General features: G+C 60.3%; 53 protein-coding genes, 2 tRNA genes and 1 pseudogene. 24 read left to right on the forward strand and 32 right to left on the reverse strand.

Annotated elements, in window-relative coordinates; translation table 11 throughout:
• On the forward strand, positions 1-750 hold a 750-nt coding region (locus BSF79_RS18150; RefSeq protein ID WP_139246491.1), incomplete at its 5' end, for an AMP-binding enzyme.
• 190 nt (positions 751-940) lie between these two features.
• On the forward strand, positions 941-1,213 hold the full coding sequence (locus BSF79_RS18155; protein WP_090271252.1) for a glycine zipper 2TM domain-containing protein: 273 nt from the start codon (positions 941-943) through the stop codon (positions 1,211-1,213).
• A gap of 65 nt (positions 1,214-1,278) precedes the next feature.
• Here BSF79_RS18155 and BSF79_RS18160 read toward each other — a convergent pair whose 3' ends face one another.
• The 4 genes from BSF79_RS18160 to BSF79_RS18175 form a co-directional block, all read right to left on the reverse strand.
• Complete coding sequence (locus BSF79_RS18160) at positions 1,279-1,770, reverse strand: helix-hairpin-helix domain-containing protein (RefSeq protein WP_090271253.1); 492 nt, start codon at positions 1,768-1,770, stop codon at positions 1,279-1,281.
• A 117-nt stretch (positions 1,771-1,887) separates the two neighbouring features.
• A complete protein-coding gene (locus BSF79_RS18165; RefSeq protein ID WP_090271254.1) occupies positions 1,888-2,691 on the reverse strand; it encodes a 3-hydroxybutyrate dehydrogenase in 804 nt (267 codons plus the stop codon).
• 1 nt (position 2,692) lies between these two features.
• The gene (locus BSF79_RS18170; protein ID WP_090271255.1) at positions 2,693-4,207 is read right to left on the reverse strand and encodes a class I adenylate-forming enzyme family protein; all 1,515 of its coding nucleotides are present in this window, start codon (positions 4,205-4,207) and stop codon (positions 2,693-2,695) included.
• A complete protein-coding gene (locus BSF79_RS18175; protein WP_090271256.1) occupies positions 4,204-5,364 on the reverse strand; it encodes an acetyl-CoA acetyltransferase in 1,161 nt (386 codons plus the stop codon). The genes BSF79_RS18170 and BSF79_RS18175 overlap by 4 nt, the downstream gene beginning before the upstream one ends.
• Positions 5,365-5,481: 117 nt before the next feature.
• Here BSF79_RS18175 and BSF79_RS18180 point away from each other — a divergent pair, with 117 nt between their 5' ends.
• The 4 genes from BSF79_RS18180 to aat all read left to right on the forward strand — a co-directional run bounded on the left by BSF79_RS18180 (position 5,482) and on the right by aat (position 8,749).
• Positions 5,482-6,018 carry a LuxR C-terminal-related transcriptional regulator gene (locus BSF79_RS18180; RefSeq protein ID WP_090271296.1) on the forward strand — a complete coding sequence of 179 codons (537 nt, stop codon included), beginning with the start codon at positions 5,482-5,484 and terminating at the stop codon, positions 6,016-6,018.
• Positions 6,019-6,187: 169 nt separating this feature from the next.
• Complete coding sequence (locus BSF79_RS18185) at positions 6,188-6,670, forward strand: acetyl-CoA carboxylase biotin carboxyl carrier protein (RefSeq protein ID WP_090271257.1); 483 nt, start codon at positions 6,188-6,190, stop codon at positions 6,668-6,670.
• A gap of 10 nt (positions 6,671-6,680) precedes the next feature.
• A complete protein-coding gene (gene accC / locus BSF79_RS18190; protein WP_090271258.1) occupies positions 6,681-8,030 on the forward strand; it encodes an acetyl-CoA carboxylase biotin carboxylase subunit in 1,350 nt (449 codons plus the stop codon).
• Positions 8,031-8,095: 65 nt separating this feature from the next.
• A complete protein-coding gene (aat, locus tag BSF79_RS18195; protein WP_090271259.1) occupies positions 8,096-8,749 on the forward strand; it encodes a leucyl/phenylalanyl-tRNA--protein transferase in 654 nt (217 codons plus the stop codon).
• On the opposite strand, the gene BSF79_RS18200 is transcribed toward aat, so the two are convergent.
• From BSF79_RS18200 to BSF79_RS18265, 14 genes are all read right to left on the reverse strand, one after another.
• Positions 8,713-9,072 (reverse strand): DUF2155 domain-containing protein, encoded by a 360-nt coding sequence (locus BSF79_RS18200; protein WP_090271260.1) that lies wholly within the window; start codon positions 9,070-9,072, stop codon positions 8,713-8,715. The genes aat and BSF79_RS18200 overlap by 37 nt on opposite strands.
• On the reverse strand, positions 9,069-9,527 hold the full coding sequence (gene mlaD / locus BSF79_RS18205) for an outer membrane lipid asymmetry maintenance protein MlaD (RefSeq protein WP_090271261.1): 459 nt from the start codon (positions 9,525-9,527) through the stop codon (positions 9,069-9,071). The genes BSF79_RS18200 and mlaD overlap by 4 nt, the downstream gene beginning before the upstream one ends.
• Before the next feature lie 10 nt (positions 9,528-9,537).
• Positions 9,538-9,921: an NADH:ubiquinone oxidoreductase subunit NDUFA12 gene (locus tag BSF79_RS18210; RefSeq protein ID WP_090271262.1), complete on the reverse strand. Its 384-nt coding sequence runs from the start codon at positions 9,919-9,921 to the stop codon at positions 9,538-9,540.
• A 117-nt stretch (positions 9,922-10,038) separates the two neighbouring features.
• Positions 10,039-11,304, reverse strand: a complete 1,266-nt coding sequence (gene clpX, locus BSF79_RS18215) for an ATP-dependent Clp protease ATP-binding subunit ClpX (protein ID WP_090271263.1) — start codon at positions 11,302-11,304, stop codon at positions 10,039-10,041.
• A 140-nt stretch (positions 11,305-11,444) separates the two neighbouring features.
• Positions 11,445-12,077 (reverse strand): ATP-dependent Clp protease proteolytic subunit, encoded by a 633-nt coding sequence (locus BSF79_RS18220; protein ID WP_090271264.1) that lies wholly within the window; start codon positions 12,075-12,077, stop codon positions 11,445-11,447.
• Between the two features lie 219 nt (positions 12,078-12,296).
• Positions 12,297-13,358: a c-type cytochrome gene (locus BSF79_RS18225; RefSeq protein WP_090271265.1), complete on the reverse strand. Its 1,062-nt coding sequence runs from the start codon at positions 13,356-13,358 to the stop codon at positions 12,297-12,299.
• Positions 13,342-14,613, reverse strand: a complete 1,272-nt coding sequence (gene soxC / locus BSF79_RS18230) for a sulfite dehydrogenase (RefSeq protein ID WP_090271266.1) — start codon at positions 14,611-14,613, stop codon at positions 13,342-13,344. Before soxC ends, BSF79_RS18225 begins: the two co-directional genes overlap by 17 nt.
• An 82-nt stretch (positions 14,614-14,695) precedes the next feature.
• Positions 14,696-16,393, reverse strand: a complete 1,698-nt coding sequence (gene soxB / locus BSF79_RS18235; protein WP_090271267.1) for a thiosulfohydrolase SoxB — start codon at positions 16,391-16,393, stop codon at positions 14,696-14,698.
• A gap of 140 nt (positions 16,394-16,533) precedes the next feature.
• On the reverse strand, positions 16,534-17,388 hold the full coding sequence (gene soxA, locus BSF79_RS18240) for a sulfur oxidation c-type cytochrome SoxA (RefSeq protein ID WP_090271268.1): 855 nt from the start codon (positions 17,386-17,388) through the stop codon (positions 16,534-16,536).
• A 62-nt stretch (positions 17,389-17,450) separates the two neighbouring features.
• Complete coding sequence (soxZ, locus tag BSF79_RS18245; RefSeq protein WP_090271269.1) at positions 17,451-17,780, reverse strand: thiosulfate oxidation carrier complex protein SoxZ; 330 nt, start codon at positions 17,778-17,780, stop codon at positions 17,451-17,453.
• Positions 17,781-17,804: 24 nt separating this feature from the next.
• Positions 17,805-18,221, reverse strand: a complete 417-nt coding sequence (soxY, locus tag BSF79_RS18250) for a thiosulfate oxidation carrier protein SoxY (protein ID WP_090271297.1) — start codon at positions 18,219-18,221, stop codon at positions 17,805-17,807.
• A gap of 28 nt (positions 18,222-18,249) precedes the next feature.
• A complete protein-coding gene (soxX, locus tag BSF79_RS18255; RefSeq protein ID WP_090271270.1) occupies positions 18,250-18,723 on the reverse strand; it encodes a sulfur oxidation c-type cytochrome SoxX in 474 nt (157 codons plus the stop codon).
• Positions 18,724-18,873: 150 nt separating this feature from the next.
• Positions 18,874-19,428, reverse strand: coding sequence for a thioredoxin family protein (locus tag BSF79_RS18260; RefSeq protein WP_090271271.1), 555 nt, complete (start codon positions 19,426-19,428; stop codon positions 18,874-18,876).
• Positions 19,429-19,447: 19 nt separating this feature from the next.
• Positions 19,448-20,185, reverse strand: a complete 738-nt coding sequence (locus BSF79_RS18265) for a cytochrome c biogenesis CcdA family protein (protein WP_090271272.1) — start codon at positions 20,183-20,185, stop codon at positions 19,448-19,450.
• 72 nt (positions 20,186-20,257) lie between these two features.
• On the opposite strand from BSF79_RS18265, the gene BSF79_RS18270 reads away from it, so the two are divergent.
• From BSF79_RS18270 to BSF79_RS18280, 3 genes are all read left to right on the forward strand, one after another.
• Positions 20,258-20,626: a thioredoxin domain-containing protein gene (locus BSF79_RS18270; RefSeq protein WP_090271298.1), complete on the forward strand. Its 369-nt coding sequence runs from the start codon at positions 20,258-20,260 to the stop codon at positions 20,624-20,626.
• A gap of 98 nt (positions 20,627-20,724) precedes the next feature.
• A complete protein-coding gene (locus BSF79_RS18275; protein WP_090271273.1) occupies positions 20,725-21,066 on the forward strand; it encodes an ArsR/SmtB family transcription factor in 342 nt (113 codons plus the stop codon).
• A 41-nt stretch (positions 21,067-21,107) separates the two neighbouring features.
• Positions 21,108-22,166 (forward strand): YeeE/YedE family protein, encoded by a 1,059-nt coding sequence (locus BSF79_RS18280; RefSeq protein ID WP_090271274.1) that lies wholly within the window; start codon positions 21,108-21,110, stop codon positions 22,164-22,166.
• Between the two features lie 673 nt (positions 22,167-22,839).
• Here BSF79_RS18280 and BSF79_RS18285 read toward each other — a convergent pair.
• Positions 22,840-24,069, reverse strand: coding sequence for an acyl-CoA dehydrogenase family protein (locus BSF79_RS18285; protein ID WP_245776451.1), 1,230 nt, complete (start codon positions 24,067-24,069; stop codon positions 22,840-22,842).
• A 352-nt stretch (positions 24,070-24,421) separates the two neighbouring features.
• On the opposite strand from BSF79_RS18285, the gene BSF79_RS18290 reads away from it, so the two are divergent.
• Positions 24,422-24,497: transfer RNA gene (locus tag BSF79_RS18290), tRNA-Val, on the forward strand.
• A gap of 192 nt (positions 24,498-24,689) precedes the next feature.
• Here the strand turns inward: BSF79_RS18290 and BSF79_RS18295 are convergent.
• From BSF79_RS18295 to tgt, 4 genes are all read right to left on the reverse strand, one after another.
• Positions 24,690-24,764: transfer RNA gene (locus tag BSF79_RS18295), tRNA-Val, on the reverse strand.
• 18 nt (positions 24,765-24,782) lie between these two features.
• Complete coding sequence (locus tag BSF79_RS18300) at positions 24,783-25,217, reverse strand: HU family DNA-binding protein (RefSeq protein WP_090271276.1); 435 nt, start codon at positions 25,215-25,217, stop codon at positions 24,783-24,785.
• A 192-nt stretch (positions 25,218-25,409) separates the two neighbouring features.
• Positions 25,410-27,815 carry an endopeptidase La gene (lon, locus tag BSF79_RS18305; protein ID WP_090271277.1) on the reverse strand — a complete coding sequence of 802 codons (2,406 nt, stop codon included), beginning with the start codon at positions 27,813-27,815 and terminating at the stop codon, positions 25,410-25,412.
• Between the two features lie 245 nt (positions 27,816-28,060).
• On the reverse strand, positions 28,061-29,191 hold the full coding sequence (gene tgt / locus BSF79_RS18310; protein WP_090271278.1) for a tRNA guanosine(34) transglycosylase Tgt: 1,131 nt from the start codon (positions 29,189-29,191) through the stop codon (positions 28,061-28,063).
• A gap of 252 nt (positions 29,192-29,443) precedes the next feature.
• Between tgt and BSF79_RS18315 the strand changes: the two genes are divergently transcribed.
• From BSF79_RS18315 to BSF79_RS18335, 5 genes are all read left to right on the forward strand, one after another.
• Complete coding sequence (locus BSF79_RS18315) at positions 29,444-29,806, forward strand: SUF system Fe-S cluster assembly protein (RefSeq protein ID WP_090271279.1); 363 nt, start codon at positions 29,444-29,446, stop codon at positions 29,804-29,806.
• Between the two features lie 96 nt (positions 29,807-29,902).
• A complete protein-coding gene (locus tag BSF79_RS18320; RefSeq protein ID WP_090271280.1) occupies positions 29,903-30,520 on the forward strand; it encodes a hypothetical protein in 618 nt (205 codons plus the stop codon).
• Positions 30,521-30,592: 72 nt separating this feature from the next.
• On the forward strand, positions 30,593-31,312 hold the full coding sequence (locus BSF79_RS18325) for a DUF3307 domain-containing protein (RefSeq protein WP_090271281.1): 720 nt from the start codon (positions 30,593-30,595) through the stop codon (positions 31,310-31,312).
• Between the two features lie 33 nt (positions 31,313-31,345).
• The gene (locus BSF79_RS18330; RefSeq protein WP_090271282.1) at positions 31,346-31,696 is read left to right on the forward strand and encodes a HesB/IscA family protein; all 351 of its coding nucleotides are present in this window, start codon (positions 31,346-31,348) and stop codon (positions 31,694-31,696) included.
• Between the two features lies 1 nt (position 31,697).
• Positions 31,698-32,081 carry a TfoX/Sxy family protein gene (locus BSF79_RS18335; RefSeq protein WP_090271283.1) on the forward strand — a complete coding sequence of 128 codons (384 nt, stop codon included), beginning with the start codon at positions 31,698-31,700 and terminating at the stop codon, positions 32,079-32,081.
• On the opposite strand, the gene BSF79_RS18340 is transcribed toward BSF79_RS18335, so the two are convergent.
• Positions 32,078-32,998 carry an isopenicillin N synthase family dioxygenase gene (locus BSF79_RS18340; RefSeq protein WP_090271299.1) on the reverse strand — a complete coding sequence of 307 codons (921 nt, stop codon included), beginning with the start codon at positions 32,996-32,998 and terminating at the stop codon, positions 32,078-32,080. The two genes, BSF79_RS18335 and BSF79_RS18340, sit on opposite strands and share 4 nt — an antisense overlap.
• Positions 32,999-33,121: 123 nt before the next feature.
• On the opposite strand from BSF79_RS18340, the gene tpiA reads away from it, so the two are divergent.
• Positions 33,122-33,877, forward strand: coding sequence for a triose-phosphate isomerase (tpiA, locus tag BSF79_RS18345; RefSeq protein WP_090271300.1), 756 nt, complete (start codon positions 33,122-33,124; stop codon positions 33,875-33,877).
• A gap of 181 nt (positions 33,878-34,058) precedes the next feature.
• On the opposite strand, the gene BSF79_RS18350 is transcribed toward tpiA, so the two are convergent.
• The 5 genes from BSF79_RS18350 to BSF79_RS18370 all read right to left on the reverse strand — a co-directional run bounded on the left by BSF79_RS18350 (position 34,059) and on the right by BSF79_RS18370 (position 40,487).
• Entirely contained in the window at positions 34,059-35,435 is a 1,377-nt protein-coding gene (locus BSF79_RS18350) for a TRAP transporter large permease (RefSeq protein ID WP_090271284.1), read from the reverse strand.
• A gap of 3 nt (positions 35,436-35,438) precedes the next feature.
• Positions 35,439-36,128, reverse strand: coding sequence for a TRAP transporter small permease (locus BSF79_RS18355; protein WP_090271285.1), 690 nt, complete (start codon positions 36,126-36,128; stop codon positions 35,439-35,441).
• A 79-nt stretch (positions 36,129-36,207) separates the two neighbouring features.
• A complete protein-coding gene (locus tag BSF79_RS18360) occupies positions 36,208-37,209 on the reverse strand; it encodes a TRAP transporter substrate-binding protein (protein ID WP_090271301.1) in 1,002 nt (333 codons plus the stop codon).
• 291 nt (positions 37,210-37,500) lie between these two features.
• Complete coding sequence (locus BSF79_RS18365; RefSeq protein ID WP_090271286.1) at positions 37,501-38,739, reverse strand: sigma-54-dependent transcriptional regulator; 1,239 nt, start codon at positions 38,737-38,739, stop codon at positions 37,501-37,503.
• Positions 38,736-40,487, reverse strand: coding sequence for an ATP-binding protein (locus BSF79_RS18370; RefSeq protein WP_175545375.1), 1,752 nt, complete (start codon positions 40,485-40,487; stop codon positions 38,736-38,738). Before BSF79_RS18370 ends, BSF79_RS18365 begins: the two co-directional genes overlap by 4 nt.
• A gap of 60 nt (positions 40,488-40,547) precedes the next feature.
• Between BSF79_RS18370 and BSF79_RS18375 the strand changes: the two genes are divergently transcribed.
• On the forward strand, positions 40,548-41,732 hold the full coding sequence (locus BSF79_RS18375) for a cytochrome P450 (protein ID WP_090271287.1): 1,185 nt from the start codon (positions 40,548-40,550) through the stop codon (positions 41,730-41,732).
• On the opposite strand, the gene BSF79_RS18380 is transcribed toward BSF79_RS18375, so the two are convergent.
• The gene (locus BSF79_RS18380; protein WP_090271288.1) at positions 41,733-42,200 is read right to left on the reverse strand and encodes an Lrp/AsnC family transcriptional regulator; all 468 of its coding nucleotides are present in this window, start codon (positions 42,198-42,200) and stop codon (positions 41,733-41,735) included. It abuts the gene before it with no gap.
• 194 nt (positions 42,201-42,394) lie between these two features.
• Here BSF79_RS18380 and BSF79_RS18385 point away from each other — a divergent pair, with 194 nt between their 5' ends.
• The 5 genes from BSF79_RS18385 to BSF79_RS18405 all read left to right on the forward strand — a co-directional run bounded on the left by BSF79_RS18385 (position 42,395) and on the right by BSF79_RS18405 (position 46,419).
• Positions 42,395-42,697, forward strand: coding sequence for a DUF2849 domain-containing protein (locus BSF79_RS18385; protein WP_090271289.1), 303 nt, complete (start codon positions 42,395-42,397; stop codon positions 42,695-42,697).
• Entirely contained in the window at positions 42,697-44,364 is a 1,668-nt protein-coding gene (locus BSF79_RS18390; protein ID WP_090271290.1) for a nitrite/sulfite reductase, read from the forward strand. Before BSF79_RS18385 ends, BSF79_RS18390 begins: the two co-directional genes overlap by 1 nt.
• Positions 44,354-45,097, forward strand: coding sequence for a phosphoadenylyl-sulfate reductase (locus BSF79_RS18395; RefSeq protein WP_090271291.1), 744 nt, complete (start codon positions 44,354-44,356; stop codon positions 45,095-45,097). Before BSF79_RS18390 ends, BSF79_RS18395 begins: the two co-directional genes overlap by 11 nt.
• On the forward strand, positions 45,094-45,504 hold the full coding sequence (locus BSF79_RS18400) for a DUF934 domain-containing protein (RefSeq protein ID WP_090271292.1): 411 nt from the start codon (positions 45,094-45,096) through the stop codon (positions 45,502-45,504). The genes BSF79_RS18395 and BSF79_RS18400 overlap by 4 nt, the downstream gene beginning before the upstream one ends.
• Positions 45,505-45,585: 81 nt before the next feature.
• Positions 45,586-46,419 (forward strand): ferredoxin--NADP reductase, encoded by an 834-nt coding sequence (locus BSF79_RS18405; protein WP_090271293.1) that lies wholly within the window; start codon positions 45,586-45,588, stop codon positions 46,417-46,419.
• An 87-nt stretch (positions 46,420-46,506) separates the two neighbouring features.
• Here the strand turns inward: BSF79_RS18405 and BSF79_RS18410 are convergent, their stop codons facing one another.
• Positions 46,507-47,247: a hypothetical protein gene (locus BSF79_RS18410; RefSeq protein ID WP_090271294.1), complete on the reverse strand. Its 741-nt coding sequence runs from the start codon at positions 47,245-47,247 to the stop codon at positions 46,507-46,509.
• A 147-nt stretch (positions 47,248-47,394) separates the two neighbouring features.
• Here BSF79_RS18410 and infC point away from each other — a divergent pair, with 147 nt between their 5' ends.
• A complete protein-coding gene (infC, locus tag BSF79_RS18415; protein ID WP_090271295.1) occupies positions 47,395-47,994 on the forward strand; it encodes a translation initiation factor IF-3 in 600 nt (199 codons plus the stop codon).
• Positions 47,995-48,081: 87 nt separating this feature from the next.
• Positions 48,082-48,675, forward strand: coding sequence for an SAM-dependent methyltransferase (locus tag BSF79_RS18420; protein WP_090271303.1), 594 nt, complete (start codon positions 48,082-48,084; stop codon positions 48,673-48,675).
• Positions 48,676-48,739: 64 nt separating this feature from the next.
• Here the strand turns inward: BSF79_RS18420 and BSF79_RS18425 are convergent.
• Positions 48,740-49,026 (reverse strand): annotated as a pseudogene (locus BSF79_RS18425) (FAD binding domain-containing protein); the annotation flags it as partial.

A 49,026-nucleotide genomic window follows, 5' to 3' on the forward strand; every position in this document is an offset into this window, starting at 1 on the left:
GGAAAAACCCGCTGCCCGATCGTCGACACCTGGTGGCAGACTGAAACCGGCGGTCATATGCTGACCCCGCTGCCCGGCGCGATCCCGACCAAGCCCGGCTCGGCCACCAAGCCGTTCTTCGGCGTGCAGCCTGTGCTGCTGGACGCCACCACCGGGGCCGAGATCACCGAGGTCGAGGCCGAGGGCGTGCTGGCGATCAAGGACAGCTGGCCGGGGCAGATGCGCACGCTCTGGGGCGATCACGAGCGTTTCGAGCAGGCCTATTTCAGCGACTTCAAGGGCTATTACTTCACCGGTGACGGCTGTCGCCGCGATGCCGATGGCTACTACTGGATCACCGGTCGGGTCGATGACGTTATTAACGTCTCGGGCCACCGGATGGGCACGGCCGAGGTCGAATCCGCGCTCGTGGCCCACGCCAAAGTGGCCGAGGCCGCGGTGGTCGGCTATCCGCATGACCTGAAGGGTCAGGGGATCTACTGCTATGTGACGCTGATGAACGGGATCGCCCCCTCCGACGCCCTGCGCAAAGAGCTTGAGCTTTGGGTCCGCACCGAGATCGGCCCGATCGCCAAGCCTGACCTGATCCAATGGGCCCCCGGCCTGCCGAAAACCCGCTCCGGCAAGATCATGCGCCGCATCCTGCGCAAAATCGCTGAAAACGACTACGCGGCACTCGGAGACACTTCAACACTCGCAGATCCAACCGTCGTCAACGACCTGATCCAAAACAGAATGAATAGGGGGTAACCCACGGAACCTTAGGATGAGGACCGCCCGCGCTGGGGCGGTCCTCGCCTATTTTTCCAAAAAACATGCGCACACCCACCGCATAGTTTTTTATGCGAATTGACCGACGTCAAAATACGCCGGGCAAAAACATGCCAAAAAGAAAAATGTGGATGCGAATGGTTCTGTCCGCAACATTGGAGGGATTAAAATGCGCGTCAAACTTATGCTTTTAGCCAGCGCTGGCCTGTTGGCCCTGTCCGGCTGCGATAATATGACCAGTCAAGAACGCATGGTCGTCGGCGGGTTGACCGGCGCCTCGCTGGGGATGATCACAGCGAAAGCGCTGGATGCTGACCGCGACTGGGTGATCATCGGAGCACTGGCCGGGGCTGCGGCTGGAACGGTTGTGGCACAGAATCAGCAAACAAAACAATGCGCGGTGGCATTGGGCGACGGAACATATCGCTTGGTTCGCTGCTGATTTTTCAGCGCTGCCCCGCGCGGAGAAAACAAACCCCGCCTGCATGGCGGGGTTTGTATGAAACTCTATTTCTTCTTCGACTTTTTCTTGGACTTGGTGGCCTTGACCGCTTCGGCCTTCGGTTTGGCCTTCTTAACCTTGGCAGCTTTTACCGTGTCCTTTTTCTTCCGGACTTTCTTGGGCTCATCTTTCTTGGGCTTCGTCTTGTTTTTCGCACCCTTCTTGGATTTCGCTTTTTCGGCCTTCACCTTTTCCACATCCGCAGCCTTGGATTTGCCCTTTTTACCGGCCCCCTTGCCGCTCTCGGCGGTCACCGCGGCCTCATCCATAACCGGTGCAGGTGCCGTTTCCACTACAGGCGGCAGGTCCGGCAAAACTGCGGCGACCTCTCCTGCGGCGGCGATCAATAGCATCGCCCGCGCTGGACCGATCCCAGAAACTTGAACCAAATCCATGGGCCGCGCCCGAGCCAGATCGGTCGGCGTCTTTACCCCAATCGCCGCGAGGTTCTGAGCCGTGGCGCTCCCGATGCCCTTGATTTTCAATAACTCTGCCATGATCTGCGGTATCTCCTTGCCGTTCTATCCCAAAAGGTTTGGACCGCACCTTACACAACATATATCTAATGTATATACATAATGTTGAGTTTGCAGGGAAATTCGGAATAATACTCGCTACTGCGCAGTCCATCCTCCATCAATCGGAATCGCCGTGCCCGTCACGTTGTGAGCCAAAGGAGCGCAAAGCCACAGGGCCAAGGCGCCAACCTCGGATGGGTCCGACATACGCTGAGAGGGTTGTTTTTCCGATACCATATCGGCGATTCCCGCCGCCCGGTCACCGTCAAAGGCCGCCACGCGGGCGTCAATTTGGGGCCCAAGGATGGCGGTTTCGGTCCAGCCGGGACAAATGCAATTGACCGTCACCCCGCCCTTTTCACGCTGTCCGGCGGCCGCATATTCAAGGGCTGCAACCCGTGATAGCCCAACCAACCCGTGCTTGGCTGCCACATAGGGGGCCTTGTCCCTGCTGGCGACCAACCCGTGGACACTGGCAATATTGATCACCCTGCCATACCCGCGCGTAGCCATGCCGGGCATCGCCGCCTGCATTGTGTAAAACGCCGCCGACAGGTTGATTGACAAGATTGCCTCCCATGTCTCGCGCGGCATCTGCGCCAGTGGTGCGGTGTGCTGCACACCCGCGTTGTTCACCAAGATATCCGCCCCGCCCCAGGCCGCGACCGCCTGCATCAGCTCGTCAATCCGATCAGGGTCTCGCAGATCACCGGCAAAGAACTCGGCCTCGGGTGCGCCCAGCGTCTTAAGATGTTTGCAAACCTCGTAGATTTGATGATCGCCCGCGATCCCATGCACCGCGATCCGCGCGCCCGCCTCTGCCAAAGCTTCCGCCACCGCAAGCCCGATCCCCTGAACTGATCCGGTCACCAAAGCTGTTTTTCCACTCAGATCCGCCATCTCACATCTCCTTCAGACGTTTACGCAGGTCGGTTTTAAGGACCTTGCCATAATTGTTCTTCGGCAGTTCCGGCAGCGCGAAATAATCTTTGGGCCGCTTGAACCGTGCGATCTGATCCAAACAATGCCGGTCCAGTGACGCGCGGTCCAGCACCGCCCCCGGACCCAGCACGACAAAGGCCACAACGTCCTCGCCCCACTCGGCATTGTCGCGCCCGACAACGCTGACCTCATGTACATCAGGATGGGTCAAAAGCGCCTCTTCCACCTCGCGCGGATAGATGTTGGTGCCCCCCGAAATGATCATGTCTTTCGAACGGTCCTGCATCGTGACATAGCCGTCCTCATCCATAAACCCGACATCACCGGTCAGCAGCCAGCCATCGACGATGGTCTTCGCGGTCGCCGCTTCGTTCTGCCAATACCCCGACATCACAACATCCGAGCGCACCATGATCTCGCCCGCCTGGCCGCGCGGCACCTCCTGCCCCGCAGCATCACCGATCTTGACTTCGACCGCCGCCTGTGCACGCCCGACCGAGGCCAGCCGGCCCCGCCATCGCGCGTGACTGCGATCCGTCACATCATCGCGCGACAGGGCAGTGATGCCCATCGGCGCCTCGCCCTGACCATAGATCTGCACAAAGATCGGTCCGAAATGATCAACAGCATCAATGATATCCGCCAGATACATCGGCCCCCCAGCATAGACAATCGTGCGCAGCCCCTCGCCAGTTTCCCCTGTTTCCTTGGCCACATGGGTCATCCGCTTGACCATCGTCGGGGCAGCAAACATCTGAATATTGCCGTGATGCCGCGCCAGATCAAAAATCTCGGGCTCGTCAAAACCACCCGACGGCGGGCAGATATGGCGCGCGCCCAGCAACACATGCAGCATGTTGTAAATGCCCGCCCCATGACTCATTGGCGCGGCATACAACACGGCATCCTCGCCCGTTGCCTGATCCACGTCCGCCAGATAGCTGAGTGACATTGTGCATAGCATTCTGTGGGTGATCATCACCCCTTTGGGCCGCCCGGTCGTGCCCGACGTATAAAACAGCCAGCAAAGATCGTCGGCGCGCCGCGCAACTGGCTGTGCCAAGTCACCGGTAAAAATCGCGACGTACTGATCCGAAGCGATATCAACAATCTGCCCATCGGTTTCAGCTTGCTGCAGGGCCTCGGTCAGGCCGGGTGAGGAAAAAATGATCTTGCTGCCCGAATCCTCGATGATCCACGCGGCCTCGCGCCCGTGCAGTTTGGCGTTGATCGGCACAACCACGGCCCCGGCATACCAGATACCGTATTCCGCGATCAGAAAATCCGGGCAATTCTTCATGAAGATCGCCACCCGATCCCCCGGCGCAATGCCCTGCGCGCGCAGCCAGCCCGCCACCTGCAAAGCACGATTGTGGAATGTGCCATAATCTGCAACGCAATCGCGCCCCAGAAACAGTGCTGGACGATCCGGGCCGATATTCGCCTGCCGGGCCAGCCAAAGAGCGATATTCATACTTTCACTGCCTCCAGGATCGAGGCATAGGAGGCCACGCCGGATCCGCCCATATTGAGCACCAACCCCAGATTGGCTCCCGGATGCTGCATTGCCCCCGCCCGCCCCGTGACCTGCCGCGAAATCATGGCATGCATCGAAACGCCAGTGGCGCCGACGGGATGGCCCTTGGCCTTCAGCCCGCCCGACAGGTTCACCGGCAGTGCGCCGCCTGCGTGAACGGTGCCCTCTTCCAGCAGGCGCGCGGCCTGCCCCTTGGGGGCAAGGCCCATCGCCTCATAGATCAAAAGCTCGGCGATCGTGAAGCAATCGTGCACCTCTGCCACATCCAGATCCGCCACACTGATCCCCGCCCGCTCATATGCCAGCCGGATCGCCCGTGTCGGTCCTTCAAAATCCGTCAGCTTGCGGGCCGACATCGGCAACACATCGTTGACCTGCGCCACCGCGCGCATCCGCACGGCTTTCTGCACATCCCCCAGCAGGTCGTCGGCCACCAGAACCACCGCTGCGGCGCCATCGCTGACCAGAGAACAATCCGACATCTTCAGCGGCGCCGCGATCACTGGGTTCTTTTCGCTTTCGACAGCGCAAAATTCGACAGTCAAAGGTTTATGAAGCTGCGCCAATGGGTTATTCATCGCGTTACCATGGTTTTTGGCTGCAATCTGCGCCAATGCCAGCGTCTTATCACCAAATTCTGCGAAATACGCCTGCGCGAATTGCGCAAACACCGCAGGAAAAGACACCCCTGCCTCCTCGGGCTGGTAAGACGCCATGCTCAACGCCCGCGTCACCTCTTCGGTGGGCAGATGGGTCATCTTTTCGACGCCCACCACCAACGCCACCTTGCATTCCCCCGAAAGAATCGCCTGCCGCGCCGCATAGATCGCAGCCGACCCGCTGGCGCAGGCATTTTCCACTCGTGTTGCCGGTTTGAACCGCAACGCCGGATCAATGCCGATCATCATCGACGCGGCGAACCCATCACTGACCATGCCGCTGTTGAAATGCCCCAGCCACATGCCATCGACATCCGCCGCAGCGATCCCCGCGTCTCTCAACGCCTCACGCCCGGCCTCGATGATCAGCGCCTCCAGTGAACGATCCGCCTGGCGCCCGAACTTCGTGTGCCCCCATCCCGAAATATATACCATTGAGCCTCTCCCCTTGCTGCGCGTAACAAAGCAGCATGGCCGTAGCGGATCAATTGGTAGTAATACTCAAGCTCTTTTATTTCGGCGCAAACCAGCGCAATACTGCGCGCCATGGACCTGAGCGATCTTGCCTTTGAATACGCCCCCGTCGGGCTGTGCATATTGGAAAACCGCATCATTCGCGGCTGCAACCGACAATTCGCCCAAATCTTTGACGGCACATCCAGCAGCTTTCGGGATGTGCCGCTGGCGCGGTTCTATGCCTCGATGGAAGACTACAAAAGCATCGGCGCGCGCGGACTGGCCATGATGCGGAAAACCGGCCGCTACAGCGACGAGCGGGTGATGAAGCGAAATTCGGGGCAATTGTTCTGGTGCCGTGTGCGAGGACAGTCCCTGACCCCCCAAAACCCGTTCCTGCGTGGTATCTGGTCGTTTTCCGACCTGTCCGAGGAACGCCCGATGGTCGAACTGACCTCGCGTGAACGCGAGGTCGCGATCCTCACCTGCCGCGGCATGACCAGCAAAGAAATAGGCAAGGATTTGAATCTGTCCTATCGCACGATCGAAGTCTACCGGGCGCGTTTGCTGGAAAAATTTCAGGCGCGCAAACTTCCTGAACTGGTGGCAAAATTGTCGGGAATGCCCTTGTAAGACCGCTGGAATTTTTACCGTGACGTCACTTTACCCGATAATTTCCTTCACACCCCCAATCGACGTCGCAATAGGGTGCTTTCCGCCCCGTCACGGATCGCCTATAAGACAGCCAGACAGGCGCGGGCCACGCCCAAAGCTACGCAACCGACAAACGGTCGAGGATACTATGACAAAGAAAAACCATGACTCTGACGTCGCCTTCATTCAGGCGCTGGCGGAATTGCTGCGCACCAACGATCTGACCGAAGTCGAGGTCATGCGCGAATACGGCGACAGCGACAGCCTGAACGTCCGTGTCAGCCGTGCCCAGCAGGCCGCCCCGCAGGTGGCCACCCAAGTTGTTGCCGCCGCCCCGGCCACCGCCGCCCTGACAGCCGCCCCCGCCGTGGCTGCCGCAGATGACCCCGCCAGTCACCCCGGAGCAGTCACCTCGCCCATGGTCGGCACAGTGTATCTTCAGCCCGAACCCGGCGCGCCCAGCTTTGCCGCCGTCGGCGCTCAGGTCACCGAAGGCGACACCCTTCTGATCATCGAAGCGATGAAGACCATGAACCACATCCCCGCCCCCAAATCCGGCACCGTGAAACGTATCCTGGTCGAAGATGGCGCCGCTGTGGAATATGGCGCGCCCCTGATGATCATCGAATAAGGCGCAGGCAATGTTCGATAAAATCCTAATCGCCAACCGAGGCGAAATTGCGTTGCGCGTGATCCGTGCTTGCCGCGAAATGGGCATCCAGTCGGTCGCGGTGCATTCGACCGCCGACAGCGACGCGATGCATGTACGCATGGCCGATGAGGCCGTTTGCATCGGCCCCCCATCGGGGACCGAGAGCTATCTTTCGATCCCCGCGATCATTTCGGCTTGTGAAATCACAGGCGCGCAGGCGATCCATCCTGGCTATGGCTTTCTTTCGGAAAACGCCAACTTTGTGCAGATCGTCGAAGATCACGGCTTCACCTTTATTGGGCCCACCGCCGAACATATCCGCGTAATGGGCGACAAGATCACGGCCAAAGACACGATGAAAGCCCTTGGCGTGCCCTGTGTGCCCGGCTCGGATGGCGGCGTGCCAACACTTGATGACGCCAAACGCGTCGGCGCGGAGATCGACTATCCGGTCATCATCAAGGCCACTGCTGGTGGCGGCGGGCGCGGAATGAAAGTGGCGAAAACCGCCGCCGACATGGAAAAAGCCTTCATGACCGCACGGGCCGAAAGCAAGGCCGCCTTCGGAAATGACGAGGTATATATCGAGAAATATTTGACCACACCGCGCCATATCGAGATTCAGGTCTTTGGCGATGGCAAGGGTCAGGCCGTGCATCTGGGCGAACGCGACTGCTCGTTGCAGCGCCGCCACCAGAAGGTGTTCGAAGAGGCCCCCGGCCCCTGCATCACCCCGAAAGAGCGTGCGCAGATCGGCAAGGTCTGTGCCGATGCCGTGGCCAAGATCAACTATATCGGTGCCGGCACGGTCGAGTTCCTCTATGAGAATGGCGAGTTCTATTTCATCGAAATGAACACCCGGCTTCAGGTTGAACACCCGGTCACCGAGGCTATTTTCGGCGTAGACCTTGTTCGCGAACAGATCCGTGTTGCCGAAGGCCTGCCGATGTCCTTCACGCAGGACGAGCTGACCATCAATGGCCACGCCATTGAGGTTCGGATCAACGCCGAAAAACTGCCGAACTTCGCGCCCTGCCCTGGCACGATCTCCCAATATCATGCGCCCGGCGGGCTGGGCGTGCGGATGGATTCGGCGCTTTATGATGGCTACAAAATCCCGCCCTACTACGACAGCCTGATCGGCAAGCTGATCGTGCATGGGCGCGACCGGCCGGAGGCACTGGCGCGCCTGAACCGCGCCTTGGGCGAATTGATCGTTGATGGTGTGGATACCACGCTGCCACTCTTCCACGCGCTATTGCAGGAAGACGACATCCATTCCGGCACCTACAATATCCACTGGCTGGAAAAATGGCTGGAAACTCATCTGGCTGGCTGACATCGTGATACCGTGGGCAGCCAGCCTGCCCACGGTACCGCGTCAGACAGGCCCAACTCCCGCCGATGGACAATAGCACAGACCCCATTCTGACCCCTGAATTGCTGCTCAACGCCTATGCGTCGGGCATCTTTCCCATGGCCGAACACCGAGACGACCCCGAACTATTCTGGGTCGATCCGCGCCGCCGCGGTGTATTTCCGCTGGATCGATTCCATATTTCCCGGTCTCTGGCCCGCAGGATGCGAAAAGGCGGGTTCGGCATCAGCATCAACGCTGATTTCAATGGCGTGCTTGAGGGGTGCGCCGATCGCGGCGAAACTTGGATAAATGCAGAAATTTACCGGCTCTACATGCGCTTGCATGCGCTTGGCCATGCCCATTCGCTTGAGGTCCACATGGACGGTTCTCTGGTCGGCGGGGTTTATGGCGTTACGCTCGGGCGCGCGTTTTTTGGCGAAAGCATGTTCTCGCGACGCACGGATGCGTCAAAAATCGCGCTGGCCTATCTGGTTGATCGATTGCGGCTGGCTGGGTTTGTCCTGTTTGACACACAGTTCATCACACCGCATCTCGCCTCTCTTGGGGCAGTGGAAATTCCCCGCGCCACCTATCATCAACAGTTGCACATGGCTCTCTCAGGTCGCGCTGATTTCACCAGACCGCCGGTGCCACGCTCGGCTCAGGACGTCTTGCAGCGGATCACCCAAACATCATAACGTGAATCGTCCAACGCATTTAGCGCAGGCGACGAAGCCATCATCCAGCCCTGAAAGATCGGAATTTGCACGCCCTCTTCATGGATCATCAGATAGGCATAGGCATCGCCCGCTGGGTTGCCCTGCGGATAGCGGCATTCCCCCAGTTCGATCCTAAGCCGACCAAAGGCCGCCCTGCCGCCGGTATCCAGCTCGATATCCGTGGTCTGCGCATTGACCTTGTCCAGCCCACGCAACACTGCGCCACGCCCAACGCTGACCTCCTCGGCCAAGGTCGCCGTTCCTGCCAGCAGAGACAGCAGTAGCGCCGCCGCGCATTTCATTGCGGCGCCGTGTCCGACGAACCGGACACAAACTTCATCAGCAACGAGATCAGAGAGACCGAGCCCTGAGTATCTTCGACCTCATCTCCCGCTGCGAAATTGAACGGTGAACCGCCCGGCACAATCTCAACAAAGTTACCGCCCAGCAGCCCTTCGGAGGAGATGATAACAGCGCTGTCGTCCGGGATTTCAATTCCGTCCTGTACAGAAATAGTCGTGTCAGCCCGGAAGGTTTCAGGGTTCAGCGCGATATCGGTAACAGTGCCAATCTTGACCCCGGCCAAACGCACATCAGTGCCAACCGTAATCCCCTCCAACGAGCGGAACGATGCATTCAGCCCATAACCACCGGATTTGCCTGAGAACCCGGCCAGCTGTCCAGCATAAATGATAAACCCGATCGCCACGGCCAGAACCGCCGCACCGACCAGAACCTCGGTTTTGTTTTCCGACATAATGCCTGCCTTATTCGGGCGACCACGCCTCGTAATCGCTGCGCTCCGCCGGTTGTGCGCGGCGGATTGATCCGGTCGGCGCATAAGCCAGCGCCGATCCGGTCAAGTTGACCTGATGCGGCTTTTCCCAAGGCTTGTGCACCATCGGCTTGTCAGTCGGCGCATCTTTATAGGTGTGATGCAGCCATCCATGCCAATCGGGGCTAACCCGGCTGGCTTCGATCTCGCCATTATAGATAACCCAGCGACGCTTGCCATCTTTGGTGGTGTAGAAGATGTTGCCCTGCTCATCCTCGCCTACTTTGACACCCTTGCGCCAAGTGTAAAGCTGTGTGTTCAGGGTCTGCCCGTCCCACCAAGTGAATGCGCGCAAAATGGTATTCAGAATGCCCATCGGTCTCTCCGCAATGCCTTGCCTTGATATGTACCATATGACGACAAAGGTCCAGTGGCTCTGCGCCATGAAAAAGGCGGGCAACCGCCCGCCTTAATGTATGATATCGTTGTCGAGTTAACCCGCGCTTGCGCCTTCTTTTTTGGCGTCCGAAAAGATCATCAGTGGCGCCGCAGCCGAGGTCGCCGCCTCCTCGTTGACCACAACCTCTTCAACATTGTCCATGCTGGGCAGTTCAAACATCGTGTTCAGCAAAATCTCTTCGAGGATCGAACGCAACCCGCGCGCCCCGGTTTTGCGCTGAATCGCCCGCTTGGCAATGGCGCTCAGTGCATCATCGGTAAAGGTCAGTTGCACGTTTTCCAGTTCGAACAGGCGCTGATACTGCTTGACCAGCGCGTTCTTTGGCTGCGTCAGAATGGTGATCAATGCGTCTTCGTCCAGATCTTCCAGCGTGGCAATCACTGGCAGACGACCGACAAATTCCGGGATCAACCCGAATTTCAACAAATCTTCTGGCTCAAGCGCCTTGAACAGCTCGCCCACGCGGCGCTCGTCCGGGTCTTTGACATCGGCACCAAAGCCCATGGCACTGCCTTTGCCGCGCTGCGCGATGATCCGGTCCAGACCGGCGAAGGCCCCGCCACAGATGAACAGGATATTCGTCGTGTCGACCTGTAGGAACTCCTGCTGCGGATGCTTGCGCCCGCCCTGCGGCGGCACCGAGGCAACAGTGCCCTCCATCAGCTTCAGCAACGCTTGCTGCACACCCTCACCCGATACGTCGCGGGTGATCGAGGGGTTTTCCGACTTGCGCGTGATCTTGTCGACCTCGTCGATATAAACGATGCCGCGCTGCGCGCGCTCCACGTTATATTCCGACGATTGCAGCAACTTGAGGATGATGTTTTCAACATCCTCACCGACGTACCCAGCCTCAGTCAGCGTGGTGGCATCCGCCATCGTGAACGGCACATCCAATATCCGCGCCAGCGTCTGCGCCAGCAGGGTCTTGCCGCAGCCCGTCGGGCCGATCAGCAGGATGTTGGATTTCGACAGTTCGATATCGCCGGATTTCTGCGAATGGTTCAGACGCTTATAATGGTTGTGAACCGCCACGGACAGAACCCGCTTGGCCATCGCCTGACCGATCACATAGTCATCCAGCACATTACAGATATCCTGCGGAGTAGGTACACCCTCGCTGGATTTCAGGCCTGCACTTTTGGTCTCTTCGCGGATGATATCCATGCAAAGCTCGACACATTCGTCGCAGATGAACACAGTCGGGCCGGCAATAAGCTTGCGAACCTCATGCTGGCTTTTGCCGCAGAAGCTGCAGTAAAGTGTGTTCTTGCTGTCGCCGCTGGAATTATTCGCCATTTCGTCCCTTTCAGGCCTCGTCTCGCACTATCTACGGCTTTGCAGCCGCCCCAAGTTCCTTGGGCACACAGCTTAGGGCACGCCCCTCGCCGCCACAATGTCAAAAACGCCCCGCATACGATGACGCAGGGCGTCGTTGGTTATTCGGCCTCTTCGCCGGTTTTGGCACGGCTTTCGACGATCTCGTCGATCAGCCCCCAGTCTTTGGCTTCCTCAGGCGACATGAAGTTGTCGCGCTCAAGGGCGGCCTCAACCTTTTCAAGGGTCTGCCCGGTATGCTTCACGTAAATCTCGTTCAGGCGCGTCTTCAGTTTCTGGGTTTCCTGCGCATGGATCATGATGTCCGTCGCCTGCCCCTGGTACCCGCCTGAAGGCTGGTGCACCATGACGCGGCTGTTGGGCAGCGAAAACCGCATTCCCGCCGCACCGGCCGTCAGCAACAACGACCCCATCGAGGCCGCCTGCCCGATCACCAGGGTCGACACCTTCGGCTTGATATATTGCATTGTGTCGTAAATCGACAGACCGCTGGTGACCACGCCACCGGGGCTGTTGATGTACATGCTGATTTCCTTGGTCGGATTTTCCGCCTCAAGGTGCAGCAGCTGGGCCACGATCAGGCTGGACATCCCATCATGCACCGGACCGGACAAAAAGATGATCCGCTCCTTCAGCAGGCGCGAGAAAATGTCATAGGCCCGCTCCCCGCGGCTGGTTTGTTCAACCACCATCGGAACCAGAGTGTTCATGTAGGTATCAATTGGGTCTGTCATATCCGCCTGCCTGCTGCTGTCTCATGCACCCTTACCAATCAGGTGCTAACGGAGTCTTAGTCGTGCACCCGGAGAGCCGCAAGGGGAGCAGGCCAAATTAGCTGTTTCCGCGAGGAAGGAGGGTGGTTGCAACGATCACAAATACGCGCGGTACATGTGATCGTCAAAAAATGCGGGACAGGGCGGGGCCGGTCGACCCCGCCCCGCCCGCGATCTTGCTTATTGCGAGAACGATTTCAGATATTCCGTGACCGCTTCGATATCCTTGTCCTTCTTCAGACCGGCAAAGGACATTTTGGTCTTGGCGATATAGGACTTGGGTTTGCTAAGGAACTCGGCCAAAGCCTCTTCAGTCCAGACCTGTCCCCCCTCGCCCATCTCGACGATGGTTTTGGAGTATTTGAAGCCCTCTTCGCCGCCCAAAGTCCGACCAATCAGATGATTCAGCTGTGGGCCCACCTTGTTCGCAGCACCTTCGCCAACCTGATGGCACGCTTTGCACTTCTTGAACACCTTCTTGCCTGCGTCCACCAACTCCGGATCAAGTGCAACGACTACAGGTTCTGCTACAACTGGTTCCGCAGCAACAGGTTCTGCCGCAGCTTCTTCCTCAGCCGCTGGCGCCATTTCGGCCGCAGCCTCGTCGCCCGCGACATCCGGCGTCACGTCCAAAACGGCCGCCCGCATTGTGACCTTCACCTCTGCCTTGCAATTTTCCATGCACGGCGCCTGCGAGAACTGCGGATATTCGGTCTCAGCACGATCATCTATGATGAACCCATCGGCGTTGGGCATTTCCACATCCAGAAACGTCTCTTTCGACAGCACGAAATCGTCGTCCACCATATCGTTGGAATACAGAATATACGCCACGATCGCATAGACCTCGTCCGGGGTCAGTGTCTGAGCATTGCCGAACGGCATCGACCGGTTGATATAGTCCCACGTCGTCGACAGATACGGCCAATACGACCCCACCGTTTTCAGCGGATCGTCGCGGTCTAGTGTGCCCATGCCCCCGGCCAGCTTCGGCCAGTTGTCGACACCTTCGGCGAACTCACCGTGGCACATGGCGCAGTTATCGGAAAAGATCGTCTCGCCGTCCTCGACGGATCCCGTTCCTTCAGGCAAACCAAGCCCGTCAGGGCGCACATCATGGTTCCACGCGGCAACTTCCTCGGGCAGTGCAGCCCGTCCCAGCCCCAGCTTTTCCGCCAGAACCGGGCTTGCGACCAATGCGGCCAAAGCCGTGGTGATCACTAGTTTACGATACTTCGACATTCTCTGCCTCCCCGTTCGGTTTCACCCACCAGGTCTGGATACAATTGTTGTGATAGATCGAGTTCAGCCCGCGTACTTCGCGCAGCTGCGTCTTCGTGGGCTGCACATAGCCAGTGCTGTCCTTGGCGCGGCTTTGCAGGAACATCTCCGAGCCGTCCCAGTCATGATCCAGATAGAACCGGGTCAGAGCCATGTCCTGACCGGGGGCAGCCAGCCGCGCCTCTTTCCAGTTCTTGCCGCCATCGATCGACACATCGACGCCAGTGATCGCGCCACGGCCCGACCACGCCAAGCCAGTGATGACCAGCGGCCCCTTGCCATGAGTGATCGGCATCTGCGGGCTGGGGCTGGTGACGACGGATTTCGCATCCATCACCCAAGTCCATTTGCGGCTAGTGCCATCTTCCAGCGTGTCAGTGTACTTGCTGGTCTCTTCGCGGCTTTCCCAAGGCGCATCACCCACTTCGATGCGGCGCAGCCACTTGACCCACATGTTACCTTCCCAGCCGGGCACGCACAAACGCACCGGATAGCCATGCTCCATGCGCAGCGCCTCGCCATTGGCCTTGAAGGCGACAAGGCAGTCGTCCATCGCTTTTTCCAGCGGGATCGAGCGCGCGTTTGACGAAGCATCTGCGCCTTCGACCATCACCCACTTGCCCTCGGGCTTAACGCCCGCCTCTTCCAGCAGAGTGCGCAGAGTGACACCGGTATATTCCATGTTGTGGATCATACCATGTGTGAACTGCGACCCGTTCAGCTGTGCGCCCGCCCATTCCATGCCGGTGTTGGCGGCGCATTCCAGGAAATAGGTGCGGGTGACGCGCGGGAAGCGTTCCAGGTCAGCATAGGTGAAAACCAGCTCCCGATCGACCAAGCCATTAATCATCAAGCGGAAGTCTTCCTTGCGCAGCTCAATCGCCCCCGAATGGTGACGCTCAAACGCGCAGCCTTGCGGTGTGATCGTGCCATCCAATGCATGGATCGGCGTGAAGTTGATCGAGCTGATCGTATCAGCCGTCAGCCATTCCACATTGCGCCGCACCACATCCGATTCAAACTGAATCGGCAGACCGTACGGCGTGGCATCCACGCCCTCGCCAGTGGCCTGCGCCCATTCTTGTTTCTCGGTAATCAACGGGTCGGGACCGGCGGCACTGGCCGCGGTGGCTCCGGCAATCGCGCCACCCGACGCCAATGCCCCTTGCAGGAACGCGCGCCGCGACGGGGGTTTGCCTTTGAAGCGGACTGTCATCTGTCTTTGCCTCCTATTAGATAATCAAATTCGTTTTTATGAATTTGATGCGGACTGTAAAGCGTAAATTGGCATTTAGGGCTTAAGCCCCCACCACCGTGACGCTGTTATTGGGGGCAACTGTGACAGTGCCCTGCTTGCGAATGTGATTTTCGACCACATCCCAAATCTGTGGGCCCTCGGTGCCCTCGTTGACGCTCGCCCAACCGGCCACGACATAGCTCTTGGCCGGGTCGATCCGTTCGCCGGTCTTCAGCAGGGTCATCTCGCTGATCCGCTCGCCCTGCGGCTTATTGATGTCGATCCGGTATCCCATGCCGCCAATCCGCACCATGTCGCCGCCTTGTTGATAATAAGGGTCGGAGTTGAACAGGTTGTCGGCAACATCTTCCAGAATGACGTTGATGAATTCCCCAGTCATTTCAGACCGATACGCCTGGCCATAGGTCATGCTGGTGACGTTCCAAATATCTTCGCGCGTGATATCCTGCCCCGGCAGAATGCTCGGGCCCCAGCGCACACCGGGCGACATCGCAATATCCGCCTCACGTTCGCTCAGAAGCGCATCGCAAATCAGATCGTCCCAAGTGCCGTTGAAGTTGCCGCGACGATACAGCAGGCTGTCGGTCTGGCCGATCACCTCGCTCATCGCGTCCTCATACGGCGCGCGCTGCGCGTCGATCACCGCAGCCACTTCTTTGTCGCTCTCGATCACGTCACTGAAAATCGGGATCAGCTTGTGGCGGAAGCCCATCATCCGGCCATCGCGCACATCCAGATCGATCCGCGATACGAATTTCCCGTTCGATCCCGACGCGATGATGATGGTTTCACCAACCAGAACCGGCTCGGGCAGCGCGTCATGCGTGTGCCCGGACAGAATCACATCAAGCCCCTTCACCCGGCTCGCCATCTTCTTGTCGACGTCGAAACCGTTATGGCTCAACAGCACGACCAGCTCGGCGCCCTCGGCCTTCACCTCGTCCACAACCTCCTGCATCCGCTCATCACGAATACCAAAGCTGTATTCCGGGAACATCCAACGCGGGTTGGCGATGGGCATATAGGGAAACGCCTGCCCGATGACGGCGATTTTCACACCGCCCCGCTCGAACATCTTGTAGGGCGCGAAATCTTCGGCCGGCTCATCCCACTCAGCGTCGAAAATATTCGCCCCTAGCGCTGCAAACGGCAGATCCTGCACCAATTCGCGCACCCGGTCACCGCCCAGCGTGAATTCCCAGTGGAACGTCATCGCATCCGGCTTCAGCACGTTCATCACGTTGACCATGTCCTGGCCCTCGGTGTGATAGCAGGTGTACGACCCGTGCCACGTATCGCCGCCATCCAGCAGCAGCGCATCGGGGCGCGCAGCGCGGATCGAATTGATCACAGTGGCCACGCGGTCCAGCCCGCCAACCTTGCCATAACCCTGCGCCAGAGATGTAAAATCATTATAGCTCAGCGCATAAGCCGAGGCGCTGCCATCTTCGATCCCGTACATCTTGCGGAAATCGGCGCCGGTCACATGCGGCACCTGCCCTTTCGCACTGCCGACCCCCAGATTGATCTCCGGTTCGCGAAAATAAATCGGTTTCAGCTGAGCGTGAATATCGGTGACGTGGATCAGGCTGACATTGCCGAACGTATCAAAGTCCAACAGCTGATCCTGGGTCAGCTTCTGCTGCGCCGCCAAACGGGCCCAGTTGCCAAATCCAGATGCGCCCAGCATCGCGGATGCGGCCATACTTACCTGTAAAAAATCGCGGCGAGAGATCATGGCTCTAAACTCCGAGCAGTTAAAGTGGTCACATGCCCCTCGCGATGATCGCCAGAGGTCAGGCCATTTTGGCCTTAGTTTTCAAAATGTTGCGATCGTTTCGAGGGTGTGGGGCAGCAGCGCCGCCCCACAACATTCGCTTAGTTCCGCACCGAAGGCGCGGCGACCGACAGGCCATTGCCGCGGCTGGCAACGTACAGTTCCAGCGCTACAAACTCGGGGCTACCGGGTTTATAGGTCTCTGCCCGCGTATCGCGCACACAGCCCTTGAACCGTGCGTGAACCGAGTTCAACTTGGCATTCTTCAGACGGTACGCCGGAAAGCCGTTGGTCTGGCCTTGGCTCAGGTGGTCGGCGCGGATCATGTTGCCATAGTTCTGCTCGTGGCAGTTGGCGCAGGACAGATCCAGCTGACCGGTGCGGGCATAGTACAGTTCTTTACCCTGCTCCCAAGTCGCCTGCACGGGGCCGTCGATCGCAACGTTGACCGGCATCCCACGCGATTGCAGCGAAATCAGCGCGACCATGTCGGTGATATCCCCACCGTCATATTTCCACGCCTTGGCCCCCATACGATTTTCGCGGCAGTCGTTGATCTGCGCCTCCATCGTGCGAACCTGCTGCGCCGCGTCATTCCACTTGGGATAAACCGCGCGAACGCCCTTCATGCTCTGCTCAACACCGTCGTGGCACGAAGCGCAGGATTTGCCCTCGGACCCGTCAACAGTGTTCCAGACCTCGGCCGCAGCCTCGACCGCCAGCATGCCGGGGTTGTCGAAGTCATCCATCTCCAAAGCCTGAGTTTCGTCAGCCCGGAAATGCCAGCCCGACATGACCTCGTCCAGCGCGCCGTCCAGATGGGCGGGGGCCGGGGCCTTGGTCACAAGCTCGGTCTCGCCATTGACGATCAGAACATCATCGTCCGCATCCGCAGCCGCAAATGTCGGAACCGACAAAAGCAGCGCAGCGATTGCAGTCATTGGCTTGAAATTCATCTAGCTTCCTCCCTATAGCGACCCTGCTCCACAAGGGAACAGGGCGCCTTTTTTTGATATCCTTAGCCGACCTTGACCGACTTGGTTTCTTCGTAGACCGAGCCATCATCGTCGTACCAGGTGAACTTCAGATCGCCTGTTTCCGGGATCGTGGCTTCGAACTCGAAATACGGGTTGGTCGAGATCGCCGACTCCATCGTCACATCGATAACGCTCTTGCCGTTGAACTCGCAGGTAAAGCGATTGATGATCGACCGCGGGATCTTATTGCCCGCCTTGTCCTTACGCTGACCCGATTCCATCTGGTGGCTGATCAGGGTCTTGAGAACGACCACCTCACCGGCAGCTGCCGATTTGGGGGCTTTGACGCGGGGTTTTACACCTTCTGCCATGATATTAACTCCTGTGAACCTGAATTAGCCGCCGCAGCCGCCGATGGTAACCTTGACGGTCGAACTGGCTTTGGCAAAGCTGCCGTCGGCCATTTTGGCGATTGCCACAACGTCCTGCGTGCCCGCCAACCGGATTCGGGTCGAGGCAGAGTGCGCCCCGGCCAATTCGCCGAAGTTGAAGGTCGCCACGCCCGGTGTCGGGTTGCCGGTTGCCAGAACCATGATGGCCGAGGCGCCCTCTGCTGCCACCGAAATCGGAACAGTGTTCCCATTCTCGGCAATCTCGGGCGCGGTCAGCGTGACGCCGCCCTCTGCAATGTCCGCACCGCCGGTAAACGCAGCGATGGCATCATCCGTTGCCGCATGTGCCCGGAAAGGCAGCATGGTCAGCGCCATCGCCCCCAGCCCAAGCGCCAGCGTATCGCGTCTTGAGAATTCCATATTCATCTCCTTACTCTTCCGCCGCCTGTCACTCTTTCAGAGTGCCCAGGAAAGCGATCACATCTTCAATTTGCTGGGCCGACAGAAGCGGATCCAGCGGGCCATCAGCAGCCTTGCCGGTATAGGCATTGCCGGGGCGGGTGAACCCGTCGACCTTATAATAGGCAGGCATAACCGTGCCATCATAGGTCAGTTTGGCATTGCTCAGAATCCCGCGCAGCTCTGCGGCGGTCCAGCGATCGGCCACGCCATCCAGCATCGGACCGACATTGCCCTGAAAAGGAACATCGGCCAGGGCGGAAATCGAATGACATGCGACGCAGTTGCCCAATTGCTTGGACCCCATGATCTTGGCCCCCTCCTCGGGGTTACCGGCCATGCCGCTCAGGGATTGCTCGACGGCGCCGTCTTCAGTGAAGACCACGTCAGCGGGCGCGACCGGATTGGCAAATGCCGCCCCGGCAGCCAGCGTTGCCGCCAGTGTCAGTGTTGAAAGCCTCATGTTTCCTCCCATGGCTACCAGTTTTTTTGCTGTGTTAGCTTAGTATACCGTAGTTCACCGCACCACCGGATTGCAACAACAAATTCATGAACGTGAATTTACCGGCGGATCGCAGCCCTGACCAGATATCAAGTCAGTATAACAACTAAATTACTCGGACAGCGTCCTTGCCAGATATTTTTGGAAAGGTTCGTCCCCTTCATAGGCTTTTTCGTTCACCCAACGCATCATGGCAAGGGTTGTCCCCTTTCCGAACGCGCCCGGTATAACGGAGACAGCAGCCTGTGCTGCAGTCTGCCCCTCTGCAACCTCTTGTGGAAAATACATCATGGTTGGCGTGAACAGCAGACCCCATTTGCGCACCATGTCCTTTTCCGGCAGGCTTTCGCCATCGAAGTCGGTCACCTCGATATCGCCAAACATATTCAACTGCACGAAAAAGAAATTCTCGGTGATATACGAATCGATCTCCGGCAGCGGGAACACTTCTTCATGCATCTTCTTGCAATAAATACAGCCACGCTGCTCGACGATGATCGCCAGCCGCTTGCCTTCGGCATTGGCCTCGGCCAGATCCTCGCGCAGATCTTTGAACGTATCGCGCATCCAAGCCGCCTTGTGCAGCCCATCATCGCCCATTTCCGACGCTGAAACCGGCAGGGCCAGCCCAACCGCCATCAGCGCCCCGATCAGAAAATGTTTCATTTTTCCCTCCCTCATTTCCTCAGCCAACAGACTGAAAGCCGGGGAACCAGCGAATCATTGCATCTGCAATCAGATTAACCGCGTTGGTTGCGATCAATATGGCAAAAATGATTAGCATTACCCCCATCACCTTTTCGACATAGCCCAGATATTTGCGGTTCCGCTGCATCCACTTCAGGAACGGCTTGGCAAACAGGGCCGCGACAATGAACGGTGCCGTCATCGACAAACCGTAAACCAGCAGCAACAACCCGCCACGCCAGATATCGCCCATCCCGCTGGCCACCATCAGGATCGAGGCCAACGCCGGCCCCACGCACGGCGTCCAGCCAAACCCAAACGCCAGCCCCATCACATAGGCCCCCAGCACGGTGGTCGGCTCGGCTTTGCTTTCGATCTTGGCCTCGCGGTACAACAACGGTATCCGCAAAACCCCCAGAAAATGCAGGCCGAACAGTAACAGAACAGCCGCCGCGACATAGCTCAGCGGCTGCTTCCATTGCGCGAATGCCTGCCCCAGCGCCGTCGCCCCCATGCCCAGCATCACAAAAATGCTGCTGACCCCAAGCGCAAAAAACACCGCAGAAATCACCAGCCGCCGCTGCGCGCCCGGCGCGATCGCCCCATCCTCGCGCAGCTCGGACATTGAAATCCCGGCCATATAGCACAGGTAAAACGGGACCATCGGCAGAATGCAGGGCGTAAAGAAGCTCAGAAGCCCCGCCAGCGCCGCCCCCGCATAGGAAATATCAAGCATTGGTGCGACTCCTTGATCAATTTACATATTCAATTTATGTTGTGGGACAAGCTGCCGTCAATCGGGTGTTTCATGGTTCTGCGTTCTTATGTCCTTGGTTTTGTAACTCTGCTGTGTCTGTCCCTCCCGGCACAAGCAGTCGAACTGATCATGGTCGAGCGTCAGGGATGCATCTATTGCATCCAGTGGAAAACCAAGATCGGGCCGATCTATCCCAAGACCGACGCCGGCAAATATGCCCCCCTTCGGATGATCGACATCGCCGACGCCCCGCCCGAGGGCGTGACCTTCGTGCGCAAAATCAATTTCACCCCCACCTTCGTTCTGATCGAAGACGGTCAGGAAATCGGCCGGATCGAGGGCTACCCCGGCGAAGATTTCTTCTGGGGCCTGCTCGAGATGATGCTCAGCGCAAAAACCGACTTTCCCGGCGCCAGCTGACGCCGATTGCGCCGCAGTGCGGCGTTTAGCTGGACGGAACCGAAAAAATGGGGCAAAACGCCCGGATGACACAGAAAACAGCCTGAGAGGGGTCTGGCATGGCTTTGCCGGTGCTTTCAAATACCATCTCCGAACAGGAAATGGACAAGATCGTGGACAATGCCACAATCGCATCCAACTTCCTCAAGGCAGTCAGCCACGAAGGTCGGCTGATGATCCTGTGCCACCTCGTGACCGGTGAAAAATCCGTCACCGAACTCGAAGACTTGCTGTCGGCCCGACAAGCCGCCGTGTCACAACAATTGTCGCGCCTGCGCCTCGAAGGACTGGTCATTCCCCGGCGTGAGGGCAAGGCGATCTATTATCGTTTGGCCGATGACCGCCCCCGACGTATACTCGAATTGGTCTATGACCTGTTCTGCGCCACTCCTGTGGGCTGACCCCGTCACAGACCGCGTCAGTTGAGGGGAGGCTCCGGGCGATGCTTGAATATCTGAGCGATGAAATGCGCGTGGCGCTGGTCGGCCTGTTCGGCGGCGTGCTGCTGGGGCTTGCCGCACGGCTGGGCCGCTTCTGCACCATGGGCGCGATCGAGGATCTGCTTTACGGCGGCTCTGACCGGCGGATGCGGATGTGGGCGCTGGCCATTGGCGTGGCCGTGCTGGGCAGCTTCGGCCTCTCGGCCATGGGCCTTCTGCACACCGAAAGCTCCTATTACCTGTCCATCCGCTGGATGCCAATGGCATCAATTCTGGGCGGGCTGATGTTCGGCTATGGCATGGCCCTGTCGGGGAACTGCGGCTACGGCTCGATCGCCCGACTAGGCGGCGGCGACATGCGCGCCTTTGTGATCGTGCTGGTGATGGGCGTGTCAGCCTATGTGGTGCTGTCGGGCCCATTGGCCCACCTGCGCGTAACACTTTTCCCGCAACAGGATGTGATCAACGACCTGCCCCCCGGCTTGGCGCACTTGCTGTCCTCATGGACCGGCCTGCCGCTCTCGGGCATTGGCATGGTGATCGGCGCCGCAATCATTGCCGCCGCCCTGACCTCCCGCGGGTTCCTCACCGACGGAAAATCGCTGTTCTGGTCGGTTGTGGTTGGCATTGCCATCACCTCTGGCTGGGTCGGCAGCACCTGGGTCGCCAGCACCGGCTTCAGCGACGTGCCCGTAGTCTCGCACAGCTTTTCCGCACCGGTCGGTGAAACTCTGCTCTGGGCGATGACAGCCTCGGCGCGCGCGCCATCCTTCGCCGTGGGGTCAGTCCTCGGTGTGGTCCTCGGCGCCTTCATCGGCTCACTGATGAAGGGCCACTTCCGCTGGGAGGCCTGCGAAGACCCACGCGAACTACGCCGCCAAATCACCGGGGCCGCGCTGATGGGCGCGGGCGCCGTGCTGGCACTGGGCTGCACCGTCGGTCAAGGCCTTTCGGCCTTCTCTGTGCTGGCCTTTTCGGCCCCAGTCACCTTTCTGGCGATCTTCGCAGGCGCTGCAATTGGCCTGCGACAGCTGATCGAAGGCTTCCAACCGGCCGAGTAACCCGCGCCGCGCAATCCCACAAATAGCAAGCGCTGGACGTGTTCCTCGTGAACAAGCTCAGGTTTCTTTCTGACTCAAATACTCCCGCCGGAGGCGTCCCGCACCCGCCAGCAGCGCACCGGTGACGACGACGGCGGCCACGCAGACAGAAAAAAGGGAGGGCCAAAGCCCCTTACCGGATGTGTTAAAGATCAGGATCTTTGGCTGGTGTAACAGCCTTCGTGGTGTCGGGCTTACGCGCCAGCGTTCCCCTGAAATTTTCTCGTCTGCCACAATGATGCCACCGTTGTCACTGACTGTTGAGAGCGCTCACTTATGAAAAAGGAGAAGTGTCGATGGGTAAAGGTCAAGGTAATGGCGGAGGATGGCCCTCTCAGACAGGAAACCCTTCGGGCGGCGGTCGTTCGAATGGCTCCTCCGGAGGAGGGAAGGGCAAATAAGAATGCAGCGAGGACGCTGCAAAAAACATCAGCGTTTGCATCGCCTCTGGGAGACCGCCAAAATCGCCGCTCCAACAGGGCGGCGATTTCTAGTTCAGAGTATACGAACCTCAATAACGCCCGCATGAGCGAGCTATATCGCACACCTGAAGTGGCATTCCGCCTGATGGTCGACACATCCGGCGAGGGGCTTGGCCAAAGCCCTCCCCCTCACCATCTCATAGAACCGACACCTACATATTCTGCTGAGTGTATTTCTTCAGCTCAGCCCGCGCGACCTGACGCCGGTGCACTGCATCCGGTCCGTCGGCCAGACGCAGCGTGCGTACATGGGTCCATTTCCCTGCCAGCGGCGTGTCCTGACTGATACCCATCGCGCCGAACATCTGCGCGGCCTCGTCAATCACCTTCAGAGCCACACGCGGAGCCACAACCTTGATCTGACTGATCCAGGGCGCCGCAGCACGGGCATCCCCCTGATCCATATACCAAGCCGCCTTGAGACACAGCAGGCGCGCCTGCTCGATCTCCATCCGGCATTCAGCGATGATGTCATAATTCGCCCCCAGCTGCGCCAGTGGCTTGCCGAAAGCTTCCCGCTCCAGAGAGCGTTTGCACATCAGCTCCAAGGCTGATTCCGCCTGACCAATCGCCCGCATGCAGTGATGGATGCGGCCCGGCCCAAGGCGGCCCTGGCTGATTTCGAAACCACGCCCCTCGCCCAGCAACAGGTTTTCGCGCGGCACGCGCACATTGGTGAACCGCAAATGCATATGACCATGCGGAGCATCGTCATCGCCATAAACCTGCATCGGGCGCAGGATCTCGATCCCTTCGGTTCCGGCCGGAACCACGATCTGGCTGTGGCGACGGTGTTTCGGCTGATCCTCTCCGCCGGTCCGCACCATGACGATATAGACCTTGCACCGCGGGTCCCCCGCCCCCGACGCCCACCATTTTTCTCCATTCAGAACATAGTCGTCGCCATCAAGCACACAGGACATCGAGATATTGGTCGCATCCGAGCTGGCCACATCCGGCTCTGTCATCAGATAGGCCGAGCGAATGCTCCCCTCCAACAGCGGCGCCAGCCAGTCTGCCTTCATTTTTTCAGTGCCATACCGCTCGAATACCTCCATGTTTCCGGTGTCTGGCGCAGAACAGTTGAACACTTCGGCGCCCAGCGGGGTCTTGCCCATCTCTTCGGCAAAATAGGCATATTCGACCGTGCTCAGACCAAAGCCCTTGTCGCTGTCGGTCAGCCAGAAATTCCACAGCCCCTCCGCCTTGGCCCGCGCCTTCAGCCCTTCAAGGATCTCGGCCTGCCGCGCGGTATATTGCCAGCGGTCTTCCTTGGGGATCTCGGCGTGATATTCATCCGCCAAAGGCGCAATTTCGTCTCGGATCATCTCCGCAACCCGCGCCAGAAGCGCCCGGTTCGCCTCCTTCATTCCAAAATCCATCTCTCTCCCCTTCATTCCTCATTGCGAAATATCGTTCCGCGCGGATAACACCACGCAGGTTTGCCAAAGGAAAGCATCATTATCCGAAAAACCATGATCCCCCAACCGCACAGGCACAGAAACTGTCTGACCTCAGCGCCAGCAGCGCGCTCCGCGACAGGTATCAAAGCGCATCGCGCAATCCGCACCAAATCATGCAGGCCAGTGCTGCCAAAAAGCCCGACAAAACGAAGGTCCGCGCTTCATTGATCACATGCGCATAGCTTCATCCGCAGAGGATTGCCCGACCCGCGCATTTTCAAGCCCAATACCTCTTGCACCCGGCCGCAGCTTTGGGTAAACGACCGCTCACGGGTGATTAGCTCAGTTGGTAGAGCGCTTCGTTTACACCGAAGATGTCGGGAGTTCGAGCCTCTCATCACCCACCATCCCCTCTTCGAAATTCAAGACCCCGCAAGCCATCAAGGCCGTGTGCGCTTTGCGTCCAGAAATTCGATAGAAACCGAAACCCGCTTTCAGAACAGACCCAGACGGCTTGAATTCACTATACAAAAATGGGCGCTGTACCAAATACTGGCGCGCCCGTTTTCGTTTAAGAATTTGATCTTAAATGGAAATGATGGTGGGTGATAAGGGATTTGAACCCCTGACATCTTCGATGTGAACGAAGCGCTCTACCACTGAGCTAATCACCCGGTGGGCGGCTTTTAGACTCACTCGGCGGCGTCTGCAAGGGGGTCTGTCGGTTCTGCAAGCGGCTCTGTCGGCGCTTTAACCGCAGCATCGTTCCGGCGCAGCTTGCAGGTAATCACTTTGGCATTGCTCAGTTGCTTGATCCGGTTGATCTTGATCTTGCCCAGCGGCGGCAAATTCATCTCGCGACTGTCCGCAAGCGCTTCGCCAAGAATCTGAAGCATCGCTTCGATCGCGGGCTTTGCGTCTTTTTTCTTCACGCCTGCGCGTTCCACGACCAGCTCGATCAACTCGCGCTTTTTCATCTCCATCCCCAGCACAACCGGGATGTCATTATTGACCACAACCGGTTCAGGCGCTTCCACAGCGGGTGCCGTTGCACGTGGCTTGCGCGCAGGCGTCTTGCGGGTTGTGGTTCGGGTTGATGTGGTTGCCGGTGTCGTTGCGCGTGCCATGGTGCCTGCTGCCCTCGATTGATTATTGTTGACCCACTTATAGCGCAGCACGGGGTGTAAATCCACTAATCGACTACAGACAATCCGGCCAAAGCCGCCAGATGCGTCAATTTTATCTACATATGGTCGAAATGCCAGCGGCGCGCCCGATGGGACGCGCCGCCGAAACAGCTCAATGCATGATCGCTTCGCTTAGTGCGCCGTGGCGCCTTCGCCTCGGCTTTTGTTCAAAGCTGCCGCCGCTGCGGCCTCTTCCGCAGCTTCGTCCCACTCGATCGGCTCGGGGGCACGCACCAAAGCGTGGCGCAGAACCTCACTGACATGGGAAACGGGAATGATGGTCATGCCCTCTTTCACGTTGTCCGGGATATCCGCCAGATCCTTCTCGTTTTCCTCCGGGATCAGCACCGTCTTGATGCCCCCCCGCAGTGCCGCCAGAAGTTTCTCCTTCAACCCGCCGATCGGCATCGCGTTGCCCCGCAATGACACTTCGCCCGTCATGGCGATGTCCTTGCGCACCGGAATGCCTGTCAGCACCGAAACGATCGATGTCACCATCGCAAGACCCGCACTCGGCCCGTCCTTGGGCGTCGCACCATCGGGCACGTGGACATGGATATCAATCTTGTCGAACACCGGCGGCTTCACCCCAATTTTCGGGCTGATCGACCGCACGTAAGAGCTCGCCGCGTCGATGGATTCCTTCATCACATCGCCCAGCTTGCCGGTGGTCTTCATCCGACCCTTGCCCGGCAGGCGCAACGCCTCGATGCTCAGCAGATCGCCGCCCACGCTGGTCCACGCCAGCCCGGTAACAACCCCGACCTGATCTTCGACTTCAGCCAGCCCATAGCGGAACTTCTTCACGCCCAGGAACTCGTCCAGATTGTCGATCGTGACCCTGACCTGCTTCGCTTCGCCCTTGACGATCATCGTTACCGCCTTACGCGCCAGCTTGGCCAGCTCGCGTTCAAGGTTCCGCACGCCCGCTTCGCGGGTATAGCGGCGGATCATCTCGTCCAGTGCATCATCCGACACCTCGAACTCGCCCTTGCGCAGGCCGTGGTTCTTGACCTGCTTGGCAATCAGATGCTGCTTGGCGATCTCACGCTTTTCGTCCTCGGTGTAACCGGCCAGCGAAATGATCTCCATCCGGTCCAGAAGCGGGCCCGGCATGTTATAGGAGTTCGCCGTGGTCAGGAACATCACGTTCGACAGGTCATATTCGACCTCAAGATAGTGGTCCACGAAGGTCGAGTTCTGCTCAGGATCAAGCACTTCCAGCATGGCGCTGGCCGGGTCCCCCCGGAAATCCTGCCCCATCTTGTCGATCTCGTCCAACAGGATCAGCGGGTTTGTGGTTTTCGCCTTTTTCAGCGCCTGAATGATCTTGCCCGGCATCGACCCAATGTAAGTCCGACGGTGGCCACGAATTTCAGATTCGTCACGCACCCCGCCCAAGGAGATGCGGATAAACTCGCGCCCCGTGGCCTTGGCGACCGATTTGCCCAAGCTGGTTTTACCCACGCCCGGCGGCCCGACAAGGCACAAGATCGGCCCCTTCAGCTTTTGGCTGCGCTGCTGCACCGCCAGATATTCAACGATGCGCTCCTTGACCTTTTCAAGTCCATAGTGGTCGCGATCCAGAACCGCCTGCGCCTTGTGCAGATCCTTTTTGACGCGCGATTTCACGCCCCACGGGATCGACAGCATCCAATCCAGATAGTTGCGCACCACCGTGGCTTCGGCGCTCATCGGGCTCATGTTCTTGAGCTTTTTGACCTCGGCATCGGCCTTTTCGCGCGCTTCCTTGCTCAGCTTGGCGGCGTTGATCCGCTCTTCCAACTCGGCAATTTCGTTTGCACCCTCTTCGCCATCGCCCAGCTCCTTCTGAATGGCCTTCATCTGCTCATTCAGATAATATTCGCGCTGGGTGCGCTCCATCTGGCTTTTGACGCGGGTCTTGATTTTCTTCTCGACCTGAAGAACGCTCATCTCGCCCTGCATCAGGCCGTAAACCTTCTCCAGCCGCTCGCTGACGCTCAGCGTTTCCAGCAATTCCTGCTTCTGCGCTACTTCAATGCCCAGATGCCCGGCCACCAGATCAGCCAGCTTCGCAGGCTCCGATGCTTCGGAGACCGCAACAAGCGCCTCTTCGGGGATGTTTTTCTTGACCTTGGAGTAGCGTTCGAACTCGGTCGAAACCGTGCGCAGCAGCGCTTCGATCGTCGCCGCGTCACCCGGCATTTCGGTCAGATACTCGGCCTTCGCCTCGAAGAACGACTCGTTTTCCAGAAACTCGGTGATCCGCACACGCGCCTGCCCCTCGACCAGCACCTTAACGGTGCCATCGGGCAGCTTCAGCAGTTGCAGCACGTTGGCCAGCACGCCAGCCTTGTAAATCCCGTCCTCAGCCGGATCATCGACCGAAGGGTCGATCTGGCTCGACAGCAGGATCTGCTTGTCATCCTGCATCACCTCTTCCAAGGCGCGCACGGATTTTTCCCGGCCCACGAAAAGCGGCACGATCATATGGGGGAAAACCACAATGTCGCGCAGCGGCAGGACAGGATAGGAGGGGTTGAGTGGCTCTTGCATACTCGGTCCTTTATTATCAGCAGACGATGCGGCCCCGGTCATCGGCGGCCCCGCCGTCCCTTTCACGATACAATATCTGGGGTCTCCCCCGCGCGTTTCAACCGTATAACGGTTTCGTTACAGTCAGAATGCCCTCGCATCGCAGCATCGGCAAGGCGCGTTCTGGAAAGATGATTGATTTTCCCCTGATGGTTGCACGCGGCGGCGGGTTTTGCCTTTTCGGGCGCCGCCTTTGCCATGTGCGATCACATCGGCTCGATATCGCCCTCGGCCCGCTGCGCGTGGAAGGCCGCCTGAAACGCCTCGAATGTGCCCGCCGTAATCGCGTCGCGCATCCCCTGCATCAGTTCCTGATAATAATGCAGGTTGTGCCATGTCAGCAGCATCCCACTGATCATCTCCTGCGCGCGGAACACATGATGCAGATAGGCTCGCGAATAACTGCGGCACGCCGGACAGGTGCATGCCTCGTCCAAAGGCCGTGGATCATCCTGATGCCGGGCGTTCTTGATATTCACCACGCCGTGGCGGGTAAACACCTGCCCCGTCCGCCCCGAGCGCGACGGCAGCACGCAATCCATCATATCAATCCCGCGCGCTACGGCGCCCACGATATCGTCGGGCTTACCCACTCCCATCAGATACCGCGGCTTGTCCTGCGGCAGCATATCAGGGGCATAATCCAGCACATCGAACATCATCTCCTGACCTTCGCCCACTGCCAGCCCGCCAACAGCATAGCCATCAAACCCGATATCGCTCAGCTTTTCCGCACTTTCAGCGCGCTGATCGCGGAAAATACTGCCCTGCTGAATGCCGAACAGCGCATGGCCGGGCCGGTCGCCAAAGGCATCACGGCTGCGCTGCGCCCATCGCATCGACATCCGCATGCTTTCCAGCGCGACTTTTTCCTCGGCCGGAAACGGCGTGCATTCATCGAAACACATCACGATGTCACTGCCCAGAAGCCGCTGAATCTCCATGCTACGCTCGGGCGTCAGGGTGTGACGCGACCCGTCGATGTGCGATTTGAAGGTCACTCCCTCTTCGTTCATCTTGCGCAGACCGGACAGGCTCATCACCTGAAACCCGCCACTGTCAGTCAGGATCGGCTTTTGCCAGTTCATGAATTTGTGCAGCCCGCCAAGCGCATCAATCCGCTCGGCCGTTGGCCGCAGCATCAGATGATAGGTATTGCCCAGCAGGATATCCGCCCCGGTCGCCGCCACGCTTTCGGGCAGCATCGCCTTGACCGTCGCCGCCGTGCCCACCGGCATGAAGGCCGGCGTGCGAATATCACCGCGCGGGGTCGCTATCACGCCGGTGCGCGCCTTGCCATCAGTGGCGTTCAGCCTAAATTCAATCCGTGCCGTCATTCGTTACCCCTTCTGCTCACACTACCCCGTCCCACACGCGGCCCCGTTTCGCCGAGCCTGCGCGGCAAACGCCCCCCTATCGGACAGTTTGCAGCAAATGCCAAGATGTCAGGGCCTCTCTATGCGAACAAGCTATCCTATTGAGCAAGAAGCCCCCCGCAAGGCCCCGCACACACCAAGATTGCCCTGCCCCACTTTACCTCGGGCGCGGCGTTCCTTATATCTTCACTCAGGAAATAATGGACAGGTTAGATGACCCAGACCGCAGAACCTCTTGAAGGCGCCCCGCTGATCGCGCCCTCCAGCACCGATCATCCGCTCTATGATGCCGTGGTCGAGGCCTGCCGCACCGTGTACGACCCCGAGATCCCGGTCAATATCTATGACCTTGGTCTGATCTACACGATCAATATCAGCCCTGAAAACGAAGTCCACATCACCATGTCGCTGACCGCCCCCGGATGCCCGGTCGCAGGCGAGATGCCCGGTTGGGTCGCCGAGGCGATTGAACCGATGGATGGCGTCAAACATGTCGAAGTTGACCTGTGTTGGGAACCGCCATGGGGCATGGAAATGATGAGCGACGAGGCCCGCCTCGAACTCGGCTTCATGTAAACACTTCGCAAGTTATTTTACCTGCTTTCGCAAAATGCAAGTAAAAATACTTGCAAAACGCCCAATCCTGCGGCACTCTCGCCTGACGGAGGCCGCATGACCCACCCCATCGCCGTATTGACCGGAGACCTGATCGCATCCACCGCGCTGCCCCGCGCGCGGCTCGAAAACGCGATACAGGCATTGGCACAGGCCGCGCAGCAGATTTCGGACTGGCAAGGCGGAGCGTCGCCCCGCTTTACCCGCAGCCGCGGGGATGGCTGGCAAATCTATCTGGTGCATCCCGAAATGGCCCTGCGCGCGGCACTGTATCTGCGCGCCGCCCTGCGTATCGGCGGCAAGGATCTGTCCACCCGCGTTTCAATCGCCACTGGCCCCGCTACCTTGCCCGACGCGCCCGACCTGAACCACGCCGGTGGCGCGGCTTTCGTCGCCTCGGGCCGGGGGCTGGACGCGATGACCGGCCCCGTTACCATGACCCACGCAAGCGGCGGTGCGCTCGCCGCAGCCACCTGCCTGGCCGACCATATCAGCCAAAGCTGGACCTCGGCACAGGCCCGCGCCCTGCTGCATATGCTGCCCCCCACACCGCCCACCCGGACCGAAGCTGCGGCGCTGATCGGCATTTCCCGCCAAGCGGTCGATCAGGCCCTGTCCGGCGCCGGATACGCCGCCCTGACCGAGGCGCTGGCGCTGATCGAAACCGCCCCCTAAGATGCAAGCGAATTAACCTGCCAGCATTAAAAGCAAGCCCTTTTCCTTGCCCCACAGACCGGAGCCGCCCGCATGATCCACACCTTCACCGCGCTGCTGTTCGCGCATATGCTGGCCGACTTCGTGCTGCAAACCGACTGGATTATCCGCAACAAGGCGCGGTTCGGCGTGCTGTTGCTGCATGCGGCGCTGGTGCTGCTGACCGCACAGGCCACCACCGGGCAACTGGCCTCGGCCCCGCTCTTGGTGCTGGCGGGTGTGCACCTGCTGATCGACTGCATCAAAACCTATGGCCGATTCTCCGGGCTGTCAGGTTTCATGACCGATCAGGCCGCGCATCTGGTGACACTGGCCGTCGTGGCCGTGCTGGTGCCCGACCTGTGGCAAACCGGGATGTGGGCCGCCCTGCCGCAGCTTTTGCCACTGATGGCGCTGCTGGCCGGGCTGATCGCCACCATCACCGCAGGCCAATACGCAATTGGCCTGCTGATGCGCCCACACGCCACCCGCATTCGCAACAACGGGCTGAAACAGGGCGGGCGCCTGATCGGAATGCTGGAACGCGGCCTGATCTTCGCGCTGATTCTGTTGGGCCAACCGCTGGGCGTTGGCTTTCTGGTCGCCTCCAAATCAATCCTGCGCTTCGGCACCGCCACCCGCGACCAACGCACAGCCGAATATGTCATCATCGGCACTCTGGCCTCGTTCGGCTGGGCAATTCTGGCCGCTTATGCCACCCAATGGCTGTTGTCTTGCCTGCCCCCGCTTGAGATTGCCGCCCAACAGCCCTAGATTACAGACAAGCAACACAACAGGACCAAACCCATGTTCGGCATTCCCGGCAAACAGGCCGTCAGCATCACCCCCGCCGCCGCGACGCAAATCGCGCGCCTGATGACCAAGGACGGTCACAAGGGCCTGCGCATTGGCGTCAAAAAAGGCGGCTGTGCCGGCATGGAATACACCATGGATTACGCCTCCGAGGTTGATCCGATGGACGAGGTCGTGGAACAGGACGGCGCGCGGGTGATGATCGCCCCCATGGCGCAGATGTTCCTCTTCGGGACCGAGATTGATTACCGCAGTTCGCTGCTGGAAAGCGGGTTCCACTTCAACAACCCCAACGTGACCGAGGCCTGCGGCTGCGGCGAATCCATCAAGTTTGCAGGCATGTAAGATGGCCGTCGATCCAGAGTTTCTGGATCACCTGCGCGACCTTTTCGCCGGTCTTGGCCCGATCCGCACCGGGCGCATGTTCTCGGGCGCCGGGCTTTATGTCGAAGACGACGTGATGTTCGCGATGATCAGCAGCGCCGGAACCCTGTTCATGAAATCCGACGCGACCACCGAACACGCCTTCCTTGAAGCGGGCTCCACCCCCTTCAGTTATGAACGCGGCGGCCGGACGCAGGCCATTAACAGCCTGATGTCCCTGCCCGAAAGCGCGCTGGATGACCCCGACGAGGCGCTGCACTGGGCACGCCTGTCGCTGCCCCCGGCCCATATCGCCGCGGCCGCAAAGCGCCAGCAGAAGGCGCGCAAGAAGGCCCGTAAAACCTAAGCTCCGGCTCGGCTTCCGGCCTTCAGATGAACATAGGTCTCCTCAAACCGGCGCGACAAATGCTCGCCCGCCAGGATCACCTTGCCCGACCCCATCGGCGCCACGTTGGCGTCGTGATTGGGGTTGAAAAACAACGGCACTGAAATCCGCTCGGCCGCCGACCCCTTGACCCGGTGCGAAGTCGCCACCACGCGCCCCTGCGTCCACATCTCAAGCATCTCACCGAAATTGATGATGAACGTGCCCGGCTCTGCCGCCACCGGCAGCCAAGTCCCCTCGCGGGTCAGCACCTCCAACCCCGGCGTGCCGTCGGTCGCCAGCAAGGTCAGACAGCCATAATCAGTATGCGCGGCAATGCCGAAATCCTTCTCCCCGGCCCAATCCGGCCGCTGCGGGTAATAATTGCCGCGCAGCAAGGCCATCGGGCGGCTGAACTTGTCATCGAAGTAACTGCGATCTTCGCCCATCGCTGCGGCAATCCCCCGCAGCAAACCCATCGCCACACCAAGCGCCTTGGCGTAATAATCCTGCACAACCTGACGGAATTCCGCCTGCCCCTCTGGCCACAAATTGGGCGCATAAACCCCAAGGCGCGCCAACGGATCCCCCGGCGGCAGCTCGAATCCGCAATCGAAAACCTGCTTGAAATCCGGGTTCGCGTCAGGGTCCACCTGCTCGGCCAACGCAGCCCCCCAGCCCCGGTTCGCCCCGGTCCGCGCCATATCCACCGCCTGTTTCTGCGCCTGCGGCAACCGGAAAAACCCGCGATAGGCCTCGATCACATCCACAACCTCCTGCGCCGAAATCGCGGTATTATGCACCGTCAGAAACCCGACCTCCTGCGCGCCGTGCCGCATCTGCCGCAACGTCGCCGGATCACCTGCCTGCAAAGCTGCGGCATCAATGGATGGAATCATCGCCACCTCCACATCGTTCTGCCCACAAGGGGTCACTCTCATCCTGCCAGATCTTGACCTCAGCGCCCAACTGGCAAAGATGCCCACAACAGAAAAATAATCAATTTGACGGGGAAACGCATGATGCGACGCAAACTGGCCGCAGGCAATTGGAAAATGAACGGGCTCAGCACAGACTTGGCCGAACTGGACCGCCTGATAACCCGCCACGCCGCACCCGCCGTCGATCTTCTGCTCTGCCCACCCGCCACACTGCTCGCTGCGGCCTCGGCCAGACTTGGCAACCACCCGCTGCTGATCGGCGGGCAGGATTGCCACGCTGCGGCCTCAGGCGCCCATACCGGCGACATCTCGGCCAGCATGCTGGCTGATGCCGGTGCACGCGCCGTGATCCTCGGCCACTCCGAACGCCGCCAGGATCACGAGGAAACCGACCAAATGGTCCGCGCCAAAGCCCGCGCCGCCCACGCCGCTGGCCTGACAACCGTCATCTGCCTCGGCGAATCCCTTGACGAACGCGAGGCCGCAAATACCCTCGACATCATCGGCGGTCAGCTCTCCGCCTCGGTGCCCGACAATTCCACCGGTGAAAACCTGGTGATCGCCTACGAACCGATCTGGGCCATCGGCTCGGGCCTGACCCCCACCCTCGACCAGATCGGCGAAGTCCACGACTTCATCCGGACCCGCCTCGAACGCCGCTTCGGCGCAGGCGTCGGACGCTCGGCCCGGCTGCTCTATGGCGGCTCCGTCAAACCTGAAAATGCAGCTGAAATCTTCACCATCTCCAATGTCGACGGCGCCTTGGTCGGCGGCGCCAGCCTGACAGCAGATGACTTTTCCGCGATCATCACAGCGCTCGAAGCCAGCACGACCTGATCCTTTCACATTTTGCAAATATCCAAAATCCAGCCGCTCCGTGATCGGGAAGGTCGGATTTTGAGTATTTTCATCAGAAAGAAACGGGCAAAGGCCTAAAACAGAAGCGACGCCCCGATACAGAGCGTCGCTTCTCAGTTTCTTCACAATCGGCGCGCGGAAGCGCACATTCGGATCACGCCTAGTTGGTGATGATCTCAGGTCCCATGAAGGTCGTCGGCAGCCAGGTGCTGAGGATCGGAATGTATGTCACCATGATCAAGAAGACGAAGAGCACCGCCAGGAAAGGCAGCGACGCCCGCACCACCCGCATCATCGGCATGCCCGCCACGCCAGATGTCACAAACAGGTTCAAACCGACCGGAGGCGTGATCATCCCGATCTCCATATTGACCACCATGATGATGCCCAGATGGATCGGATCAATGCCCAGCTGAATGGCAATCGGAAACACCAGCGGCGCCACGATCACGATCAAACCCGACGGTTCCATGAACTGCCCGCCAATCAGCAGGATCACGTTGACGATCACCAAGAACATCACCGCTCCAAAGCCAGCTTCCAGCATCACGCCCGCAATCTGCTGCGGGATCTGCTCATCGGTCAGCACATGCTTCAGGATCAGTGCGTTGGCGATGATGAACATCAACGTCACCGTCAGCTTGCCCGCCTCGAACAGCGTATCGCGGGTATCGCGGTGGAAGAAGACCGTGATCAGCGCCAGTGGCTTGTCCATCAAGCTCAGGTTTCGCTCGCCCTCTGGTCGGGCCAGCGGCCCCATATCACGGTACACAAAGCTGGCAATGAAGAAGGCATACACCGCCGCCACAGCCGCGGCCTCGGTCGGGGTGAAAATCCCGCCATAGATGCCGCCAAGGATGATCACGATCAGAAACAGCCCCCACCCGGCGTCACGGCCAGAGGAGAACACCTCGCCCCAGCCCAGCCACTCGCCCTTGGGCAGGTTCTTGACCTTGGCGATGCCATAGATCGTCAGCATCAGCATTGTGCCCGCCATCAGGCCTGGAATGACCCCCGCAAGGAACATCCGACCGACCGATACATCGGTGGCCGAGGCATAGACCACCATCACGATGGAGGGCGGGATCAGAATGCCCAGCGTGCCCGCATTGGCGATAACACCGGCGGCGAAATCCTTGGAGTATCCCACCTGCCGCATTCCCGCGATCACGATGGATCCAATCGCCACGACCGTCGCCGGGCTTGACCCCGACAGCGCGGCAAACAGCATACAGGCAAATACGCCCGCAATCGCCAGACCACCAGGAAAGTGCCCCACCAGCGCGATGGAAAACCGGATGATCCGCTTGGCCACCCCGCCCGTCGACATGAAGGACGATGCCAAGACGAAAAACGGGATCGCCAGCAGCGTGTAATGCCCCGCCATTGCCTGAAACAACGTCTGTGCAATCGACGCCAGCGAGGTATCGCCCAGCACCAGCAGGAACACGATCGAGGACATGCCCAAGCTGACAGCAATCGGAACCCCGATCAGCATCAGCCCTATGACCATGGCAAAAAGAACTGCAACTTCCATGGCTTATTCCTCGTAATTCATGTGTTTGACGTCTTCCACGGCATCCTCAGCCTCATGGCTGACGATCAGGCTTTCGGCCTCGCCCCGGATCAGGCGCAGCGTCGCCTGAAGAAACCGGAACAGCAGCAGCGCCATACCGAAAGGCAGGATGGCATAGGGGATGAACCGCGGCAGCTTCTCGTAATGCTCGCCCTCGTTCATCACCGGTTCGATCCAGCGCAGGAATTCCGGGAACGGGATATCCACCACCTCGTACCAGCCACGGAAACTTGTCCGCTTCATCTCTTCCAGCCCGGTGGGAAACCAGCGCCCCGTCGTCTGTGGCAGGTTGGCGAAATTCGCCCAGTAATCCCACGCCCCCTTCAGCAGCAGCATCGTATACGCGATACAGACCGCCGCCGCCAACAGCGCCAAAACCCGGCGCAGTTTCGGGCTGAAGAATACCAGCAACGCATCCACCCCCAAATGCGCCGTGACCTTGACCGCATAGCTGACGCCAAACAGCACCAGCCAGGCGAACAGAAACGTTACCGCCTCGAGGCCCCAGATCAATCCGGTGTTGAACCCATACCGCAGGATCACATTGACGAAGGTGATCACGGTCATCAGACCAAGGATCAGCGCGATTCCGGTCTCCTCGATCTCGTTGACCACTCGGCCAAGCGCCGTTTTCGGCTGACATTGCGCAGACATCGCGTGCCCCTTCCCTCCGAAGGATATGGAAAACCCGGCCCCGTTTCTGGGGCCGGGCAAGTTGGCCTTTATCTCAGGCTCAGTGTTTGGCGTTGATCGCCTGGGCCGCGTCGATGTTCTCTTGTCCGACGTCAGCGGTGAACTCGGTCCACACGGGCTTCATCACATCGACCCATTCCTGGCGCAGCTCGGGCGTCAGTTCGCGGATCACGCCGCCCGCATCCAGAATGGCCTGACGCGCCTGCGCATCCACTTCGGCCACAGCAGCGTTCCGGCTTGCAGTCACTTCGGCGACGATTGTGCCCAGCTGGCTGCGTACATCCTCGGGCAGGCTGTCCCACCAATCGGTTGAGGTCACGACCATATAGTCAAGCACGCCGTGGTTGGTTTCGGTCGAGCCGTCCTGAACCTCAAAGAACTTCTGACCATAGATGTTCGACCAGGTGTTTTCCTGACCGTCCACAACGCCGGTTTGCAGCGCGCCGTACACTTCGGAAAACGCCATCGGCTGCGGCGAACCGCCAAGGGCAGACATCTGCGCCTTCAGCACATCCGAGTTCTGCACCCGGAACTTCATGCCCTTGGCATCCGTAGGATGCACCAGCGGCTTGTTGGCCGACATCTGCTTCATGCCATTGTGCCAGAATGCCAGCCCCAGCAGACCGCGGCGGGTCATCGACTGCTTCATCGCCTTACCGGTTTCCGAGTTCTGGAACTCGTCTACCGCATTGATGTTCTTGAACATGAACGGCAGGTCGAAAATGCGGAACTGTTTGGTGAACTGCTCGAATTTCGACAGGCTGGGCGCGGCAAACTGTACGTCGCCCTGCAGCATCGCTTCCAGAACCTGATCGTCGTTATACAGCGTCGAGTTCGGGAAAACCTCCATGCAGGCCTTGCCGTTCATCTCAGCGTTGACGCGCTCCATCAACAGGGTGGCGGCGATGCCTTTGGGGTGTTTGTCGGTGTTGGTTACATGGCTGAACTTGATGACAATCTCGCCATCGTCACAGGCTGCAAACGCGCCCTGTGCGGTGACAGTCAGCGCCAGCGCCGTTGCGGCAGTGGTCAGGAATTTCATGTCGGTCTCCTCCCGAAATCTCGAAAACGTTTCAGTGCGCCCCATTCGGGCGCGACATGCAGAACATTCCCAAAGGTGAGGCTCCACTCAAGCAAAAGTGAGCGTTTTTTGAGCGCCTGAAAAACACCCACTATTTCAAACGCTTAGGTATGCGCCCAACACATACCCGCCATGCCGCAAAGCAGCAATGTGCGGAAATCCGCACAGGCCTGATGCATCACTGTGCGAAAATCCGCACAGCAGCAGAACGCCCCCGCGCCCGAATCCCGCGCAGCCCAGCCTCAAACCGGCTCAGCGGAACTCTTCGGGTTTGATCCCATAGCGCGCCAACTTGTCGTAAAACGTCTTGCGCGGCAACTTCAGCGCCTTGGCCGCCTCGCTGGCATGGCCCAACTCGCGGCGCAGCGCGGCAATCAGCAGGCTGCGCTCCACCCGCGCCATCTGCTCGGCCAGCCCCAGATCGGCACCGGGGCTGTCCGCCTCGCCTTCTCCCGCACCCAGTCCCAGCGCGAACCGCATCGCCGCACTCATCAGCGCGCGCGCATTGCCCGGCCAATCCTGCGCCATCAACCCGGCCACCACATCCGGCGTCACCTCGGGCGGGGTCAGCCCCGCCTGCTCGCTGGCCTGCGCCACATATTGCCGGAACATCACCGGAATATCGTCGGGCCGCTCGGCCAGCGACGGAATGCGCACCCGCATCACGTCCAGCCGGTAAAACAAATCCGGGTTGAAATGCCCGTCCTGCGCCGCTGCCCGCAGATCGCTGGTGGTGCCGCCAATCACCCGCGCCGTCATGCCCCGTTCGATCCGTTCCAGCGCGGCAAACTGCGTCTCGGTCGGCATGTTCGACAGCTCGTCCAGAAACAGGCTGCCCCCCGCCGCCGCCTCGCAAGCCGCCTCGAACGCTGCGCGGTCCAACCCCGCCGCGGGCCGCTTCACAAACGGTCCCTTGGCAACCGGCGACATCAGATGAATCACCTCTGCCACCTTGGAAATCCCTGATCCCGGCGCGCCCATGACCAACACCTCAGCCCGCGCCTGCGCCACGATCCGCACCCGTGCCCGCAACCCCTCGGATACCGCCGAGGCTCCGAACAACAACCGCGCCGCCGGGTCGCCCGCCTCCAGTTGCGCCTTCAGGCGGCGGTTTTCCAACACCAGCGCGCGGTTTTTCAACGCCTGCTCAACCACCGCCAGCAGATCGGCCGGGGCACAGGGTTTTTCCAGAAACCCAAACGCGCCCTGCCCCATCGCCTTGACCGCCATCGGAATATCGCCTTCGCCGGTCAGCAGGATCACCGGCAGCTCGGCATCCACCCCCTGCGTATACTCCAGCAGGTGAAACCCATCGCGCCCCGGCATCCGGATGTCCGAGACAATCACCCCCTCGAACCCGGCCGAGATATGATCCTTCGCCTCGATGAACGACCCCACCGCGCGCGGCTTCAGCTCAGCCAGCTCCAGCGTCTGCGCCAGCGCCTCGCGCACCGCCACGTCGTCATCCACCACCATCACCCGCCGTATCATGCCGCCGCCTCCTGTGCCGCTGCCGTCAGCTCGACCGTGAACACCGCGCCGCCGCCAGTCCGGTTTCGTCCACGGATCACGCCGCCAAAACTCTGCACCAACCCGTAAGAGATCGACAACCCAAGCCCCATCCCCTCCGAGGCCCCAACCTCTTTGGTCGAATAAAATGGATCGAAAATCCGCTCCGGCTCGCGAATGCCCGGCCCGGTGTCGGCCACATCCAGAAAAACCTGCCCCCCCGCACGGCGCAGCGTGATCGTGATCCGCTTGCCTGTCCGCCCGGCCATCGCATCCACCGCGTTGCTGATCAGATTGACCACCACCTGCCCCAGCCGCACCTCGCCGCCCATCACCTCGACCGGGCCGGGCGGCGCGTGCCACTCCAGCGCCACCCCCTCCTGCAGCAGGCGCGCCTCGCTCAGTTCCAGCGCGCTGCCCACCACCATCGCCAGATCGACCCGCGTCACCGGTTCGCTTTCCTGCCGGGAAAACGCGCGCAGGTTCTTGATGATCCGCGCCATGCGCTTGGCCAGCGCGCTGATCCGCTCAAGGTTTTGCACCGCCCCGCCCGGCTTGCCGCGATCCAGAAACAACGCGCCATTCTCGGCATATTGCTGGATCGCCATCAATGGCTGGTTCAGCTCGTGGCTGATGCCCGCACTCATCTGCCCCAGCGCGCTCAGCTTGCCCGCCTGCACCAGATCGGCCTGCGCCTTCTTCAGTGCCGCCTCGGCGGCACTGCGCTCGGCCACCTCGCGCCGCAAGGCCGCATTCGCCGCCGACAGCTCGCCGGTGCGCTCGGCCACCCGCGTTTCCAGCCGTGCATTCGCCAAGGCCAGCGTCCGCCGCCGCTCTGTCGCCAGAAACAACAGCGCCCCGAATGCCAGACAGACCGCCGCCACAACCGCCGCCTGCAACCCCGCCAGCCGCCGCGCCGGATCAACATCAATCAACGCCTCGGCCCGCATGCCGATCACTGGCAAATCCCGCGCCAGATGCAACGCCCGGCGCGGCACATAGGGCGACCAATCCGCCAGCCACATCTCATGCCTCCCGGTCTGGCGCATGGCAAAATCCGGCATCGCACCGGTTTGCGGACGCAGCCCGCCCCCCGTACGCTGCTGCCAGAACAACAGCTCGCTGCGGTTGGAAATGAACACCACCCCATCGTCGTCGGTGAAAAACACCGCCGGGCGCGCCCCGCGCCACTCGGCCTCGACCCGCCCGATATTGGCCACCACCACCACCGCGCCACTGAACACCCCGTCGCCATCGAAACTCGGTGCCGCAAAATAATAGGCCCGCTGCCCGGTCACCGCGTTGATTCCATGATGCTCGCCCAAAGCCCCCTGCCGCGCCCGCTGAAAATAGGGCTGATCCGCGACCATGTCCGGCTCGGTCCCGTTGGCCGTCGCCAAAACCCGGCCCGCAGAATCAACCCGCAGCACATCCAGCGCTGCCGTCTTATCCGCCACTTCAAGCAGCAACACCCGCGCCCGCGCCACATCCGCAGCGCCGTTCAACCCGGCCAGCCCCGGATGATCCGCCATCAGCACCGCCAACTGCTGATACAGTTGCAATTGCCCCGTCAGCCGGTCCGTCGCCAGCGTCAGATCCGCCTCGCCGCGCTGCGCCACCTGGTCCAGCGCCTGCACATAGCCATAGCGCCACACCCCGCCCGCAAAGACAGTCACAGCCGACAAAAACAGGATAAACACGGTCAGACGCCGCCACACGGATCGCTTCATGCGCCGCAATCTATCGCGTCGCCCCTTGCATTGGCCAGAGGGCATGACAAAGCTGCCCGCATGATCGCATTCGACCAATCCCCGACCCAGCCCGGTTTTGTCCAAAACCCCTATCCGTTCTACCACCGGGCCCGCGCCACCGGGGATCTGTTTTTCTGGCGCGACTACGGCCTGCCCTGCGCCGTCTCCCACGCCGCTGTCTCGGCCCTGCTCAAAGACCGCCGCTTTGGCCGCGAAGCGCCGCCCGAACTGACCCCCGCCATTCCGCCGCACCTGCGCCCCTTCTATGACATCGAGGCGCATTCCATGCTGGAACTGGAGCCGCCCCGCCACACCCGCCTGCGCGCGCTGGTGCTGCGCGCCTTCACCACGCGCCGCATCGCCGCGCTGACACCCGAGATTGAAACACTGTGCCACCACCTGATCGACGCTTTTCCGCCCGATCAGGTCGACCTGCTGCCCGCCTATGCCACCCGCATTCCCGTCATCATCATCGCCCGCCTGCTTGGTGTCCCCGAGGATATGGCCGACCAGCTTTTGCACTGGTCCAACGCCATGGTGGCCATGTATCAGGCCCGCCGCAGCCGCGAGATCGAAAACGCCGCCGTCACCGCCGCGCAGGAGTTTTCCGCCTTCCTGACCGGTCACATCAACGCCCGCCGTACCGCGCCCGCCGATGACCTCATCACCCACCTGATCGCCGCCGAACAAGACGGCGCTCGCCTGTCCACGGACGAGCTGATCACCACCTGCATCCTGCTGCTGAACGCCGGACACGAGGCGACCGTGCATTCCCTCGGCAACGCGGTCAAAACCCTGCTGGAAACCAACACGGCCCCCGCCGCGCTACGCCCAGACCACATTGATCAAACCGTCGAGGAATGTCTGCGCTACGATCCTCCTTTGCACATGTTCACCCGCTACGCTTATGAAAACGTAACAATTTTTGGCCACAGCTTCGCCCGTGGCGACCGGGTGGCGCTGCTGCTGGGGGCGGCCAACCGCGACCCCGCGCTCTGGCCCGACCCCGACAGATTCGACCCTGACAGAAAAATACGAACAAACTCTTCCTTTGGGGGCGGTTTGCATTTCTGCGTCGGCGCGCCGCTGGCCCGGCTTGAACTGCGCATCGCCCTGCCGATCCTGTTTGACCGCCTGCCCGAACTGCGCCTTACTCAGCCGCCAACCTACGGGAACCTATACCATTTCCACGGGCTTGAACGGCTGATGATCGACACCGCCTGATTACACCTCAAGCGGCAGTTCCGTCGTCGATTTGATCTCTTCCATCGACAACAGCGCCGTGACGTTGTGCACCTTCACCTCGCCAATCAGCGCCTGATAAAACGCATCATAGGCCCGCGCGTTTTTCACCCGCACCTTGAGGATGTAATCAATGTCCCCCGCCAACCGGTGCGCCTCCTGCACCTCAGGGCGATTGCGCAGCGCATTCAGAAACTTGTGCTGCCAGTCCGCCTCGTGCTCCGAGGTTCGGATCAGCACAAAGAAGCACGCCTCGAACCCCAGCTTTTCAGCATCCAGAACCACTGTTTGCGGCCCCATCACCCCGGCTTCGCGCATTTTGCGAATGCGATTCCAAACCGGCGTCTTCGACGAGCCGACTTTGCGTGCAATTTCATCCAACGACTGCCCGGCATCGCGCTGAAGCTCTGCCAGAATTTTCCGATCTGTCGCATCCAACCGAACTGACATTTCCCGACCTCCGGTAATTACGGAATATTTCCCCACGTTGCGCCAAAACCCAACCACATCATTCTTATCGGTGGGCGCATCTGGCGCAATAGGGGGAATATTTTCTATATTGGACAGTAAGTCAACCAATGCCCCACCGACGCTGTCAACCGCGCTCACCGGGCCGGAACAGCCACAAGCGGAAGGACTCTCTGATGCCACGCCCCTTCACTCCCAAGGTGATAACCGCCAATGCCCTTCTCGAAGGCGATGTTGTCTATTTCACCCCTCAGGACGGCTGGACCCGCGACATGGCTCAGGCCGAACTGATCGAGGACGAGGCCCACGCCCAGCTGCGCCAGCTCGAGGCCGAGCGCCAGCAGAACACCGTCGTTGGCGTCTATCTGGCCGAGGTTGCCAAAGGCCCGACCGGCCCCGAACCCACGCACTTCCGCGAGGAATTCCGCCGCACCGGCCCCTCGAACTATTTCCACGGCAAGCAAGAGGGGCTGACCTGATGTATCAATACTCCGAATTCGACAGCGCCTTTCTGGCCACCCGCAACGACCAGTTCCGCCAACAGGTCGCCCGCCGCATCGACGGCTCGCTGACCGAGGATGAATTCAAGCCGCTGCGCCTGATGAACGGTCTTTATCTGCAATTGCACGCCTATATGCTGCGCGTGGCGATCCCTTACGGCACGCTCAACAGCGCGCAGATGCGGCAGCTGGCGCTGATCGCCGACAAGTGGGACAAGGGCTATGGCCACTTCACCACGCGTCAGAATATCCAGTACAACTGGCCGACCCTGCCCGACGTGCCCGACATGCTGGATGCGCTGGCGCAGGTGAACCTGCACGCGATCCAGACCTCCGGCAACACCATCCGCAACGTAACTGCTGACCACTTCGCCGGGGCCGCTGCCGACGAAATCGCCGACCCGCGCCCCGTGGCCGAGCTGATCCGGCAATGGTCCACCGACCACCCCGAGTTTCAGTTCCTGCCGCGCAAGTTCAAATTCGCCGTGACCGGCAGCCCCAACGACCGCGCCGTGACCCGCGCCCATGACATCGGTCTGCGCATGGTCACCCAGAACGGCCAGCCGGGGTTCGAGGTGATCGTCGGCGGCGGCTTGGGCCGCACCCCGCTGATTGGTAAAGTTATCAAAGACTTCCTGCCCAAAGCTGATCTTCTACCGTATCTCGAGGCGATCGTCAGCACCTACAACCTGCTGGGTCGGCGCGACAACAAATACAAGGCGCGGATCAAGATCACCGTGCTGGAAAACGGGCTCGAGAAGATGCAGGAACTGGTCGAGGCTCGCTTCGCCGAACTGCGCCCGCAGTTCGACGGCATCGATCAAACCATGCTCGCGCAGATCGAAACCCATTTCGCCGCACCAAACTACATCAACAAAGACACTCAAGCCTTTGATTCGGAATACGAATCAAACCCGATCTTCCGCAGTTGGGCCGACACCAACCTCAGCCCCCACAAGGCCGACGGCTATGGCATCGTCTCGATCAGCCTCAAGGCCCACGGCGAAACGCCGGGCGATGCCAGCAGCGATCAGATGCGCCTGATGGCCGACCTTGCCGCGCAATACGGCCACGATGAATTGCGTATCAGCCACGAGCAGAACGTGATCCTGCCGCATGTGCATAAATCCGACCTGCCCGCGCTGCACGCAGCGCTGAAATCCGCCGGGCTGGCCACCGCCAACATCGGGTTGATCAGCGATATCATCGCCTGCCCCGGCATGGATTACTGCGCGCTGGCCACCGCCCGCTCGATCCCCGTGGCGCAACAGATCGCGGCCCGGTTTGACGAGCTGAAACTGGAACACGACATCGGGCCGCTCAAGCTCAAGATCTCGGGCTGCATCAACGCCTGCGGCCATCACCATGTCGGTCACATCGGCATTCTGGGGCTGGATCGCGCCGGGGTGGAAAACTATCAGATCACGCTCGGCGGCAGCGCCACCGAAGACGCCGTGGTCGGCACCCGCGCCGGTCCGGGCTTTTCCTATACCGAGATCGTGCCCGCCATCGAACGCCTGATCCTGGCCTATCTCGACCTGCGCGAAACACCCGAGGAAACCTTCCTCGACGCGTACCGCCGCCTTGGCCTCGACCCGTTCAAAGCTGCGCTTTACCCAGAGGCGGCCCGAAAAAATGCCGCTTGAGGCCCCCTTGTCCCCCGTCGCCGAGCGGGTCACGCACCTGAACGCGCGCTACAAGCACCACGCGGCCAGCGCGGTGTTGCGCCGGGCCATGTCCGACCCTCAGGTCGGGCGCATCGCCATGGTGTCCTCCTTCGGGGCCGAAAGCGTGGTGCTGCTGCATATGGTGGCAATGATCGACCGCACCACTCCGGTGCTGTTCATCGACACCCAGATGCTATTCCCCGAAACGCTGGACTATCAGCGCGACGTGGCCAAGCGGCTGGAGCTGACGGATATGCGCGTGATCCACGCCAACACGGCCGAGGTCGCAGCCCAGGACCCCTACGGCACGCTGCATATGCGCGACACTGATGCCTGCTGCGCCCTGCGCAAAACCCGGCCGCTGGAACAGGCGCTGTCGGGGTTTGATGCTTGGATCACCGGGCGCAAACGGTTTCAGGGCACAACCCGCTCGGCGCTCGATTTCTTTGAAAACGAAGAAGACCGCCGGATCAAGGTCAACCCGCTGGCCCATTGGGACAAGCAGGATGTTCAGGACTACCTGATCAACAACCGCCTGCCACGCCACCCACTGGTTGCCCGCGGCTTCCCCTCGATCGGCTGCAAACCCTGCACATCCGCCGTCAAACCGGGTGAAGATGAGCGCGCAGGCCGTTGGCGTGGAACGGAAAAAATCGAATGCGGCATCCACATGGTGGATGGAAAAATGGTCAGAACAGGAGCACAACAATGAGCGTGATCGTCACCGATACGGGCTTTGGCCCCGACACATGGACCGCCGACATCACCCCGCTGAGCGAGGCCGCCAACGATGCAATTGCGCTGGACCTGCCCTCTGATACCGCCCCCGAAACGCTGACGGACAGGCTGCCCGGCCTTCAGATGATCCGCGTCGATTTCCCCAGCTTCGCCGATGGCCGTGGCTTCACCATCGCCCGGCGCCTGCGGCTTCTGGGCTATACCGGTCGGTTGCGTGCCCGTGGCCATGTGATCTCAGATCAATATGCCATGGCCCGCCGCTCCGGCTTTGACGAGGTTGAAATCAGCGATGACCTCGCCGCCCGCCAGCCGCACAATCAATGGGCGTTCCGCGCCGATTGGCAGGCCCACGACTATCAGTCGCGGCTGCGCGCCGGCTGACGGCGCAAACGCGCCTTTCAACTGACATGGATCAAAGATAACTAGGGAATGCCGGTTTTATCATCGGCCAGAGACATTATTATGACCGAGATGACACCCGTGACCGAAGCCAAACCCGTCAAACTGCCCACCCTGCCCGATGCCCAGACCGTCACCATGGTCAAACACTGGACCGACCGGCTGTTTTCCTTCCGCGTCACGCGCCCCGCCTCGCTGCGGTTCCGCTCGGGCGAGTTCGTGATGATCGGCCTGATGGGCGAGCCTGACGCCAACGGCAAGCAAAAGCCGCTGCTACGCGCCTATTCCATCGCCTCGCCGTCGTGGGACGAGGAGCTGGAGTTCTACTCGATCAAGGTGCCCGACGGCCCGCTGACCTCGCGGCTTCAGCACATCGAAGTCGGCGACAAGATCATCCTGCGCCCCAAACCCGTCGGCACGCTGGTGCATGACGCGATCCTGCCCGGTAAACGGCTGTGGTTCTTCGCCACCGGCACCGGCTTTGCCCCCTTCGCCTCGCTGCTGCGCGAACCGCAAACCTACGAGGATTATGACGAGGTCATCATCACCCACACCTGCCGCGAAGTTGGCGAACTGGCCTATGGTGCCGAACTGATTGCCGGGCTGAAAGACGATCCCCTGATCGGCGAACTGATCGGTGACAAGCTGCGCTACTATCCGACCACCACCCGTGAACAAAGCCCCAAGATGGGCCGGATCACCGACCTGATGCGCTCGGGCGAGGCTTTCCGCGATCTCGGCGTCGCGCCGATCAATCGCGAAACCGACCGGGCGATGGTCTGCGGCAACCTGGCCTTCAACATCGAACTCAAAGAGATGCTCGAAGGCTACGGCCTGCGCGAAGGCGCCAATTCCGACCCCAAGGAATATGTGGTCGAAAAAGCCTTCGTCGACTGATCACAGCCACCGACCTGACATAAAAACGCCGCGCCCTGATCCAGAGCGCGGCATTGTTGTTTTACAGATCTTAACAGCTGAGAAAGATCAGCCGCCCAGCCCCAGAAGGTCCCGCGCCTGCTCCAGCACGCTTTTCAGAACCTCGGGATTGTCCTGCGCCTTTTTCAGCGCCGCCTTGGTGGTCAGCTTGACCCCGACATTCAGATCCGACGCGTCGATGGCCTCGGCCGCTTTGTCATAATCGAATCCCTCGACCGAAAAGATCTCGGTCATGCTGGGGGCTGCCTCGGTTGCGGCCTCTGTCGCGGTTGTTGTCGCGTCTGTGGTGGTTTCTGTGGCGGCATCCGTCACTGCGGTGGCCGCCTCGGTTGCGGTTTCCGTTGCCTCCTCAGTCACAGCATCGCTCGCCGCTTCGGTTGCCGACGTCGCGGTCGCAGCCGCAGCGTCAGCCGCCTCTTTTGCCGCCGCTTCAGCCGCAGCCGCCGCTTCAGCCGCCTCGGTCGCCGCCGCATCAGCCGCCGCTTTCACCGCATCAGCCGCCGCCTGCGCTTCTTCTTCAGCCTTCGCAGCAGCAGCCGCCGCCTCGGCCTCAACCTTCGCAGCAGCGGCTTTTGCCTCCTCCGCCGCCTGGTCAGCCGCAGCTTTGGCTGCCTCTGCCGCTGCGGTGGCAGCCGCTTCGGCCTCTTGCGCCGCTTTTTCGATCATCGACGGCGCTTCGATCGCCGCCGGCGCCTCTTCCATCACGGCCTCGGGTGCCTTTGGCGCCAGGACGAAATATCCGACCACCGCGATAAGAATGGCAACAACAACCCACAGCAGGTTTTTCATGGCATTTGTCCTCTCGTTGAATGGGCCGCACATTCGTGCAGCCTATGTGATACTCGGTGACAGATGCGCACATTCAAAGGAAGCAGCAAGGGGGAAAGGCTATAAAATCGGCTCAGTTCCGCTGATTTGCCGCTTGAAGTCAAACCGATGGAAGGCTACCTTGCAGCCTCGAAATTCTCCAATGACCGAAGGAACAATACCATAGCCCGCAGACCTCATAATGCGCCTCCCACGCGCGAAACCGGCCCTCGCATCAACGAACGCATCCGCGGGAGTGACATCCGGCTGATCGGCGCTGACGGTGAAAACGTCGGTGTCGTATCCCCTGAACGCGCGATGATCATGGCCGAGGAGGCTGGGTTGGACCTGGTCGAAATTTCGCCCAATGCCGTGCCGCCCGTGTGCAAGATCATGGATTTCGGCAAGTTCAAGTACGAAACTCAGAAACGGGAATCCGAAGCGCGTAAAAAGCAGAAGATCATCGAGATCAAGGAAATCAAGTTCCGCCCGAACACTGATGCCCATGATTACGGCGTCAAGATGCGCTCGGTGTTCAAGTTCCTTGAAAACGGCGACAAGGTGAAGATCACCCTGCGGTTCCGTGGTCGTGAAATGGCCCACCTCAACCTCGGTCGCGAGCTGCTCGAGCGTGTTGCAGAAGACACCAAAGAGGTTGGCAAGGTGGAAAACTTCCCCAAGATGGAAGGCCGCCAGATGATCATGCTGATCGGTCCGCTGCCCAAGTAAAGATCGCGCCGATCTGCCACATTTTCACGCCCCCGCGTTTATCCGAACGTGGGGGCGTTTTCATTTCTGCTGATCGAAGGACACCCCATGTGGGAAGAACGCTTTGCCACGCCCGAGTATGTCTTCGGAAAACACCCGGCCCGGTTCCTGACGGAACATGCCGCCTTGCTGACACCCGGTGCCACCGCGCTCAGCGTGGCCGACGGCGAGGGCCGCAATTCGGTCTACTTGGCGCAGCAGGGCATGGACGTGACCGCGCTCGAATTCTCGCCCTCCGCCATCGCCAAGGCGCGCACGCTGGCCGCCGAACGCGGCGTCAGCGTGACCTTTCAACAGCAAGACGTGCTCAGCCATGATTGGCCCACGCCCTATGATCTGGTTGCGGGGATTTTCATTCAGTTCGTCGGGCCGCAGGATCGCAAACGCCTGTTTGACGGCATGAAGCAGAGCGTCCGCCCCGGTGGCCTGATTCTGCTGCATGGCTATACGCCCGATCAGATTGCCCTCGGCACCGGCGGGCCGCCATTTGTGGAAAATATGTATACCGACGAAATCCTGCGGGCCGCCTTTGTCGGCTGGGACATCCTAGAATGCCGCAGCTACACCCGCGAGGTTCAGGAAGGCCGCGGCCATTCCGGCCAGTCCGCCCTGCTCGACTTCGTCGCACGCAAACCCGCCTGAAGCGTTATGTTTTAGCGCGCGCAAAACGCGGGCGGGGCGCGGCCCCCGCCCTTGCGCCAGCCTTTCAGCCAGCCGCCGTCACCGCCCGCCCCGTCAGCACGCCGATCAGATGCGCGCGGTAGGCTGGTGTGGCGTGCAGGTCGCCGATCAGCCCGTCTGCGTCCACGCTCATCCCCGCCAGCGCCGCCGGGCTGAAATTCGCCGTCAGCGCCGCCTCGGCCTCGGCCCAGCGAAACACGCCGCCCTCGGACGCGCCGGTCACTGCCACGCGCACGCCGTCGGCGTATTTCGCCACGAACACGCCCACCAGCGCGAACCGCGACGCGGGCTGCGCGAACTTCTGATAATTCG

It is taken from the genome of Thalassovita taeanensis (assembly GCF_900110775.1).
Classification (GTDB): Bacteria; Pseudomonadota; Alphaproteobacteria; order Rhodobacterales; family Rhodobacteraceae; genus Litorimicrobium; species Litorimicrobium taeanense.

Coding starts and splice junctions, on each gene's coding strand:
- BSF79_RS18155 (WP_090271252.1), top strand. CDS start 941: ATGCGCGTCAAACTTATGCTTTTAGCCAGCGCTGGCCTGTTGGCCCTG.
- BSF79_RS18160 (WP_090271253.1), bottom strand. CDS start 1,770: ATGGCAGAGTTATTGAAAATCAAGGGCATCGGGAGCGCCACGGCTCAG.
- BSF79_RS18165 (WP_090271254.1), bottom strand. CDS start 2,691: ATGGCGGATCTGAGTGGAAAAACAGCTTTGGTGACCGGATCAGTTCAG.
- BSF79_RS18170 (WP_090271255.1), bottom strand. CDS start 4,207: ATGAATATCGCTCTTTGGCTGGCCCGGCAGGCGAATATCGGCCCGGAT.
- BSF79_RS18175 (WP_090271256.1), bottom strand. CDS start 5,364: ATGGTATATATTTCGGGATGGGGGCACACGAAGTTCGGGCGCCAGGCG.
- BSF79_RS18185 (WP_090271257.1), top strand. CDS start 6,188: ATGACAAAGAAAAACCATGACTCTGACGTCGCCTTCATTCAGGCGCTG.
- accC (WP_090271258.1), top strand. CDS start 6,681: ATGTTCGATAAAATCCTAATCGCCAACCGAGGCGAAATTGCGTTGCGC.
- aat (WP_090271259.1), top strand. CDS start 8,096: ATGGACAATAGCACAGACCCCATTCTGACCCCTGAATTGCTGCTCAAC.
- BSF79_RS18200 (WP_090271260.1), bottom strand. CDS start 9,072: ATGAAATGCGCGGCGGCGCTACTGCTGTCTCTGCTGGCAGGAACGGCG.
- mlaD (WP_090271261.1), bottom strand. CDS start 9,527: ATGTCGGAAAACAAAACCGAGGTTCTGGTCGGTGCGGCGGTTCTGGCC.
- BSF79_RS18210 (WP_090271262.1), bottom strand. CDS start 9,921: ATGGGCATTCTGAATACCATTTTGCGCGCATTCACTTGGTGGGACGGG.
- clpX (WP_090271263.1), bottom strand. CDS start 11,304: ATGGCGAATAATTCCAGCGGCGACAGCAAGAACACACTTTACTGCAGC.
- BSF79_RS18220 (WP_090271264.1), bottom strand. CDS start 12,077: ATGACAGACCCAATTGATACCTACATGAACACTCTGGTTCCGATGGTG.
- BSF79_RS18225 (WP_090271265.1), bottom strand. CDS start 13,358: ATGTCGAAGTATCGTAAACTAGTGATCACCACGGCTTTGGCCGCATTG.
- soxC (WP_090271266.1), bottom strand. CDS start 14,613: ATGACAGTCCGCTTCAAAGGCAAACCCCCGTCGCGGCGCGCGTTCCTG.
- soxB (WP_090271267.1), bottom strand. CDS start 16,393: ATGATCTCTCGCCGCGATTTTTTACAGGTAAGTATGGCCGCATCCGCG.
- soxA (WP_090271268.1), bottom strand. CDS start 17,388: ATGAATTTCAAGCCAATGACTGCAATCGCTGCGCTGCTTTTGTCGGTT.
- soxZ (WP_090271269.1), bottom strand. CDS start 17,780: ATGGCAGAAGGTGTAAAACCCCGCGTCAAAGCCCCCAAATCGGCAGCT.
- soxY (WP_090271297.1), bottom strand. CDS start 18,221: ATGGAATTCTCAAGACGCGATACGCTGGCGCTTGGGCTGGGGGCGATG.
- soxX (WP_090271270.1), bottom strand. CDS start 18,723: ATGAGGCTTTCAACACTGACACTGGCGGCAACGCTGGCTGCCGGGGCG.
- BSF79_RS18260 (WP_090271271.1), bottom strand. CDS start 19,428: ATGAAACATTTTCTGATCGGGGCGCTGATGGCGGTTGGGCTGGCCCTG.
- BSF79_RS18265 (WP_090271272.1), bottom strand. CDS start 20,185: ATGCTTGATATTTCCTATGCGGGGGCGGCGCTGGCGGGGCTTCTGAGC.
- BSF79_RS18270 (WP_090271298.1), top strand. CDS start 20,258: ATGGTTCTGCGTTCTTATGTCCTTGGTTTTGTAACTCTGCTGTGTCTG.
- BSF79_RS18275 (WP_090271273.1), top strand. CDS start 20,725: ATGGCTTTGCCGGTGCTTTCAAATACCATCTCCGAACAGGAAATGGAC.
- BSF79_RS18280 (WP_090271274.1), top strand. CDS start 21,108: ATGCTTGAATATCTGAGCGATGAAATGCGCGTGGCGCTGGTCGGCCTG.
- BSF79_RS18285 (WP_245776451.1), bottom strand. CDS start 24,069: ATGGATTTTGGAATGAAGGAGGCGAACCGGGCGCTTCTGGCGCGGGTT.
- BSF79_RS18300 (WP_090271276.1), bottom strand. CDS start 25,217: ATGGCACGCGCAACGACACCGGCAACCACATCAACCCGAACCACAACC.
- lon (WP_090271277.1), bottom strand. CDS start 27,815: ATGCAAGAGCCACTCAACCCCTCCTATCCTGTCCTGCCGCTGCGCGAC.
- tgt (WP_090271278.1), bottom strand. CDS start 29,191: ATGACGGCACGGATTGAATTTAGGCTGAACGCCACTGATGGCAAGGCG.
- BSF79_RS18315 (WP_090271279.1), top strand. CDS start 29,444: ATGACCCAGACCGCAGAACCTCTTGAAGGCGCCCCGCTGATCGCGCCC.
- BSF79_RS18320 (WP_090271280.1), top strand. CDS start 29,903: ATGACCCACCCCATCGCCGTATTGACCGGAGACCTGATCGCATCCACC.
- BSF79_RS18325 (WP_090271281.1), top strand. CDS start 30,593: ATGATCCACACCTTCACCGCGCTGCTGTTCGCGCATATGCTGGCCGAC.
- BSF79_RS18330 (WP_090271282.1), top strand. CDS start 31,346: ATGTTCGGCATTCCCGGCAAACAGGCCGTCAGCATCACCCCCGCCGCC.
- BSF79_RS18335 (WP_090271283.1), top strand. CDS start 31,698: ATGGCCGTCGATCCAGAGTTTCTGGATCACCTGCGCGACCTTTTCGCC.
- BSF79_RS18340 (WP_090271299.1), bottom strand. CDS start 32,998: ATGATTCCATCCATTGATGCCGCAGCTTTGCAGGCAGGTGATCCGGCG.
- tpiA (WP_090271300.1), top strand. CDS start 33,122: ATGCGACGCAAACTGGCCGCAGGCAATTGGAAAATGAACGGGCTCAGC.
- BSF79_RS18350 (WP_090271284.1), bottom strand. CDS start 35,435: ATGGAAGTTGCAGTTCTTTTTGCCATGGTCATAGGGCTGATGCTGATC.
- BSF79_RS18355 (WP_090271285.1), bottom strand. CDS start 36,128: ATGTCTGCGCAATGTCAGCCGAAAACGGCGCTTGGCCGAGTGGTCAAC.
- BSF79_RS18360 (WP_090271301.1), bottom strand. CDS start 37,209: ATGAAATTCCTGACCACTGCCGCAACGGCGCTGGCGCTGACTGTCACC.
- BSF79_RS18365 (WP_090271286.1), bottom strand. CDS start 38,739: ATGATACGGCGGGTGATGGTGGTGGATGACGACGTGGCGGTGCGCGAG.
- BSF79_RS18370 (WP_175545375.1), bottom strand. CDS start 40,487: ATGAAGCGATCCGTGTGGCGGCGTCTGACCGTGTTTATCCTGTTTTTG.
- BSF79_RS18375 (WP_090271287.1), top strand. CDS start 40,548: ATGATCGCATTCGACCAATCCCCGACCCAGCCCGGTTTTGTCCAAAAC.
- BSF79_RS18380 (WP_090271288.1), bottom strand. CDS start 42,200: ATGTCAGTTCGGTTGGATGCGACAGATCGGAAAATTCTGGCAGAGCTT.
- BSF79_RS18385 (WP_090271289.1), top strand. CDS start 42,395: ATGCCACGCCCCTTCACTCCCAAGGTGATAACCGCCAATGCCCTTCTC.
- BSF79_RS18390 (WP_090271290.1), top strand. CDS start 42,697: ATGTATCAATACTCCGAATTCGACAGCGCCTTTCTGGCCACCCGCAAC.
- BSF79_RS18395 (WP_090271291.1), top strand. CDS start 44,354: ATGCCGCTTGAGGCCCCCTTGTCCCCCGTCGCCGAGCGGGTCACGCAC.
- BSF79_RS18400 (WP_090271292.1), top strand. CDS start 45,094: ATGAGCGTGATCGTCACCGATACGGGCTTTGGCCCCGACACATGGACC.
- BSF79_RS18405 (WP_090271293.1), top strand. CDS start 45,586: ATGACCGAGATGACACCCGTGACCGAAGCCAAACCCGTCAAACTGCCC.
- BSF79_RS18410 (WP_090271294.1), bottom strand. CDS start 47,247: ATGAAAAACCTGCTGTGGGTTGTTGTTGCCATTCTTATCGCGGTGGTC.
- infC (WP_090271295.1), top strand. CDS start 47,395: ATGGAAGGCTACCTTGCAGCCTCGAAATTCTCCAATGACCGAAGGAAC.
- BSF79_RS18420 (WP_090271303.1), top strand. CDS start 48,082: ATGTGGGAAGAACGCTTTGCCACGCCCGAGTATGTCTTCGGAAAACAC.